This window comes from Luteimonas padinae (assembly GCF_014652935.1).
In the GTDB taxonomy this organism is placed as follows: domain Bacteria; phylum Pseudomonadota; class Gammaproteobacteria; order Xanthomonadales; family Xanthomonadaceae; genus Luteimonas; species Luteimonas padinae.
Genome location: NZ_BMZT01000010.1, coordinates 1 through 57,671, shown reverse-complemented (window position 1 = coordinate 57,671; position 57,671 = coordinate 1). Strand labels below are relative to the sequence as shown.

48 protein-coding genes, 1 other RNA gene and 1 pseudogene (1 of these 50 running past the window's edge) are annotated in these 57,671 nt (G+C 70.8%); 21 read left to right on the top strand and 29 right to left on the bottom strand.

The window, feature by feature from the left end; genetic code table 11:
• Window positions 1–1,093: the 5' portion of a DUF2339 domain-containing protein gene (locus IE168_RS12070; RefSeq protein WP_425490161.1), read on the bottom strand. 1,427 nt of this gene lie to the left of the window's left edge; the window shows 1,093 of its 2,520 coding nt (coding positions 1–1,093); the start codon lies at window positions 1,091–1,093; its stop codon lies off the left edge, out of view.
• Between the two features lie 349 nt (window positions 1,094–1,442).
• The gene (gene gap, locus IE168_RS12065; protein WP_189498565.1) at window positions 1,443–2,447 is read right to left on the bottom strand and encodes a type I glyceraldehyde-3-phosphate dehydrogenase; all 1,005 of its coding nucleotides are present in this window, start codon (window positions 2,445–2,447) and stop codon (window positions 1,443–1,445) included.
• Window positions 2,448–2,616: 169 nt separating this feature from the next.
• Here gap and IE168_RS12060 point away from each other — a divergent pair, with 169 nt between their 5' ends.
• From IE168_RS12060 to IE168_RS12040, 5 genes are all read left to right on the top strand, one after another.
• Entirely contained in the window at window positions 2,617–3,243 is a 627-nt protein-coding gene (locus IE168_RS12060) for an OmpW/AlkL family protein (protein WP_189498562.1), read from the top strand.
• 42 nt (window positions 3,244–3,285) lie between these two features.
• On the top strand, window positions 3,286–4,125 hold the full coding sequence (locus IE168_RS12055) for a S1/P1 nuclease (RefSeq protein ID WP_189498560.1): 840 nt from the start codon (window positions 3,286–3,288) through the stop codon (window positions 4,123–4,125).
• Between the two features lie 126 nt (window positions 4,126–4,251).
• Complete coding sequence (gene modA / locus IE168_RS12050) at window positions 4,252–5,046, top strand: molybdate ABC transporter substrate-binding protein (RefSeq protein ID WP_189498558.1); 795 nt, start codon at window positions 4,252–4,254, stop codon at window positions 5,044–5,046.
• Between the two features lie 30 nt (window positions 5,047–5,076).
• Entirely contained in the window at window positions 5,077–5,781 is a 705-nt protein-coding gene (gene modB, locus IE168_RS12045; protein ID WP_189498556.1) for a molybdate ABC transporter permease subunit, read from the top strand.
• Window positions 5,782–5,848: 67 nt separating this feature from the next.
• A complete protein-coding gene (locus tag IE168_RS12040; RefSeq protein ID WP_189498553.1) occupies window positions 5,849–6,466 on the top strand; it encodes a molybdenum ABC transporter ATP-binding protein in 618 nt (205 codons plus the stop codon).
• Window positions 6,467–6,725: 259 nt separating this feature from the next.
• On the opposite strand, the gene IE168_RS12035 is transcribed toward IE168_RS12040, so the two are convergent.
• The 14 genes from IE168_RS12035 to IE168_RS11970 all read right to left on the bottom strand — a co-directional run bounded on the left by IE168_RS12035 (window position 6,726) and on the right by IE168_RS11970 (window position 24,543).
• Complete coding sequence (locus IE168_RS12035) at window positions 6,726–7,829, bottom strand: PLP-dependent cysteine synthase family protein (RefSeq protein ID WP_189498552.1); 1,104 nt, start codon at window positions 7,827–7,829, stop codon at window positions 6,726–6,728.
• 23 nt (window positions 7,830–7,852) lie between these two features.
• Window positions 7,853–9,847 (bottom strand): transketolase, encoded by a 1,995-nt coding sequence (gene tkt / locus IE168_RS12030; protein ID WP_189498550.1) that lies wholly within the window; start codon window positions 9,845–9,847, stop codon window positions 7,853–7,855.
• Window positions 9,848–10,138: 291 nt separating this feature from the next.
• Entirely contained in the window at window positions 10,139–11,473 is a 1,335-nt protein-coding gene (locus IE168_RS12025) for a dicarboxylate/amino acid:cation symporter (protein ID WP_189498548.1), read from the bottom strand.
• 58 nt (window positions 11,474–11,531) lie between these two features.
• The gene (locus IE168_RS12020; protein WP_189498546.1) at window positions 11,532–13,223 is read right to left on the bottom strand and encodes a BatD family protein; all 1,692 of its coding nucleotides are present in this window, start codon (window positions 13,221–13,223) and stop codon (window positions 11,532–11,534) included.
• Window positions 13,224–13,226: 3 nt separating this feature from the next.
• Window positions 13,227–15,020 carry a VWA domain-containing protein gene (locus IE168_RS12015; protein WP_189498544.1) on the bottom strand — a complete coding sequence of 598 codons (1,794 nt, stop codon included), beginning with the start codon at window positions 15,018–15,020 and terminating at the stop codon, window positions 13,227–13,229.
• Entirely contained in the window at window positions 15,017–16,036 is a 1,020-nt protein-coding gene (locus tag IE168_RS12010) for a vWA domain-containing protein (RefSeq protein WP_189498541.1), read from the bottom strand. Before IE168_RS12010 ends, IE168_RS12015 begins: the two co-directional genes overlap by 4 nt.
• Window positions 16,036–16,485: a DUF4381 domain-containing protein gene (locus IE168_RS12005; protein WP_189498539.1), complete on the bottom strand. Its 450-nt coding sequence runs from the start codon at window positions 16,483–16,485 to the stop codon at window positions 16,036–16,038. The genes IE168_RS12010 and IE168_RS12005 overlap by 1 nt, the downstream gene beginning before the upstream one ends.
• Entirely contained in the window at window positions 16,485–17,444 is a 960-nt protein-coding gene (locus tag IE168_RS12000; protein ID WP_229823509.1) for a DUF58 domain-containing protein, read from the bottom strand. Before IE168_RS12000 ends, IE168_RS12005 begins: the two co-directional genes overlap by 1 nt.
• A gap of 62 nt (window positions 17,445–17,506) precedes the next feature.
• A complete protein-coding gene (locus IE168_RS11995) occupies window positions 17,507–18,499 on the bottom strand; it encodes an AAA family ATPase (RefSeq protein WP_189498537.1) in 993 nt (330 codons plus the stop codon).
• Between the two features lie 1,135 nt (window positions 18,500–19,634).
• Complete coding sequence (locus IE168_RS11990; protein ID WP_189498535.1) at window positions 19,635–21,578, bottom strand: type IV pilus secretin PilQ; 1,944 nt, start codon at window positions 21,576–21,578, stop codon at window positions 19,635–19,637.
• Between the two features lie 14 nt (window positions 21,579–21,592).
• Window positions 21,593–22,126 (bottom strand): pilus assembly protein PilP, encoded by a 534-nt coding sequence (locus IE168_RS11985; protein WP_189498717.1) that lies wholly within the window; start codon window positions 22,124–22,126, stop codon window positions 21,593–21,595.
• Between the two features lie 7 nt (window positions 22,127–22,133).
• Window positions 22,134–22,796, bottom strand: a complete 663-nt coding sequence (locus IE168_RS11980; protein WP_386659377.1) for a type IV pilus inner membrane component PilO — start codon at window positions 22,794–22,796, stop codon at window positions 22,134–22,136.
• Window positions 22,797–22,807: 11 nt separating this feature from the next.
• Window positions 22,808–23,485: a PilN domain-containing protein gene (locus IE168_RS11975; protein WP_189498530.1), complete on the bottom strand. Its 678-nt coding sequence runs from the start codon at window positions 23,483–23,485 to the stop codon at window positions 22,808–22,810.
• Window positions 23,485–24,543 carry a pilus assembly protein PilM gene (locus IE168_RS11970; RefSeq protein ID WP_189498528.1) on the bottom strand — a complete coding sequence of 353 codons (1,059 nt, stop codon included), beginning with the start codon at window positions 24,541–24,543 and terminating at the stop codon, window positions 23,485–23,487. Before IE168_RS11970 ends, IE168_RS11975 begins: the two co-directional genes overlap by 1 nt.
• Before the next feature lie 238 nt (window positions 24,544–24,781).
• Between IE168_RS11970 and IE168_RS11965 the strand changes: the two genes are divergently transcribed.
• Window positions 24,782–27,262 carry a penicillin-binding protein 1A gene (locus IE168_RS11965; RefSeq protein ID WP_189498527.1) on the top strand — a complete coding sequence of 827 codons (2,481 nt, stop codon included), beginning with the start codon at window positions 24,782–24,784 and terminating at the stop codon, window positions 27,260–27,262.
• 45 nt (window positions 27,263–27,307) lie between these two features.
• Window positions 27,308–27,964: a hypothetical protein gene (locus tag IE168_RS11960; protein WP_189498525.1), complete on the top strand. Its 657-nt coding sequence runs from the start codon at window positions 27,308–27,310 to the stop codon at window positions 27,962–27,964.
• 752 nt (window positions 27,965–28,716) lie between these two features.
• Here IE168_RS11960 and IE168_RS11955 read toward each other — a convergent pair.
• The 9 genes from IE168_RS11955 to IE168_RS11915 form a co-directional block, all read right to left on the bottom strand.
• Complete coding sequence (locus tag IE168_RS11955) at window positions 28,717–29,982, bottom strand: citrate synthase (protein WP_189498715.1); 1,266 nt, start codon at window positions 29,980–29,982, stop codon at window positions 28,717–28,719.
• Between the two features lie 275 nt (window positions 29,983–30,257).
• On the bottom strand, window positions 30,258–30,500 hold the full coding sequence (locus tag IE168_RS11950) for a type B 50S ribosomal protein L31 (protein ID WP_189498523.1): 243 nt from the start codon (window positions 30,498–30,500) through the stop codon (window positions 30,258–30,260).
• Between the two features lie 68 nt (window positions 30,501–30,568).
• The gene (locus tag IE168_RS11945) at window positions 30,569–31,501 is read right to left on the bottom strand and encodes a nucleoside hydrolase (RefSeq protein ID WP_189498521.1); all 933 of its coding nucleotides are present in this window, start codon (window positions 31,499–31,501) and stop codon (window positions 30,569–30,571) included.
• A gap of 17 nt (window positions 31,502–31,518) precedes the next feature.
• Entirely contained in the window at window positions 31,519–33,639 is a 2,121-nt protein-coding gene (gene recG, locus IE168_RS11940) for an ATP-dependent DNA helicase RecG (protein WP_229823479.1), read from the bottom strand.
• Between the two features lie 4 nt (window positions 33,640–33,643).
• Window positions 33,644–34,027: a RidA family protein gene (locus IE168_RS11935; RefSeq protein WP_189498519.1), complete on the bottom strand. Its 384-nt coding sequence runs from the start codon at window positions 34,025–34,027 to the stop codon at window positions 33,644–33,646.
• A gap of 84 nt (window positions 34,028–34,111) precedes the next feature.
• Window positions 34,112–36,274 carry a RelA/SpoT family protein gene (locus tag IE168_RS11930; protein WP_189498517.1) on the bottom strand — a complete coding sequence of 721 codons (2,163 nt, stop codon included), beginning with the start codon at window positions 36,272–36,274 and terminating at the stop codon, window positions 34,112–34,114.
• Window positions 36,275–36,393: 119 nt separating this feature from the next.
• Window positions 36,394–36,696, bottom strand: coding sequence for a DNA-directed RNA polymerase subunit omega (gene rpoZ / locus IE168_RS11925; RefSeq protein WP_189498515.1), 303 nt, complete (start codon window positions 36,694–36,696; stop codon window positions 36,394–36,396).
• Between the two features lie 113 nt (window positions 36,697–36,809).
• Window positions 36,810–37,433, bottom strand: coding sequence for a guanylate kinase (gene gmk, locus IE168_RS11920; protein WP_189498513.1), 624 nt, complete (start codon window positions 37,431–37,433; stop codon window positions 36,810–36,812).
• A gap of 13 nt (window positions 37,434–37,446) precedes the next feature.
• Complete coding sequence (locus IE168_RS11915; protein WP_189498711.1) at window positions 37,447–38,307, bottom strand: YicC/YloC family endoribonuclease; 861 nt, start codon at window positions 38,305–38,307, stop codon at window positions 37,447–37,449.
• Window positions 38,308–38,371: 64 nt separating this feature from the next.
• Here IE168_RS11915 and rph point away from each other — a divergent pair, with 64 nt between their 5' ends.
• Both rph and rdgB read left to right on the top strand, forming a co-directional pair.
• The gene (gene rph / locus IE168_RS11910) at window positions 38,372–39,100 is read left to right on the top strand and encodes a ribonuclease PH (protein WP_189498512.1); all 729 of its coding nucleotides are present in this window, start codon (window positions 38,372–38,374) and stop codon (window positions 39,098–39,100) included.
• A 3-nt stretch (window positions 39,101–39,103) separates the two neighbouring features.
• Window positions 39,104–39,778 (top strand): RdgB/HAM1 family non-canonical purine NTP pyrophosphatase, encoded by a 675-nt coding sequence (rdgB, locus tag IE168_RS11905; protein ID WP_189498510.1) that lies wholly within the window; start codon window positions 39,104–39,106, stop codon window positions 39,776–39,778.
• Window positions 39,779–39,966: 188 nt separating this feature from the next.
• Here the strand turns inward: rdgB and IE168_RS11900 are convergent, their stop codons facing one another.
• Together IE168_RS11900 and IE168_RS11895 are read right to left on the bottom strand one after the other, a co-directional pair.
• Window positions 39,967–40,245, bottom strand: coding sequence for a DUF6968 family protein (locus tag IE168_RS11900; protein WP_189498508.1), 279 nt, complete (start codon window positions 40,243–40,245; stop codon window positions 39,967–39,969).
• Between the two features lie 15 nt (window positions 40,246–40,260).
• Complete coding sequence (locus tag IE168_RS11895) at window positions 40,261–44,727, bottom strand: RHS repeat-associated core domain-containing protein (RefSeq protein ID WP_189498506.1); 4,467 nt, start codon at window positions 44,725–44,727, stop codon at window positions 40,261–40,263.
• A 229-nt stretch (window positions 44,728–44,956) separates the two neighbouring features.
• Here IE168_RS11895 and hemW point away from each other — a divergent pair, with 229 nt between their 5' ends.
• From hemW to pepQ, 4 genes are all read left to right on the top strand, one after another.
• Complete coding sequence (gene hemW, locus IE168_RS11890; protein ID WP_189498504.1) at window positions 44,957–46,207, top strand: radical SAM family heme chaperone HemW; 1,251 nt, start codon at window positions 44,957–44,959, stop codon at window positions 46,205–46,207.
• Between the two features lie 106 nt (window positions 46,208–46,313).
• Window positions 46,314–48,764, top strand: coding sequence for a DUF1631 family protein (locus IE168_RS11885; protein ID WP_189498502.1), 2,451 nt, complete (start codon window positions 46,314–46,316; stop codon window positions 48,762–48,764).
• Window positions 48,761–49,111 carry a PilZ domain-containing protein gene (locus IE168_RS11880; RefSeq protein ID WP_189498499.1) on the top strand — a complete coding sequence of 117 codons (351 nt, stop codon included), beginning with the start codon at window positions 48,761–48,763 and terminating at the stop codon, window positions 49,109–49,111. Before IE168_RS11885 ends, IE168_RS11880 begins: the two co-directional genes overlap by 4 nt.
• Before the next feature lie 61 nt (window positions 49,112–49,172).
• On the top strand, window positions 49,173–50,510 hold the full coding sequence (gene pepQ, locus IE168_RS11875) for a Xaa-Pro dipeptidase (RefSeq protein WP_189498497.1): 1,338 nt from the start codon (window positions 49,173–49,175) through the stop codon (window positions 50,508–50,510).
• Window positions 50,511–50,549: 39 nt separating this feature from the next.
• Here the strand turns inward: pepQ and IE168_RS11870 are convergent, their stop codons facing one another.
• Together IE168_RS11870 and IE168_RS11865 are read right to left on the bottom strand one after the other, a co-directional pair.
• A complete protein-coding gene (locus IE168_RS11870) occupies window positions 50,550–51,878 on the bottom strand; it encodes an aminopeptidase P N-terminal domain-containing protein (RefSeq protein WP_189498494.1) in 1,329 nt (442 codons plus the stop codon).
• A gap of 19 nt (window positions 51,879–51,897) precedes the next feature.
• Window positions 51,898–52,443, bottom strand: a complete 546-nt coding sequence (locus tag IE168_RS11865) for a UPF0149 family protein (protein WP_189498492.1) — start codon at window positions 52,441–52,443, stop codon at window positions 51,898–51,900.
• A gap of 170 nt (window positions 52,444–52,613) precedes the next feature.
• Here IE168_RS11865 and IE168_RS14600 point away from each other — a divergent pair.
• The 8 genes and pseudogenes from IE168_RS14600 to rpiA all read left to right on the top strand — a co-directional run.
• Window positions 52,614–53,396, top strand: a pseudogene (locus IE168_RS14600) (PAS domain-containing protein); the annotation flags it as partial.
• Between the two features lie 167 nt (window positions 53,397–53,563).
• Entirely contained in the window at window positions 53,564–54,796 is a 1,233-nt protein-coding gene (locus IE168_RS11850) for a putative bifunctional diguanylate cyclase/phosphodiesterase (RefSeq protein WP_189498490.1), read from the top strand.
• 31 nt (window positions 54,797–54,827) lie between these two features.
• Complete coding sequence (locus IE168_RS11845; protein ID WP_189498489.1) at window positions 54,828–55,049, top strand: TIGR02449 family protein; 222 nt, start codon at window positions 54,828–54,830, stop codon at window positions 55,047–55,049.
• Window positions 55,046–55,339, top strand: a complete 294-nt coding sequence (locus IE168_RS11840; protein WP_189498487.1) for a cell division protein ZapA — start codon at window positions 55,046–55,048, stop codon at window positions 55,337–55,339. The genes IE168_RS11845 and IE168_RS11840 overlap by 4 nt, the downstream gene beginning before the upstream one ends.
• An 84-nt stretch (window positions 55,340–55,423) precedes the next feature.
• A non-coding RNA gene (gene ssrS, locus IE168_RS11835) (6S RNA) lies at window positions 55,424–55,609 on the top strand.
• 45 nt (window positions 55,610–55,654) lie between these two features.
• Window positions 55,655–56,236, top strand: a complete 582-nt coding sequence (locus IE168_RS11830; RefSeq protein ID WP_189498485.1) for a 5-formyltetrahydrofolate cyclo-ligase — start codon at window positions 55,655–55,657, stop codon at window positions 56,234–56,236.
• Complete coding sequence (locus tag IE168_RS11825) at window positions 56,233–56,715, top strand: EVE domain-containing protein (protein WP_189498483.1); 483 nt, start codon at window positions 56,233–56,235, stop codon at window positions 56,713–56,715. Before IE168_RS11830 ends, IE168_RS11825 begins: the two co-directional genes overlap by 4 nt.
• Entirely contained in the window at window positions 56,712–57,359 is a 648-nt protein-coding gene (rpiA, locus tag IE168_RS11820) for a ribose-5-phosphate isomerase RpiA (RefSeq protein WP_189498481.1), read from the top strand. Before IE168_RS11825 ends, rpiA begins: the two co-directional genes overlap by 4 nt.
• Window positions 57,360–57,671 lie beyond the last annotated feature (312 nt).

The window sequence follows — 57,671 nt, the reverse complement described above, 5'->3', positions numbered from 1 at the left end:
CCAGCAGCATGTAGGCCTCCGCGAGCACCGCGTGCGGGCCGCGGCGCTGCCACCACGCCAGCGCGGCATAGACCGCAGCCAGCGCCATGGCGATGCCCGACAGCGTCCGGCCATCGCCCTCGAGCAGCGCGGACTGCAGCACGAACGCGACCAGCGGCGTGCCGAACAGCAGGCAGCCATCGACCACGTCGCGCCGCTCCGGCGGCCGCCGGCGCGCATGCAGCACGGGCAGCAGCAGGTAGAAGGCGAAGAACAGCAGCAGGAAGGGCTGGGTGCTCGCGAACTTCGAAGGCGCGTAGGCCAGGACGCCCCAGGCCACGCCGATGCCCCAGGTGAAGGCCCAGCCGAGCAGGTTGAGCTCGCGCCAGGGTCGCAGCCAGGCAATGGCGAAGATCGCCGCATTGAGCAGCGCGTAGTACGAGAACAGCACCACGTGGTTGCCACTGCCGGTCGACAGCCAGATCGGCGCCATGAAGCCGGCGAGGATGCCGAGCACCGCCAGGGTGCGCGAATCCTGCAGCACCGCCAGCACGCCCAGCGCCGCCACCAGGGCCACGCTGGCGGCGAAGGCCAGGCCCGCGGGCATCAGGCCATACAGCTTGAACGCCGCGAACACCACCAGCAGCAGCACGCCGATGGCACCGCCCTGGACCGCCAGCGCGAAGCTGCGGTGGCGTTCGCGCTTGCGCCAGGCGAAGGCCAGCGCCGCCAGTGCCGCCGCGGAGATGCCCGCCAGGCGCAGGCCCATGGGCAGCGTCAGCCAGCCCTGGTCGCTGGCGTACTTGAGCAGCGCGGCCACACCGGCCAGCAGCACCAGCACGCCCACCTTGACCGGCACGTTGCCCTCGGTGAACCAGCGCTTCACCCGGGCCGCGAGGCGTTCGATCGCATCAGGCCCTGGCGGACGCGCGCGGGCCGGGGCGGTGGTGCCCCTGCGCGACGCCACCGCTGAGCCTNGTGGCTGTGGCTGGATCTGCGGTTGCGGTTGCGGTTGCGGTTGCGGTTGCGGTTGCGGTTGCGGCTGCGGCTGTGGCTGTGGCTGTGGTTGCTGTTGCGGCGGCGGTTGCGGCTGCGGCTGCGGCGGCGCCGGCATCGACGGAGCTGCCCGGGCCCGCGCCGCATGGTGCAGCGCCTCCTGCATGCGCAGCCCCGCGACTTCCTCCTCCAGCGCGGCCACGCGCTGCTTCAGCGTGCCCAGTCCCACCAAGGCCAGCACCAGCAGCACCGGCACCGCGAGTACCGCCAGCGCCATCAGCATCAGGATCGATTCCATCCGCACGCATCCTTCGCCGCTCCCCGCGGCCCAGAGCGCACCTTAGCCGCGCAGGCGCCGCCGGTGCACGGCCGGACACGGGCTCCACCACCCCAACCGGCCGCTCTCCCGAAAGCAGGAAGCCCCGCACGGGGCGGGGCTTCCAGGGCGCAATCCGGGTCGGCCGGGCTTACTTCGCGGCCACCACGCGGACCAGCTCCAGACACTTGTTGGAGTAGCCCCACTCGTTGTCGTACCAGGCCACCAGCTTGACGAAGGTGTCGTCGAGCTGGATGCCGGCCTCGGCGTCGAAGATCGAGGTGCGCGCGTCGCCGCGGAAATCGGTGGCCACCACCTTGTCCTCGGTGTAGCCGAGGATGCCCTTCAGCGCGCCTTCCGACTGCGCCTTCATCTCGGCGCAGATCTCGGCGTAGCTCGCGCCCTTCTCGAGCTCGACGGTCAGGTCGACCACCGACACGTCGGAGGTCGGGATGCGGAACGACATGCCGGTCAGCTTGCCGTTGAGCTCCGGGATCACCTTGCCCACGGCCTTCGCGGCGCCCGTCGACGACGGAATGATGTTCTCGAGGATGCCGCGGCCGCCGCGCCAGTCCTTGTTGCTCGGGCCGTCGACGGTCTTCTGGGTGGCGGTGGCGGCGTGGACGGTGGTCATCAGGCCGCGCTTGATGCCCCACTTGTCGTTGAGCACCTTGGCCACCGGCGCCAGGCAGTTGGTGGTGCACGAGGCGTTGGAGACGATGGCTTCACCGGCGTACTTGTCGTGGTTCACGCCGAACACGAACATCGGCGTGTCGTCCTTGGACGGCGCCGACTGGATCACCTTCTTCGCGCCCGCGTCGAGGTGCTTCTGGCAGGTGTCCTTGGTCAGGAACAGGCCGGTGGATTCGATCACCACCTCGGCGCCGACCTCGTCCCACTTCAGGTTGGCCGGGTCACGCTCCTGGGTCAGGCGGATGCGCTTGCCGTTGACCACCAGGGTGTCGCCGTCCACCGACACCTCGCCGTCGAAGCGGCCGTGCACGGAGTCGTACTTCAGCATGTAGGCCAGGTAGTCCGGCTCCAGCAGGTCGTTGATGGCGACGATCTCGATGTCGCCGCCGAAATTCGCCACCGCCGAGCGCAGGACGTTGCGCCCGATGCGGCCGAAACCGTTGATGCCTACCTTGATCGCCATGGAATGCTGACTCCGTAACGCCGCGCGCCGCGGCAGAGGGTGGGTGGAACACGCAGAACCGCCATTTTAGCAGTCTCCGCCGCGCGCGGCCGGACTTGACCCTTGTCAATGCGGGGCCGTATGGCGCCGCGCACCATGGCGCCATTCCCACAGCTAGAAGGCGCTCCCCATGTCCCGCAAGACCCTCCCCCTGCTCGCCCTGGCCATCGCAGGCGTCCTCGCCGCTCCCGCCGCGCTCGCCCAGTCCGCGGGCGACTGGACGGTGGCGGTCGGCGCCCACCAGGTGAATCCGGATTCGGACAACGGCACCCTGGCCGCCGGCACCCTGCCGCTGGACATCGGTTCCAGCACCCGTCCGACCATCGCGTTCGAATACTTCGTGCGCGACAACCTGGGCCTGGAAGTGCTGGCGGCGCTGCCCTTCCAGCACGACATCAGCATCGACGGCCTGGGCCGCGTCGGCAGCACCCGGCACCTGCCGCCCACCGTGAGCCTGCAGTACCACTTCAACAGCGAGGGCAAGGTGTCGCCGCTGCTGGGCGTGGGCCTGAACTACACCACGTTCTTCAGCGAAGAGACCCGCGGCCCGCTCGCCGGCTCGAAGCTCGAACTCGACGACTCCTTCGGCCTGGCGCTGCACGCCGGCCTGGACTTCAAGGTCGGCGAGAAGGGCGCGATCCGCGTCGACGTGCGCTGGATGGACATCGACAGCGACGTGGCGCTCGACGGCGCGAAGCTGGGCACCGCGGAGATCGACCCGCTGGTCTACGGCGCCGCCTACGTCCTGCGCTTCTGATCCGCGCGGCGACGCCGGGGCGCATGCGGCTAGAATCGCCGCATGCGCCCTTACCGTGACCGCCCGATGATCCGTCTCCTCCCCACCCTTGCCCTCGCCTGTGCATTCGTCGCCGGCGATGCCTCCGCCTGGAGCGCCGAGGGCCACCGCATCGTGGCCCACGTCGCCGACGCCGGCCTCAGCCCGGCCGCGCGCGCCGAGGTCGAGCGCCTGCTGGCCGACGAAGCCGACCCGACCCTGGCCGGCGTCGCCACCTGGGCCGACGAGTTGCGCGACAACGATCCCGCACTGGGCAAGCGCTCGGCGAAGTGGCACTACATCAACTTCGACGGCCGCTGCGGCTTCGAGCCGCCGCGCGACTGCAAGGGCGACAACTGCATCGTCACCCAGACCAACCGGCTCTACCGCATCCTCGCGGACACCGATCGCGATCCCGCCGAGCGCACCATGGCGCTGAAGTTCCTGGTGCATTTCGTCGGCGACCTGCACCAGCCGATGCACGCCAGCCCGCGCGACGACAAGGGCGGCAACGATTACCAGGTCAACCTGCGCGGCGAAGGCACCAACCTGCACCGCATCTGGGACGGCACCATCATCGAGCGCCGCGGCCTGGCGGCGCTGGATTACGCCGAAGCACTGCTCGAGGCTCCGCTGTCGCCCGACCTGACCCTGCAGTCCGACCGGCCCGTGCTGGAGTGGGCCCTGGAATCCTGCCAGCTCGTTGAGGACGGCAAGGCCTACCCGGCCGAGGGCGTGCACGCGATCGACGAGGCCTTCCTCGACGAACGCCTGCCGCTGGCCGAGCAGCGCCTGCGCGAGGCCGGACTGCGCCTGGCGCAGCTGCTCAACCACGCGCTGGCGCCGCCGACACAGGCGCCGTGACCGGAGCCGCGCCCGCGGTCCATCCGTTCCACCACGCCGGCACCGGCACGCGGAGCCGCGTGGCCGCGGACGCCGGCATCGACCCGCTGGACGCGCCCTAGGCCCGCCCACCCGCAGGAGTCCCCGATGCCGTCCGCCTTCCGCTCCCTCGTCGCGCTCTGCGCCCTCCTTGCCGCATCGGCGGTCGCGCTGGCCGCGTCCGGCGACGCACGCGCGGCGGATGCGCCGCTGACCGTGTTCGCCGCCGCCAGCCTGAAGGAGTCGATGGACGAGGCCGCAGCCGCCTACCAGGTCGCAACCGGCCAGGCCGTGCGCGTGTCCTATGCCGCCAGCTCGGCGCTGGCTCGGCAGATCGAACAGGGCGCGCCGGCCGACGTCTTCGTCTCCGCCGACCTCGACTGGATGGACCGGCTGCAGGCCCGGACGCTGGTCGATGCCGGCTCGCGCAGCGAACTGCTGGGCAACCGGCTGGTGCTGGTCGCGCCGGCGTCGTCCGCAGCGCGGCCGGTCGCGCTGCGCAAGGGCCTCGACCTGCGCCCGCTGCTCGGCGAACGCGGGCGGATCGCGCTGGGCATGGTCGACAGCGTGCCCGCCGGCAAGTACGCCCGCGCGGCCTTCGAATCGCTGGGAATGTGGCAGGCGATCGAGCCGCGCGTGGCCGGCGTCGAGAACGTGCGCGCCGCGCTGATGCTGGTCGCGCGCGGCGAGGCGCCGCTGGGCGTGGTCTACGCCAGCGATGCCCGCGCGGAACCGCGCGTGCGCGTGCTGGCGACGTTCCCGGCGGACGCGCACCCGGAGATCGTGTATCCGGCGGCCCGGGTGGCGGCGAGCCGGCACCCGCATGCCGCCGGCTTCGTCGCGTGGCTGCAGCGGCCCGAGGCGCGCGCGATCTTCCTGCGCCACGGCTTCAGCCTGCGCTGAGGCGGACGACGCCAGCACGCCCCACCCCGCATGCCCGACTTCAGCCCCGCCGAACTCGCCGCGATCACGCTCAGCCTGAAGGTGGCCTGCGTGGCGGCGCTGGCCAGCCTGCCGCCCGGCATCGCCGTGGCCTGGCTGCTGGCGCGCCGGCGCTTTCCGGGCCAGGCGCTGCTGGACGCGCTGGTGCACCTGCCGCTGGTGCTGCCGCCGGTGGTGGTGGGCTATGCGCTGCTGGTGGTGTTCGGCAGCCAGGGCGCGGTCGGTGCCTTCCTCGCCGAACGCTTCGGCATCACCTTCGCGTTCCGCTGGACGGGCGCGGCGCTGGCCAGCGCGATCATGGGCTTCCCGCTGATGGTGCGCGCGATCCGGCTGTCGATCGAGGCCGTCGACCGCCGCCTGGAGCAGGCCGCCGCCACGCTCGGCGCCAGCCCCTGGCGTGTCTTCGCCACCGTCACCCTGCCGCTGGCCTGGCCCGGCATCGTGGCCGGCGGCGTGCTCGCCTTCGCCAAGGCGCTGGGCGAGTTCGGCGCCACCATCACCTTCGTGTCGAACATCCCCGGACAGACGCAGACGCTGTCGTCGGCGATCTACGAGCTGATGCAGGTGCCCGGCGGCGAGCTGGGCATCTGGCGGCTGGCGGCGGTGGCGGTGGCGATCTCGCTGGTCGCGCTGCTGGCCTCGGAGTGGCTGGTGCGGCGCCAGCACGGCCGCCGCGACGAGGGGGACGAGGCGTGAGGCGCGGGCCCGGCGGCAGGTCCGGCCATGTCGCCGCGATGGGCGCGGCGGCGGACGGAGGAGCGCCATGCTGAGCCTCGACGTGCAGCTCAGGCGCGGCCGCTTCGAGCGGCACGTCCGCATCGAGGACGCCGCGCGCGTGGTCGCGCTCACCGGGCCTTCGGGCGCCGGCAAGACCACCGTGCTCAACGCGATCGCCGGGCTGGTGCGCCCGCGGGCCGGTCACATCGAGGTCGACGGACGCGTGCTGTTCGACAGCGCGCGCGGCATCGACCTGCCCGCGCACCGCCGCCGCGTGGGCTACGTGTTCCAGGACGCGCGCCTGTTCCCGCACCTGGACGTGCGCGGCAACCTGCTCTACGGCCGCCACGCGGCGGCGGACGGCCCGCGCTTCGAGCCCGGCACCGTGGTCGCCCTGCTCGGCATCGAGGCCCTGCTCGCGCGGCCCACGGCCAACCTGTCCGGTGGCGAGGCGCAGCGCGTGGCCATCGGCCGTGCACTGCTGTCGCAGCCGGCGATCCTGCTGTTCGACGAGCCGCTGTCGGCGCTCGACCAGGCGCGGCGCAAGGAGCTGATCCCGTACCTGCAGCGCGTGCGCGACGAGGTGCGCTTGCCGATGCTCTACGTCAGCCACCACGCCGAAGAGGTGCAGCAGCTGGCGGAGGCCACGCACCGGCTCGACTGAGCATCCGTCGCCGGCGGCGGATGCCTTCGGGCGCACCGCGGGGTCTCACCGCCGCGGCGCGCTCGATTGGAGCAAAGACTTGCCGCGGACCACGCGGATTTCGCGGATTCACGCGGATCCGGCCGAGGCAGGATTGCTGCTGAAAAACCATTGAAAGGGCTTTGCCGGCCAGCGCGTGGTGGCGGAACTGGCCTCGGCCGGATCCGCGTAATCCGCGTAAATCCGCGAAATCCGTGGCCAGACGCTTTCAAACCAGGCCTCAGGCTTCGCCCAGCGCCTCCAGCCCCTCGATACGCCCACCCGCGACCGCGGCCGCGATGGTGGCGTCCGGCCCTTCGACATCGATGCCGTTGGCCGCGTACCACTCCGGTGCGTAGTAACTGTGGGCGTAGCGTTCGCCGCTGTCGCAGAGGATGGTCACGATGGAGCCGCTGCGGCCTGCGTCGGCCATGCGTCGCGCCGCGTGCAGCACGCCGACGAAGTTGGTGCCGGTGGAACCGCCCACTCGGCGGCCGAGCGTCGCGCTGACGTGGCGCATCGCCGCCAGCGCCAGCGCGTCGGGCACCTTGACCATGCCGTCGATGCAGCTGGGGATGAAGCTCGGCTCCACCCGCGGCCGGCCGATGCCTTCCACGCGCGAGCCGCAGGGATGGGTGAAGCCGCGCCAGGGATCGCCGCCCAGCGCCGCGCGGTAGGCGTCGTGGAAGACGGACTCCTGCGGGTCGGCGCAGAGCACGCGGGTGTCGTGGCGGCGGTAGCGCGCATAGCGGCCCAGCGTGGCCGCGGTGCCGCCGGTGCCGGGGCTGCAGACGATCCAGGCCGGCACCGGGTGCGGCTCCTCGGCCATCTGCCGGTAGATCGATTCGGCGATGTTGTTGTTCGCGCGCCAGTCGGTCGCGCGCTCGGCGTAGGTGAACTGGTCCATGAAGTGGCCGCCGGTCTCCGCGGCCACGCGGTGCGATTCGGCGTCGAGGTCGCAGGCGCGCTCGACCAGGTGGCAGCGGCCGCCGTGGAACTCGATCGCGGCGATCTTCTCCGGCGAGGTGCTGGCCGGGATCACCGCGATGAAGGGCAGCCCGAGCAGGCGCGCGAAATAGGCCTCCGACACCGCGGTCGAACCGCTGGACGCCTCCACCACCGGCCGGCCCTCGCGCAGCCAGCCGTTGGCCAGCGCGTACAGGAACAGCGAGCGTGCCAGCCGGTGCTTCAGGCTGCCGGTGGGGTGGCTGGACTCGTCCTTCAGGTAGACGTCGATGCCCGCGTAGCCAGGCAGCGGCATCGGGATCAGGTGCGTGTCGGCCGAGCGGTTGAAGTCCGCCTCGATGGTATGGATGGCATGCGCCACCCACTCGCGCTGCGCCATGTCGCCCGTCCTCCCCGCGCGCCTTACAGCGCGCGGGCGGCGTCGACCACCGCCTCGACCGTGAAGCCGAAGTGCGGGAACAGCACCTCCGCCGGCGCGCTGGCGCCGAAGCGGTCGATGCCGACCACCGCGCCGTCGAGTCCGACGTACTTGCGCCAGAAGTCGCTGATGCCGGCTTCGATGGCGACGCGCTTGCGGCAGGCGTCGGGCAGCACGGATTCGCGGTACGCGACGTCCTGGCGGTCGAAGACGTCGGTCGAGGGCATCGACACCACGCGCACGGTATCACCAAGCTGCGCGGCGGCGTCCATCGCCAGGCCGACTTCGGAGCCGGTGGCGATCAGGATGATCTCCGGCGCGCCGACCGAATCCTTCAGCACGTAGCCGCCGCGAGCGATCGCCGCCACCTGGGCGGCGTCACGCTGCTGCGGGGCCAGGTTCTGGCGCGAGAACACCAGGCAGCCAGGGCCGTCGCGGCGCTCGATTGCGGCCTTCCAGCACACGGCGGATTCGACCGCGTCGCAGGGACGCCAGACGTCGTTGCCCGGGATCGCGCGCAGGCTGGCCAGGTGCTCGATCGGCTGGTGGGTCGGGCCGTCCTCGCCCAGGCCGATGGAGTCGTGGGTGTAGACGTGGATCGCGTGCGCGCCCATCAGCGCGCTCATGCGCACGGCGTTGCGCGCGTAGTCGCTGAACACCAGGAAGGTGGCGTCGTAGGGAATGAAGCCGCCGTGCAGCGCCAGGCCGTTGGAGATCGCGGTCATCCCGAACTCGCGCACGCCGTAGTAGACGTAGTTGGCGTCGGGATCGTCACCGGCGACCGACTTGCTGCCGCTCCACAGCGTGAGGTTGGAGCCGGCGAGGTCGGCCGAGCCGCCGACGAGTTCGGGCAGGTGCGGCGCGAAGGCCTCGATCGCCATCTGCGAGGCCTTGCGCGAGGCGACCTTGGGGCTGTCGGCCTGCAGCTTCGCGATGTAGGCGTCGGCGGCGGCGGCGAAGCCTTCCGGCAGCTCGCCGTGCGAGCGGCGGGTCAGTTCCGCGGCCAGCTCGGGATGGCGCTGTGCATAGGCGTCGAACAGGCGGTTCCACTGGTCCTCGCGCACGGTGCCGGCGTTGTTGGCGCGCCAGCCGTCGTAGATGGCCGCGGGAATCTCGAAGTCGCCGTGTTCCCAGCCCAGCGCCTTGCGCGTGGCGGCGATCTCGTCACGCCCCAGCGGCGCGCCGTGCGATGACTCGCTGCCCGCCTTGGCCGGCGAACCGAAGCCGATCGTGGTGCGGCAGCAGACCAGCACCGGTTTGCTGTCGTCCTGCATGGCCTGGTCGATCGCGGACTTGATCGCCTTGGCGTCATGGCCGTCGACGCCGCGGATCACGCGCCAACCGTAGGCCTCGAAGCGCGCCGGGGTGTCGTCGGTGAACCAGCCCGCGACGTCGCCGTCGATCGAGATGCGGTTGTCGTCCCAGAACGCCACCAGCTTGCCCAGGCCCCAGGTGCCGGCCAGCGAGGCGGCCTCGTGGCTGATGCCCTCCATCAGGCAGCCGTCGCCCAGGAACACCCAGGTGCGGTGGTCGACCACGGCGAACTCGGGGCGGTTGAAGCGCTGCGCCAGCAGCTTCTCGGCCAGCGCGAAGCCGACGGCATTGGCGAAGCCCTGGCCCAGCGGCCCGGTGGTGGTCTCGACGCCGTCGGTGACGAAGTTCTCCGGGTGGCCCGGGGTGCGGAAGCCGAGCTGGCGGAAATTCTTCAGCTGCTCGATCGGCAGGTCGTAGCCGGCCAGGTGCAGCAGCGCGTACTGCAGCATCGAGCCGTGGCCGTTGGAGAGCACGAAGCGGTCGCGGTTGAACCACTTCGGGTTGCCCGGGTTGTGGTTCAGGTAGTCGTTCCACAGCACCTCGGCGATGTCGGCCATGCCCATGGGCATGCCGGGGTGGCCGGAGTTGGCCGCCTGGACGGCGTCCATGGCGAGGATGCGGATGGCGTTGGCGAGGTCGCGGCGGCTGGGGCTGGGGCTGGTCATGGGCTCTCGGGCGGGGCGGGCGGCGGGCGAAGCCGTCATTGTCCCATCCCCCGCCCGCGGAGTCTCCCGCCGCCACGCTGCGCCAGGCACCTTCCTGCAGGAGCAGCTACAGCTGCGACCGGGATCTCCAAAGGGACAGGCATCAAGCTGAACCGACGGATCCGGCCGTCAGCCGGCTGATCCGGTCGCAGCTTCAGCCAGCTGATCGGGTCGCAGCTGTAGCTGCCCCTACCGTGGAAGATCCGGTTCCAGCAGGGGCCCGGCCGGTTCCCGCAGGGAAGACGGCCGGGTTCAGGCCGCCGTTCCGGAGCTGTCGTCCGCCAGCTCCACCGGCGCGTCCACCTCGCCCTTGGACACGATCGCCGCGATGCCGAGGTCTCCGGTCACGTTCACCGTGGTCCGGCACATGTCGAGGAAGTGGTTCACGCCCAGGATCAGGCCGATGCCCTCCGGCGGCACGCCCACCATCGCGCAGATCAGGGCCACCACAGGCAGCGAGCCCGAGGGCACGCCGGCGGTGCCGATGCCGCCGAGGATGCAGACCAGCATCACCATGAACTGCTGGCCGAGCGTGAGATCCACGCCGAAGAACTGCGCCAGGAAGATCACCGTCACGCCTTCGAACAGCGCGGTGCCGTTCTGGTTGGCGGTGGCACCGATGGTCAGCACGAAGCGCGAGACCTTGTTCGGCAGGTGCAGGTCCTGGTCGGCCACCTTCAGCGCGGTCGGCAGCGTGGCGTTGCTCGACGCGGTGGAGAAGGCCATCAGCATCGCCTCCTGCACGCCCCTGAAGAACTTCACCGGCGAATAGCCGCCGACGAACTTCAGCGCCAGCGAGTACGTCACCAGCATGTGCAGCGCCAGCGCGCCCACCACCACCAGCACGAAGGCGCCCAGCCGCAACAGCAGGTCCCAGCCGAACAGCACGGCGAGGTTGAACATGAAGCAGAACACCGCCAGCGGCGCCAGGCGGATGATCAGCCCGATCAGGGTCATCGAGATCTCGAAGATGCCCTCGATGCCGCGGCGGAGCGTGCGGATCGGCGCCGTGTCCGGGCTCAGCACGATGCCGACGCCGAACATCAGCGCAAAGAACATCAGCGCCAGGATGTTGGCGTTGTTGGCGGCGGCGCCGACCACGTTCTGCGGCACGATGTCGAGCACCATCTGCATGCCGGTGGGCTGCGCGCCGCTGTCGCGGACGATGGCCGCAGTGCGCTCGGCGCCCTCGGCCAGCAGCTGCTGCGCCAGCACCGGGTCGACGCCGACGCCGGGCTTGAACACGTTCACCATCACCAGGCCGAGCAGCACCGCGATGCCCGACAGCACCACGGTCGCGACCAGGGTGCGCCAGCCGATGCGGCCGAGCGAGCGCACGTCACCCATCTCCGACACGCCCACCACCAGCGCCGAGAACAGCAGCGGCACGATCATCATGAAGATCAGGCTGAGGAACAGCGTCGAAAACGGCTGCGTGGCGTACTGGGTCAGGGCCTGCACCCAGCCGGCGTCGCGGCCGATCCCGTAGTGCACGAACAGGCCGAGCACGAGGCCGGCGACGAAGCCGATGGCGATCTTCCAGTGCAGCGGCATGCGCTGCCCGGCGGGCGCGGTCGGCTCGGTCATGCGGTCTTCCCCGGAACGGTGTGGACCGCGGAGCTTAGCAAAGCCGCACCAGCCGCCCTCAGCGCGGATAGTGCGGCGGCAGGAGCCCGTCGTCGCCGGCATCGCCGCCGTCAAGCCAGTCCGGACCACGCGCGAAGGCGGCGCGGACGGCCGCCCGCGCCTGCGCCGCACCGGCGCCGTCCTGGCCCCAGCGCGCGCGCTGCAGCCCAGCGATGGCCTCGCGCTGCGGACCCGGCGCGAGCCTGACCGACAGGGCGTCGAGGTCGGCGGCCGGGGGCGTCGCCAGCGCGCACAGCGCCTCCGCGACTTCGCCGAGGTCACCGGTGTCGAGCGCCCTGCGCAGCGCGGGCCCGTGGCTGCGGGAGGCGGCCGCGCCGTCCGGGCGTCGTCGCGCCGGCGCCACGGCAACCGCCCCCGTCGCGACGGCGAGCCCCCGCTGGCGCCACTGCAGCGCCCAGGCCAGGGTGACCAGCCACAGCAGCGCGAAGACCACCGTGGCCAGCGCCCAGCGGTGGACCGGCCCCTGCACGCCCGGCAGGCGTATCCAGGGCCCGGCATCACTCCCGGGGAGCGCGCCCGCGTCTTCCATGCCACCGCCGCCCGCCGCGGCGGCCACGTCGAGTTCGAGCGGCGCCACGGTCGCCGTCCGCGCGCGGTCGGCGCCGACGTCCCACCACGCCATCGTCGGCGCCTCGATGCGCAGCGGGCCCGCACGCGCGGGCAGGACCGAGAACCGGCGCACCATGCGCACGCGCGGGCGCCCGTCCTCGATGGTTTCATCGTGCTGCGCGGGCTCGGGGAAGACCTGCGCGCCCGCGTCGGCCACCAGCATCGGGGGTTCCAGCTGTGCCGCCGTGGCCCCGTCGGCGACCAGCTCGAGCTCCACGGTGAACGCATCGCCGGCGCGCGTGGCATCCGGTGTCTGCAGCCAGCGCAGCTGCAGCCCGTGCAGCGGCAGCCACGGACGCGGCGCGCCGTCGGGCACCGGCTGCACGTCGAGCGCAAGCGCCGGCCCGTCGGCCGACAGCGCGCGCTGGCCATCGCCGAACAGGTCGTCGAGCCAGCCGCCGACGCCGCGGCCGCGGAAGGTGGCGGCCGGCAGCGTGATCCGGCCGCTGCGCTCGGGGATCAGCAGGTAGCGCCGCTCCACCACCTGGAACCGGCGCCCGCCCACTTCACGCGTGTACTGCAGGTCGCTGCCGGCACGCTGCAGGCCCACGCCATCCACCGCGGGCTGGTCGAGCTGGCCGGAAAGCAGTTGCACCGAGTAGTACAGCCTGAGTCGCAGGCCGACCGCCTGCTGGACGTAGGGCGACGGATCGTCGACTTCGGCCTCGATGAAGGCGGGCCCGCGCGCACGCGCCTGCGCGACGCTGGCGGGAACCACGGTCAGCGTCACCGGCACCGTGCGTTCACTGCCCACGCGCAGCGCGGGAATCGCCAGGCGGCCCTCGCGCGCAGGCTGCAGCGCCACCGCGTACAGCGTGCGCGTCACCGGCTGCCCGTTGCGCGTCTCGAAGGACTGGCGGCTGCTGCGCTGTTCGATCCGGAAGTCCTGGTCCAGCGGGCCGTAGTCGGGCCGGCCGCCGCCGTCGGTCTCGATATTGAGCGTGACGGTCTCGCCAAGCTCGATACGGTCGCGATCGAGCCAGGCGCGGACCTCGGCCGCCGCCAGCTGCGGCGCAAGGACCAGCACCAGGGCGAGCAGCCAGTGAACGATGCCGCGGGACGTGGCGGACGGGTTCGGCATGGATCAGCGCTCCCCTGCGCGGCGGCGCAGGTGTTCGTTGCGGAAGCGCGCGCGCAGCAGCGCCCCCGGATCGTCGGGGACGCGCCGCAGCCATGCGGCGTTGGCCTGCTCGCGCTCGGCGGCGGCGGTCGACTCGCTCTGGCCGGCGACGTTCCGCGCGTCGTCGCCTCCGGCACCCTGACCCTCGGCTTCGGCGGCGTCGAGCGCGCGCTGCATGACCTCGCGCTGGGCGGCATCGGCCGCCTGCTGGCGGGCGCGGGCTTCGGCGTCCGGCTCCGCTTCGCCGGCCTGCGGCGGCGTGCCTTCGGCGCCGGTGTCCGGGCGCGGGGGCGGCTGCGGACCGGATGCGTCGCCGTCGGGCTCCTTGCCCGGATCGTCGTCAGGGGCGGCGTGGCCATCGTCGCCGCGATCGCCGGCATCTCGGCCGTCGCCGCGGCCACCCTCGCCCGCATCGGGGGCACTGTCGCCGCCGCGGCCACCGCCCGGCGGCGGCTCGCGCCGCATCGCGGCCTCCACCGCGGCCCGGTTGGCGAGGGCATCGGGCATTCCCGGCGACTGGCCAAGGGCGTCGTCGTAGGCGGCGATCGCCTCCTCGTAGCGGCCGGCGCGGGCCAGCGCATTGCCGCGGTTGTAGGCGGCATCGGCGCCGGGCAGCCCGGCGAAGCCGCGCGCGGCCGCGGCGAAATCACCGCGCCGGTACGCGGCCTCGGCCTCGGCGCTGCGGGCATGGGCGGTCTGGTCGGCCCGTCGCCAGGCGGTGGCGGCGGGCGCGTCGATGTCGTCCGCCGCGAGCGAGGGTGGCACCGGCAGCGCCAGGCACAGCGCCAGCACCGCCAGTACTCCGCCGCGCCGGAACGCCGGCAGCAGGAGCAGCATCGCCAGCGGCAACAGCCAGTAGCCGCCGTCCTCGCGCACCCGGCCCGCGCCCGCCACGGAGCCGCCACCCGCGCCGCCGGCCGCCTCCAGGCCGGCCAGGACCTGCGCCGGCGCCTCGTCCCAGCCGTGCACGCGCCCGCCGCCGGCGGCCGCCAGCGCGCGCAGCGACTCCGCATCAAGCGTGCTGCGGTGGATTTCACCGTCACGCCCGCGGTAGCCGGCGCCCGCCGCCGTACCCATGGCGAGCACCGACACGGTGTAGCCCCGCCCCGCGGCGCGCCCCGCCGCCCGCACCGCGGAGGCGTCGGCGGCGGGCGCCAGCAGCAGGATCCCGCCGCGCGCGTGGCCGGCCTGCCGCAGCAGGTCGGCGGCGAGGTCGATGGCGCGATCCGGACGCTGGCCATCGACGGGCATGACGTCGGGCGACAGCGCCTCCAGGAACACCGCCACGTTGGCCGGATCGGGCGTCAGCGGCGACACCACGTGGGCATCGTCGGCATAGGCCACCAGCGCCACGTCGCCGGCGTGCACGCGCAGCAGCGCGTCCAGGCGTGCCCGCGCCTGTGCCAGTCGCGACGGCTGCAGGTCGTTGGCGAGCGTGCTGCTGGACAGGTCGAGCGCCAGCACCAGCGCGCCACCACCCGCCTGCAGCGGCTGCGGCACCGTGCGCCAGGCCGGTCCGGCCAGCGCGACGATCGCGAGGCCCAGGCCGGCCAGCACGGCGATGCCCGCGAACGCGCCGCGCCGTGCGCCGCCCCCACGCTCGAGCAGGTGCGGCAGCAGGTGCGGGTCCACCGCCGAACGCCAGCCGCTGCGGTCGCGCGCACGCCGGCGCCACGCCAGCGCGATCACCGGCAGCAGCGCGAGCGCCAGCAGCCAGGCCGGACGGAGGAACTGCAGCTCGCCGAACGGCAGCGTCATCGTCCGCGCCTCCGCCACGCAAGCCCGGCCGCCATCAGGCCGCAGGCCAGCGCCAGGCCCAGCGGCCAGTGGTAGCGCTCCAGGCGCGGGCGAACGGCCTCGCCGCGCGTCTCCACGGGCTCGATGCGGTCGATCTCGCCGTAGATCTCCGCGAGGCTCGCGGTGTCGCGGGCGCGGAAGCTGCGTCCGCCGGTCGTATCGGCGATGCGCGCCAGCGCGGCCTCGTCGATCTCGCTGCCGCCCGAGGGCAGCCGGAAGCCGAACACCGACAGCTCCTCGCCGTCGCCGCCGAACGCGATGGTGTGGATGCGCACGCCGGAGTCGCGGGCGATGTCGGCGGCCTTCATCGGATCCAGCACGCCGGCGGTATTGACGCCGTCGGTGAGCAGCACCAGCACGCGCTCGCCGCCGCGCTGGGCCTGCAGCCGCTTCACGCCCAGCCCGATGGCGTCGCCGATGGCGGTCTCGCGCCCGGCCAGCGCGACCTGGGTGGCCATCAGCTGCTCGCGCACGGTCGCGAGGTCGGCGGTCGCCGGCGCCAGCACGTAGGCGCCACGGCCGAACACCAGCAGGCCGACGCGGTCGCCTTCGCGGCGATCGAGGAAGTCGGCGATCACGGCCTTGGCCGCGGCCAGCCGGTCCACCACCTCGTCGCCCACCAGCATGTCGCGCTCGCCCATGCTGGCCGAGAGGTCGACGGCGAGCATCAGCTCACGCGCGACCTGCGGCGGCTGCACGGCCTCGCCCCAGGCCATCGGGCGCGCGGCCGCGAGGCACAGCAGCGCCCAGCCGAGCCAGGCCAGCCAGGGCGTGCCCGGCGCGCGCACGCGCGGTCCTGCATCCGCCCCCGCCGCAAGTTCGGCCAGGCGTTCTGCCGACCACGGGACGCGCAGCGCGGCCCCCCCCGTGCGCACCGGCGGCAGCACGGCCGCCAGCAGCCAGGGCAGCGGCAGCGCCAGCAGCAGCCAGGGCCAGGCGAAACCCGCGAACGGTCCGAATGCGGCGGGCAGGTCCATCAGCGCCTGGCCATCCACTCGATGAAGCGCTCGCGCGCCGCGGCGCGCAGGTCGGCGACGTCGTCCAGGTCGAGGCCAGGGCGGTAGGCGCCTTCCAGCAGCAGCGCGCCGCGGGCGCCGTCGAAGCGGCGCACCTCGCGCCCCTGGTCGAGGAAGGCGAGCCAGTCCTGGCCCGCGAGATGATCGGCATCCGGATGGATGCGGCGTCCCGCACGGCGCAGCAGCGACGAGATCGCGGCGACGACCTCGTTGGCATCGGTGCCCGAGGTTTCCGCATCGAACAGCGCCAGCAGGCGACGGCGGCGGCGCAGACGCTGCAGCCGCCAGCCCAGCACCCCGAAGGCCAGCGCCAGCAGCGCGCCGGCCACCAGCCACCATCCCGGCGCCGGCGGCCACCACGACGGCGCCGTGGACAGGTGGAGATCGCGCAGGACGAGGCCGTCGACCATCAGCGCCGTCCCGCACCCGGTGCGGCAAGCCAGGCATCGCTCGGCGCGTTGCAGGGCAGCGCGATCGCCCGCACGCCGCGGGCGGCCAGCGCACTGATGGTCGTCGACACCTGGTTGGCGAACGCCTCCTGCCAGCGCCTGCGCTGGGCCGGGTCGGCGAGGTCGAGGTCGACACGGCGCGCGATGTCGCCGCCAGGCGCGGCGGGAGCGAAGCCGAAAAGTCCGCTGGGCGGCTCGGTCTCCAGCGGATCGGTCAGCAGCAGCACGTCCACCTGGTGGTGGGCGGCCAGCGCCGGCCAGCGCTCGTCGGGAATGGCCGCCACGCTCGCCGGATCGGCCAGCACCAGCAGCCGTGATCCGGGCCGCAGCAGGCGCCGCGCCTGACCGAGCGCGGCCTCGAGCCCGGCGTCGTCGTCCACGGGGCGCGCATACCACTGCGCCAGGGCGTCGAGCACGCGCAGCGCGCCGCGGGCGCCGGACGCCGCCGGCACCGGTGGCGCCGCGCGGCTGCCGCGCAGGGCGGCGATGCGGTCGCCCTCGGCCACCGCACGCCAGGCCGCGACCGCGCCGGCGCGCGCGGCCTGCACCGATTTGAACCGGACCCGCGTGCCGAAATAGAGCGCCGGCGCGGTGTCGCAGACCAGGAGCGTGGTGCGCTCGCGTTCGGCCTGGAACAGCTTGGTGTGCGGCTTGCCGGTGCGCGCGGTCACGCGCCAGTCGATGTGGCGGGCGTCGTCGCCGATCGCGTAGCCGCGCGACTCGGCGTACTCCATGCCGCGGCCGCGCAGCATCGAGGGAGCCTGCGCGCGCACCCCCGATGCACCGCGACGCACGCCGCCTCGCGCGTGCGCGAGGCCACGGAGCGCGATCAATTCGGCGAGCGTCGGCGCGACGCCTTCGGAGTGGCCACCACGCCCGTCTTCCGACGGCCCGGCGACTCCGGTGCCGCGCGCGGCCAGCGCGGCCGCGGCGCCGGGACGCTGCAGTCGCGCACCCAACGCGCGTGGCAGGCCCGCACGGGTCACGGCAGCGGCACCTGCTCCAGCAGGGCCTGCACCAGGCGCTCGCCGTCCCAGCCCTCGGCGGTCGCCTCGTAGCTCGGCAACACGCGATGGCGGAGCACGTCGGGCGCCATCGCGCGCACGTCGTCGGGCGTCACAAAATCCCGGCCCGCCAGCCAGGCATGCGCCCGCGCGCAGCGTTCCAGCGCGATCGACCCGCGCGGGCTCGCGCCCCAGGCGATGCGGCGTCCGAGCGCCTCGTCGTAGCGACCCGCATCCCGCGAGGCAAGCACGATCGCCACCAGGTAGCGTTCCACCGCCGGGGCCATGTGCAGCGCCAGCACCGCCGAGCGCGCCGCCATCACGTCGGCCTGGGGGATCCGCTGCGCGGGGACAGACGGAGCCTCGAGCGCCGCGATCGCGCGCTCCCGGGCCAGGCGCAGGATGGCTGTTTCCGCGTCGGCCTCAGGATAGCCGATCCGCACGTGCATCAGGAAGCGGTCGAGCTGGGCTTCGGGCAGCGGGAACGTGCCCTCCTGCTCGATCGGATTCTGCGTCGCCATCACCAGGAACAGCGCAGGCAGTGCATAGGTCTGGCGGCCGACGGTGACCTGGCGCTCGCCCATCGCCTCCAGCAACGCCGACTGCACCTTGGCCGGCGCGCGGTTGACCTCGTCGGCCAGCAGCAGCGAATGGAAGACGGGGCCCGGCAGGAACTCGAATCGCCCGTCCTGCGGGCGCCAGACCTCGGTGCCGGTCAGGTCGGCCGGCAGCAGGTCCGGCGTGAACTGCAGGCGCGCGAAGTCGGCCTCGACGCGTGCGGCCAGCGCGCGGATCGCGCTGGTCTTGGCCAGGCCCGGCGCGCCTTCGACCAGCAGGTGGCCGTCGGCAAGCAGCGCCACCAGCAGGCGCTCGACCAGGGCCGACTGGCCGATGATCTCGGCGGCGAGCGCGTCGCGCAGGCCGGTGAACAGGCCATGCAAGCGGCTGCTCTCGTCAATCGGGATGTCCATGGCGTGCCTGTTGGCGGCGCGCGCTGCGCCGGAACCAGTTTGACCTGATCGGGCTGCATTGGTTCAAGCCCGGCGCCCGGCAACGTGGCGGCGAGGGAACGGAAACGAAGATGGGGCCCAAGGGCCCCATCCGCTAATTTACTTTCCATTAGCACCCAGCCCGATCATGGGCAAGTCTGCGTGACACGAGCCCCGCAGGACAGCGTCCCAGTCGCCGGATAAGTGCCTGAACAGGTCAGCTGAACCGTCCCAGCGCCGTTCGTACCCATCATCTGACCAACATTGAGGGTCCCTTGATATCCGGGAGCCTTGATGTAGCAACGCGCGGTACTGCCACTCGACGCACCGCTCGCCCTAGTGCACTCGACCATGGCTATCGAGAAAACCGGGGCATTCTCTCCGTAAGTGCTGCCACGGCTCGAGTAAGCAGAGAGTGCTTGATCACCATCGCAAGCCGAATCATCAACAACAGCTTCACACGAGAGTCGCCCTCGAGCAGGATAAGTGCCACTACATGTCAACTGAACAGCCCCAGGCCCTGTGGTTCCGATTGCTTGCCCAACGGCAAGTGTGCCCTGATAGCCGGGCGCCCTGACATAGCACGCCGCCGTGCTCCCACTGGATGCGCCTGTGGCAAGAGTGCACTTGACAGTCACCGGGGCGGTAGTAGCAGTACTGTCTCCATACGTACTTCCCTGCCTTGAATAGGCCGAGAGGGTTTCCGTTGCAGCGATGGCGAGACCCGAGTAGGCGGCGCTCGCGATAAACAGTATTGATGAGATCAAACCGATCTTCGACATTCCCAGTTCCTCCTTGACAGCTCCATGCAATAACCCTGGCGGGCTTGCGCTTGTGAACAGAGGGCCGCGAAGACGCCTATTCTTCAGCTGAATCCAAATTTGGCGCCAAGACTTTGATGCGCGATCCTCCATGCCGCTCACACGTGAACCAAAGAGCTCACGCGGAGCGCACCCATTCAACCGCGATACGAAAGATAAAAAGCAGCCGGCCGTCCCGATTCGGGCTTCGAGAAAATTCTAAGACCACAGGCTCACCGTCAATGTCGGAGCCGCTGGACCAATGATACGAAAACGGGGCCCCAAGGCCCCGTCGTGCGTGACACGCCTGGATCCGATCAGTAGCTGCGCGGCGCCACGCGCAGGACGCGCGGGGTGACGAAGATCAGCAGCTCGGCCTTGGCCTTGGAGCGGCCCTTGGTCTTGAACAGGTTGCCCAGAATCGGCAGATCGCCCAGGAAGGGCACCTTGGACACTGAGTTGCGATCGCTGAACTCGTAGACGCCGCCGATCACGACCGTCTGACCGTCCTCGATCAGCACCGCGGTGGTGATCTCACGCTTGGCCAAATTCGGGATTTCGCCGAAGCCAACGATCTCGGTCATGTCCGCAATTTCGTCCTTCTTGACCGCAAGGTTCAGGAACACTCGACCATCGGCGGTGATGGTCGGAGTGACCTTGAGCTCAAGCAACGCCTCCTTGAACTGCACCGTCGGGACGTTATTGCTCTGACCGCCAGTCACAGTCAGGTAGCCGATCTCGCGGCCTTGGCGGATAACCGCCTCACGCTGGTTGCTGGTGACCACGCGCGGGTTGGACACGACCTCGCCGCGCTGTTCCTGCTGCAGCGCCTGGAGCTCGAGATCCCAGTCGATCGTATTGCCGAGGATGGTAAAGGCGATGGAACCGGGGTTGAGGTTGCGGATGCTGAAATCGTTGTTCAGCGAATTCGCGCCCCACTTGAGGAGGTCGCCCGGCTCCGCGTCTGCCGCCGACTCGATCAGGCCGTGGTTGGCATCGATCGAGCCCGAGCCGATCACGCGATCCTTCACGCCGCGCACGCCGAAGCGCGCACCGAGGTCACGGGCGAACGACTCGTTCGCGATCACGATCCGCGACTCGATCACCACCTGGTCCACCGGCTTGTCGAGCTCGTCGACCAGGCGCTGGATCTCGTCCACGCGGCCCGGGATATCGATCACCAGCAGCGTGTTGGTGCGGCGGTCGAAGCTCAGGCTGCCGCGCGAGGACAGGAAGCCGCGGCTGGACGCACCCTGGCCGCCGCCACCGCCCTGGCTGTTCTTGCTTTCGTCGGTCAGCAGCTTGGCGATGTCCTCGGCGCTGCCGTAGGAGATCGGGATGTACTTGGTGACCATCTCCGCGCTTTCCTCGAGCGCGATGCGCGCGTTCGCGATGTCCTGCTCGAACTTCGCGATCTCGGCCTGCGGCGCCACCCACACCACGTTGCCGCTGCGGCGCTTGTCCAGCGACTTGGCCTGCAGGACGATGTCCAGCGCCTGGTCCCACGGCACGTTGATCAGGCGGAGCGTCACGTTGCCGGTGACATTGTCGCTGGCCACGATGTTCAGGTCCGACAGCTCGGCGATGAGCTGCAGCACGGTGCGCACCGGGACGTCCTGGAAATTGAACGTGACCGGGCGGCCGCGATAGGCGCGGGTGTCACCCTGGCTCGCCGCCGCCGCGGCCTGGCCGGTGGCCGCGACCGTGTTGGCCGCGGTGCCGCCAACGGCGCGACCCGGGGCCGCCTCCGCGCGCGGCACGATCTCGACGATGTAGTCGCGGCCGGTCTGGTAGGCCAGCGGCTCGAAGGCCCCCTGGGTGCTCAGCACGATCTGCGTGCCCTTGCTGCCCTGGTTGGCGTCGATGCGCTGCACCGGCGTGGCGAAGTCGGTCACGTTGAGCGGCTTCTGCAGCGACGCCGGCAGCGAGGCATTGCCGACGTTGACGATGACGGTGCCGCCTTCGGTACGGAGGTCGGGGGCCGCGCCCTCGCCGTCGAAGCGGAGCACCAGCTTGCCGGCGCCACCGTCGCCGCGCTTGAAGTCGATACCGGCCACGGCCACTTCGGCCGGGACCTGCTTGGCCGGGTCGACCGCGACTGCGGCGGACTGGGCGAAGCTGGCCACGGGGACGCCCGGGGCCGGCGCGGCGCTGACCGGGCCGAGGGCGGCGAGCAGGCCGACGAGGAGTCCGCAGGCGCCTGCCCGGAAGGGCAGGGCCCGCTGGGTCGACGAACGGCGTTGCGCGTTGGTGAAGGTCATCTGGCTTCCCCTAATCAATTGTCTTCGAGCGCGATCGAGGCAGGCCTTTCCAGCCAGCCGCCGGCGCCATCGGGCACGAGTTCGACGAGTTCGATACGGTCTTCGGAAACGCTGGTGACGCGGCCGTCGTTCTGGCCCATGTACACCCCGGGGCTCACCTGGTAGGTGACCTTGTCCGGCGCCAGGACCAGCGCCTTGAGCGAGCTGCCCGCGCCCAGCGACCCGACCATGTCGAGGCCGTCGAGCGGGAACTGTTCGAGCGTCTGCTTGCGTCGGTTGGAGTCCGGCCGCGGCCCGCTGCCGCCGCCTTCGTTGGTGAAAGCCGCACTGAACGGATCGCGCATCCCCTGCGCGGCGTATTCGAAGGTCTCGAACTGCTGCATGACCGGGAGCGGATCGAGCGGCGGCGCGGGACGCGCACGCACGTTCGCCACCCACTCCTCGAGGTTCGGCGCGCCACCGGGCTCGCTGGTGATGCCCCGGCCGCAGCCCGCCAGGGCGGCGACGGCGGCCAGGCAGGCCAGCCCGCGGAGCGCGTTGGATGTCATCCCCATGTCAGCGGCTCCCCCCGGCTGCTGCGGCGGCCGCCGCGGCTTCCTGCGCGGCCGCCTCGTCCTCGTCGAGATAGCGATAGGTCTTCACCGTGCCCGCCAGTTCCAGCGGGGAGTCGGGCCGGATGCCGGCGCGCGGATCCTTGTCGCCGCCGCGCGGGCGCAGCTGGATGTCGTGCATGGTCATGATCACCACCCGCGGCAGCGAAGCGACGCCGCTGACGAAGGCGCCGAACTGGTGGTAGCTGCCCACCATGCGCAGCGCGATCGGCTTCTCCGCGTAGAACTCCTTGGGCGTCTCGGGACCGGGCTGGAAGAGCTCGTTCTGGATGCCCGTGGCGAGCGCGGTCTGCGAGATGTCCACGATCAGGTCGGGCATCTCGGTGCGGCTGGGCAGCTGGCGCAGCATCTGCTGCAGCTGCTGCTCCATCTGCGCCAGCTGCAGCTTCAGCGGCTCGAGGTTGGCCGCGCGGCCCTGCTTGGTCTCGAACTCGGCGCGCAGGTCGGACTCGGTGCGCTCCAGGCCCTCGAGCTGGTCGCCCTTGTCGCGGGTCAGCACCCACCACAGCAGGCCGAAGATCAGCAGGCCGACGATCACGCAGAACCCGATCCGGTACTCGCGCGGCCACGAGCCGATGTTGTTGAAGTCCAGCTCCTTGAGCGACATCTTGCGCTTGCTCACGAGGCGGCTCCTTCTTCTGCCACGGGCGCGGTTTCAACCGGTGCGGACCCGGCGGGCGCATCGGCCGCGGGTGCCGCGTCGACCGGCGGCACCGCGTCCGGGATGCCGTCGCCATCCTCGTCCTTGGGCGCGTTCGGATTGGCCAGCTGCACCGCCAGGGTGAAGGCATAGGGCAGCCCGGCCACGCCGTCGCGCGCCTCGATGATCGAGAGGTCGGGCTTGGTCATCCAGCCCGAGCCTTCGAGGTTGCGCATGTAGGTGCTGACGCGCGCGTTGGACTGCGAGCGGCCTTCCAGGGTCAGCGCCTCGCCGACCTGCTTGATGTTGGTCAGCACCACGCCGTCGGGGATCGTGCGCACCAGCGAGTCGAACAGGTGGACCATCTGCGAGCGGTTGGCCTGCAGCTGCTCGATCACTTCCTTGCGCGCCAGCAGGCGGGCTTTCTGGCGGTCGAGTTCGTCGATCTCGGTGATGCTGGCCTCGACGTGCTTGATCTGGTCCTGCAGGTAGGCGTTGCGTGCGTTCTGGCCGTCGATCTGGGCGTTGTAATAGCCGTTGACGAGGAACCACAGCAGCAGGCCGGCCAGCGCCGCGAAGGCCAGCATGACGCCGAATTCCTTCTGGCGCTGCTTGCGGCGCTCGGCGCGCCACGGGAGGAGGTTGATGCGTGCCATCAGTCGAAGCTCCTCAGGGCCAGTCCGCAGGCGATCATGAGGGCCGGCGCATCCTGGGCCAGCGCGTGCGCCTGCACGCGGGGGCCGAGCGTCATCTGCGCGAGCGGATTGGCCACCGTGGTCTGCACGCCGAGCTGCTCCTCGACCATCTCGGCGATGCCGCTGATCGAGGCGCAGCCGCCGGCCAGCACCACCTGGTCGACGCGGTTGAATTCGCTGCCGGCGTAGAAGAACTGCAGCAGGCGGCTGATCTGCTGGACCAGCGCCTCCTTGAACGGCTCCAGCACTTCGATCTCGTAGCTTTCCGGCAGCCCGCCCTGGCGCTTGGCCAGGCCGGCCTCCTCGTAGGACAGTCCGTAGCGGCGCATCACCTCGTCGGTGAGCTGCTTGCCGCCGAAGACCTGCTCGCGCGTGTACAGGCTGCGGCCATTGCGCAGGATGCTGAGCGTGGTCATCGTCGCGCCGATGTCGACCAGGGCAACGATGCCGTCGCGCGGCACATTGAGCGTATTGGCCAGCAGGGCGAACGCGTTCTCGATCGCGAAGGCCTCGACGTCCATCACCCGGGCGGTGAGTCCGCCGAGTTCCAGCGCGGACGCGCGCATCTCGACGCTCTCCGAACGCGAGGCCGCGAGCATCACCTGCACCATCTCGGGATTGCCGGGCATCGGGCCCAGCACTTCGAAGTCGAGGTTCACTTCCTCGATCGGATACGGGATGTAGTTGACCGCCTCGAGCTCGACCTGGGACTCCATCTCGTCCTCGTCGAGGTCGGCGGGCATCGGGATCAGCTTGATGATGACCGCGGAGCCCGCGACCGCGGCCGCGGCGTGCTTCGCCTTGCTGCCGGAGCGGGACATCGCGCGGCGGATCGCTTCGCCGACGGCCTCGACCTCGACGATGCTCTTCTCGACCACCGCGTTCGGCGGCAGCGGCTCGACGGCGTAGTGTTCGACCTTGTACCGGTCACCGGACCGGGACAGCTGCAACAGCTTTACCGCTGTCGAACTGATATCGACCCCGACCAGCGGTGCCTGGCTTTTTGTGATCAGCCCCACGCTTTTCTCCCCATGTCACGGGCGCTTACGTGCGCTTCGTGCCCCGACGCATTAGATAACGGAGTTTTTACCGGATGGCAACAAGCGGCACACGAAACCGTGCCGCATTGCGCGCTTGGTCACGTCCTGACGCGTTGCGTCACCCCTTGCCGCGCGGCCGTCCGGGCCGCCGCGGCTCCTCTATATACTGCGCGACTCCACACGGCCCGCCAAGGGCCAGTCCTCCCGGGATCCATCGATGCCACGTTTCCGCCGCCTGTTCCGCTGGCTGCTGCTGCTCGCCGCCATCGCCATCCTGCTCGGCCTGCTGGCCGCGGGCAGCATCTACTACGTGGTGTCGTCCCGCCTTCCCGACGTCGAGAGCCTGCGCGACATCGAGCTGCAGGAGCCGATGTACGTGTACGCCCGCGACGGCCGGCTGATGGCGCTGTTCGGCGAGATGCGCCGCTACCCGGTCGACATCGCCCAGGTGCCCGAGGCGGTCAAGCAGGCCTTCATCGCGATCGAGGACAACCGCTTCTACGAGCACGACGGCATCGACTACAAGGGCGTCGCGCGCGCGGTCTGGCTGATCGCCAAGACCGGTTCCAAGGAGGGCGTGCCCGGCGGCTCGACCATCACCCAGCAGGTGGCGCGCCAGTTCTACCTCAGCCCGGAGGTGAGCTACACGCGCAAGTTCGAGGAAATGCTGCTGGCGATGAAGATGGAGCGCGAGCTCAGCAAGGACGAGATCTTCGAGCTGTACCTCAACAAGAGCTTCTTCGGTAACCGCTCCTACGGCGTCGCCGCCGCGGCCGAGTTCTACTACGGCAAGCAGTTGGCCGAGCTCGACCTCGACGAGGTCGCCTCGCTCGCCGCGATCCCGAAGTTCCCGTCCAGCGGCAACCCGATCTCCAACCCCGAGCGCGCGAAGATCCGCCGCGACTACGTCCTCGAGCGCATGGCGGACCTGGGCTTCGTCACGCGCGCCCAGGCGACCACCGCGCAGGCGGTGGAGATGCACGCGCGTCCGCACGAGCGCCCGGTCGAGGTCTACGCCCCCTACGTGGCCGAGATGGTTCGCCAGGAAATGATCGAGCGCTACGGCGGCGACGTCCTGACCCGCGGCTACCACGTCACCACCACCATCGACCCGGTGATGCAGACGGCCGCCGACAAGGCGGTCCGCGACGGCCTGTCGGCGTACGACCATCGCCATGGCTGGTCGAAGGTCGAGCAGACCTTCGAGCTGTCCGCCGACGAGGATCCGGCCACCGCGTCCGCGCGCCTGCGCGGGATCCCGGCGCAGTCGGGCCTGCTGCCCGCGATCGTGCTGCGCGCCGACGCAGGCACCGCCGACGTGGTGCTGGCGGACGGCACGGTGGTGACCCTGGATGCGGCCTCGAGCCGCTGGACCGGCAAGAGCCCCGCCGCCCTGCTCAAGCGCGGCGACTTGACCCGCGTGCGTCGCATCGAGGCCAAGGGCAAGGACGGCGCCCCGCCGCCGGCCGATGCGAAACCCACCTGGCAGCTGGACCAGCTTCCCCGCGGCCAGGCCACGCTCGTCTCGCTCGAATACGACACCGGCGCCCTGCGTTCGCTGGTCGGCGGCTTCAGCTTCGCCGGACAGAAGTTCAATCGTGCGACGCAGGCCCGCCGCCAGCCCGGCTCCAGCTTCAAGCCCTTCATCTATGCGGCGGCGTTCGAGCGCGGCTTCAATCCGGCCTCGATCGTGCTCGATGCGCCGGTGGTGTTCCGCATGCGTCGCGGCCAGGACTGGCGCCCGCAGAACGACGACGGCCGGTTCGTGGGGCCGATGCGCCTGCGCGAAGCGCTGGTTCGCTCCCGCAACCTCGTGTCGGTGCGCCTGCTCGATGCCATCGGCGTCGACTACGCGCGCCGCTACATCAGCCACATGGGCTTCGACGAGTCGGAGCTGCCGCCCAACCTGTCGATCTCGCTCGGCACGCCTTCGCTGGCGCCGCTGGACATCACGCGCGGCTATGCGGTGTTCGCCAACGGCGGCTTCCGCGTCACCCCGTGGTTCATCGATGAAGTGCGCGACCGCGATGGCCAGGTGATCTTCAAGGAGAACCCGGCGATCGCCTGCCGCAGCTGCGGCGCCGGCGGCCAGCCGGGCGTGCCGGCCACGGTCGTGGATGGCTTCAACCTCGGGCCGTCCGCGCCCGCGGCCCCTGCCGTGGAGGCCAGCAGCGCCGCGCAGGCGGCGGAAGCGCCGGACCCGGACGCCGTCATCGCGCCCCGCGCGATCGACCCCCGGGTCGCCTACCAGCTGGTCTCGATGATGCGCGACGTGGTCCTGCGCGGCACCGGCACCGCGGCCAAGGCGCTCGGCCGCGAGGACGTGGGCGGCAAGACCGGCTCCACCAACGACCACCGCGACGCCTGGTTCTCCGGCTTCGGCGGCAGCCTGGCGACGGTGGTCTGGGTGGGCCGGGACGACAACCGCTCGCTCGGCAATCGCGAGTACGGCGGCCGCTCCGCCCTGCCGATCTGGATCGACTTCATGCGCGTGGCCCTCGAAGGCATGCCGATCGCCGCCAACGAGCCGCCCGAGGGCATGGTCAAGGTGTCGGTCGGCGCCAGCGGCCGGCTGCTGCCCGGCGGCGAGGGCGGCCTCACCGAGTGGGTGAAGGCCGAGGACCTGGAGCGCATGGAGACGACCTTCGACGACTACGACGACGAAGTCCCCGCCGAGGAAGCCTTCGACATCTTCTGACGCAGGCATCCGTTAGGCTTGCGGAGTCCACAGGGAGGGCTCCGCATGCACCGCGCCCGACAGCACGCCGAGCGACGCACCCGGGAACGCCGGCACCGCCTGGCCCACGAGGCCGCCCGACTGATGGCGGAAAGCGGCATCCGCGACCACCACCTGGCCAAACTCAAGGCCGCCGAGCGCCTCGGCATCCGCGACGACGCGTCGCTGCCGCGCAACAGCGAGATCGACGAGGCCCTGCGCGAGTACCAGCGCCTGTTCCAGGGTGACGCGCAGGCGGCTGCGCTGGACGAGCGGCGGCGCGCCGCCCTGCAGGCGCTGGAGTTCTTCCACGCCTTCCACCCGCGCCTGGTCGGGCGCGTGCTGGAAGGCACGGCCGACGCACACACGCCGGTCTCGCTGCACCTGCATGCCGACGACGCCGACGCGGTTGCGCGCTTCCTGGCCGATGCCGGCATTCCCGCCGAAGCCAGCTGGCGGCGCCTGCGCCTGGACCGCGTGCGCGACCGCGATGCCCCGGTGTGGGTGTTCAACGCCGACGGCATCGCCTTCGACCTGGCCGTGCTCCCCCTCGACACGCTGCGCCAGGCCCCGCTGTCGGCGACCGACGAGCGCCCCATGGCGCGCGCATCGACCAGCCAGCTGCGGAAGCTGCTGGCCGAGGAGGAAGCCGCGGCGTTCCTCGACGCCGGCGCGCCGCGCTGAGGCGGCCAAAAGAGGTTCTTCGGCCAATCGGGGGGAATGTTCGCGTTGGTCTTTTCGGCTGCAGCGGCCCGGCGCAGACGCAGGGGGCGCTTCGGGAAGCTGCGGCGGCCCGGCGCGGACGCAGGGGGGATGCCCAGCCGGAATCTGCGCTGTCCTGCTCCCACTTCCGGCCGCCGGCCATCCATGGCCGGCTCTGGGCATCCCCCCCTGCGCCCGCACCGGGCACCACCTTTCCCGCGGTCTGGAAAGACATGGAACCCTGACTGCGCGATTCCTTCCCGACCCGGTCCCGCCACTCCCCGTCGCGGCTGCCGCCGCGATCGCTGTCGCCCTGCTGCTGATGCTGGCGTTGCTGGTGCGGTTTGCTGCGTGCTGTTGCCGTTGCTGTTGATGTTGCCCTCGATCTGTCCCGAGGCCGGACCTCGCCACAGCCCGTCGCGCGCACAGGGGGTGTGCGGACAGCCGGCCATGGATGGCCGGCGGCCGGCAGTGGGAGCAGGACGCGGAGATGCCGGGGGAGCACACCCCCTGTGCGCGCGACGGGCCGCGTACTCCACCACGGAGCCGACTTGCACAGAGCCGACTTGCATCACGACCCAACCCCGCAAGCATCCCTGGCCGTAGCAGACGCCGATCCAGCATCACCACAGCCAGCTCGACCGCGAGCCTCTTCCCCTCACTCGGGAGAAGAACCAAAAAAAACGCCCCGCGGAGGCGGGGCGTTTCGTGGCCCGGGGGAAGACCGACCGGGATCAGCGCTTGTCGGTCGCCATGTAGTCGCGCGACTCCGCACCGGTGTAGATCTGGCGCGGACGGCCGATCTTGAACTCCGGGTCCTCCTGCTGCTCCAGCCAGTGCGAGACCCAGCCGGCGGTGCGGGCGATCGCGAACATCACCGTGAACATCTCGGTCGGGATCTTCAGCGCCTTGTAGATGATGCCGCTGTAGAAATCGACGTTCGGGTACAGCTTGCGCTGCACGAAGTAGTCGTCCTTCAGCGCGGCCTCTTCCAGGCGCATCGCGATGTCGAGCATCGGATCGTCGATGCCGAGCTCGCCCAGCACCTTGTGGGTCATCTCGCGGATGATCTTCGCGCGCGGGTCGAAGTTCTTGTAGACGCGGTGGCCGAAGCCCATCAGGCGGAAGCCCGATTCCTTGTCCTTGGCGCGGTCGACGGCGGACTGCACGTTCTTCACGTCGCCGATCTCGGCCAGCATTTTCAGCACCGCCTCGTTGGCACCGCCGTGCGCCGGGCCCCACAGCGCGGCCACGCCGGAGGCGATGCACGCATACGGGTTGGCGCCGGTGGAGCCGACCAGGCGGACAGTGGAGGTGGACGCGTTCTGCTCGTGGTCGGCATGCAGGATGAAGAGCAGGTCCATCGCCTTGGCGGCCACCGGCGACAGCTCCAGCGGGCCGCTGGGCAGCTCGAACATCATGTGCAGGAAGCGCTCGACGTAGCCGAGCTCGTTGCGCGGGTAGCTCAATGGCCAGCCCATGGAGTAGCGGTAGCAGGCCGCCGCGATCGTCGGCAGCTTGGCGATCAGGCGAATGCCGGCCAGGCGGCGCTGCTCAGGATCGTCGTAGTCGAGGTCGTTGTGGTAGAAGCTCGCCATCGAGCCGAGCATGCCGACCAGCATCGCCATCGGATGCGCGTCGTGGCGGAAGCCGCCGATGAAGCTCTTGAACGCCTCGTGCATCATCGTGTGGTGCGTGACGTCGTGCTCGAACGAGGCGAACTGCTTCGCGTCCGGCAGCTCGCCGTTCATCAGCAGGTAGGCGACCTCGAGGAAGTTCGAGTGCTCGGCCAGCTGCTCGATCGGGTAGCCGCGGTACAGCAGCACGCCCTCGTCGCCGTCGATGTAGGTGATGGCGGACTTGCAGCTGGCGGTGGCGGTGAAGCCGGAGTCGTAGGTGAAGCGACCGGTGGCCTTGGGCAGCTTCGAGATATCGATGCACTCGTTGCCGAGGGTGGGCTTCAGGACGGGCAGTTCGACCGATGCTCCGGCGACCTGCAGGGTGGCGGTCGGCGCGTCGCCGGCCTTGTTCTCGTTGGCGGACACTGTCGCACTCCTTCATGGCGTCGCGCCCCGGCGCGAGGCGCGGGCGGACGGGGGATCAGGCGGATCGCGTCTGACGCGATGCCGCAATTATCGCATAGCGCCGTGCGGCGCCGTATCCACGCGGCGGACTCGAACGACGGGACGTAGCGTCGCACCGCAGCGGCACGCCGCGCCCGGAAACGACAACGGCCGCCCTGGGGCGGCCGTCGATGCGAGCGTTGCGCGCGGGATTACTTGGCGTAGCGCTTGCGGAACTTGTCCACGCGGCCGCTGGTGTCCATCAGCTTGTTCTGGCCGGTGTAGAACGGATGCGAGGCCGAGCTGACTTCGATCTTGATCAGCGGGTACTCGTTGCCGTCCTCCCACTTCACGGTCTCCTTGCTGGAGAGCGTGGAACGGGTGAGGATCTTGAAATCCGAGGTCACGTCCTGGAAGACGACGTCGCGGTACTCGGGATGGATGTCGGCCTTCATGGCGGCACCAGAATCAGCGGGGAAAGAGCGGCATTATAGCCACCGATTCCGCCCCCCGCAAGCACCGGTCAACCCAGCGCCTCGCGCACCTGGGCCTCCAGCGCCGACTGGTCGTAGCGCAGCAGGATCCGGGCCCGGTCGGGCCGGCCGAGCTGGCGCTGCCAGTCGACCAGGGTGGCGCCGCGGGCCGCGGACCGCCCCAGCACGACCTCGACCGGGCGCTCCGCCGCCTCGAGCACGCCGTCGGGCCGCAGCGCCATGGCCATGGCCAGCGCATCGGCGCAGAACCAGCGGTCGCCGCGCGCGTCCTCCGACCAGCGGCGGGTATGCCGCGACACCGCCTCGTAGAAGGCCGCCACCGGTCCCGGCGCGGCAAGCCAGCGATCGACGTCTTCATGCAGGAAGCCGTGGGCGACGGTGGCCTCCCAGTCGGCGAGGTCGAAGCGGTCGAAGGCGCCGAACACGATGTGCGCGGCCTCCGCATCGAAGAACACGTTGAACTCGGCCGAAGGCGTGATGTTGCCGTGGCCGGTCACCGCGCCGCCCATCACCACCAGCCGCGCGATGCGCGTCGGCAGCGTCGGATCCAGGCGCAGCGCCAGCGCAATGTTGGTCAGCGGCCCGAGCGCGACCAGCAGCAGGCGGCCGGCATGCCGGTGTGAGAGCTCGATGATGGCTTCGGCGGCATGGCGCGCCTCGGCCGCGCGCGTGGCCGGGGGCAGGCCGACGTCACCGAGACCGTCGACGCCGTGCACATAGGCGGCGTCGGGCGCGGGATGCAGCAGCGGCCGGTCGCAGCCGGGAAAGACCGGCACGTCGTCGCGGCCCGCCACCTGGCAGATGCGGAGCGCATTGGCGACCGTGTGTTCGAGGCCGACGTTGCCGGCGACGATGGTCAGGCCGACCACCTCGTGGCGATCGTCGGCGAGCGCCATGAGCAGGGCCAGCGCGTCGTCGACGCCCGGGTCGGTATCGATCAGCAGCGGAATGCGTTCGTCCATCGCCGGATTATCCCCGATCAGGCCGAGGCGTACCGGACGGCGCCGCCGACCCAGCGTTGCACCAGGCGCTCGGCCACCGCCGGCTGCTCGCACAGCAGGCGTTCGCCGATGTCGTGCACCAGCGGCAGCATGCCGGCGTCGCGCGCGAGGTCGGCGACGCGGAAGGCCGCCAGTCCGGTCTGCCGGGTGCCCAGCAGCTCGCCCGGGCCGCGCAGCTCCAGGTCCTTTTCGGCGATGACGAAGCCGTCGCCGGTCTCGCGCATGGTTTCCAGGCGCTCGCGCGCCATCCGAGACAGCGGCGGCTGGTAAAGCAGCACGCAGGTCGATGCCGCGCTGCCCCGCCCCACCCGGCCGCGCAGCTGGTGCAGCTGCGCCAGGCCCAGGCGCTCGGCGTTCTCGATCACCATCAGCGAGGCGTTGGGCACGTCCACGCCGACCTCGATCACGGTGGTGGCGACCAGCAGCCCGGTCTCGCCGGCCTTGAACGCGCGCATCGCCGCCTGCTTCTCGGCCGCCTTCATGCGCCCGTGCACCAGGCCGACGCGCACGCCCGGCAGCGCGACCGACAGGCCTTCGAACGTCGCCTGGGCCGCCTGCGCGACCACTTCGTCGGACTCGTCGATGATCGTGCACACCCAGTAGGCCTGCCGGCCTTCGGCGCAGGCGGCGCGGATGCGCTCGACCAGCCCGGGCCGCCGGCCGTCGGCCATGACCACGGTCTGCACCGGCGTGCGGCCCGGCGGCAGTTCGTCGATCGCGGACACGTCGAGGTCGGCGTAGGCGGCCATCGCCAGCGTGCGCGGAATCGGGGTCGCGGTCATCACCAGCTGGTGCGGCACGCGGCCGCCCTCGCCGCCCTTGTCGCGCAGGGCCAGGCGCTGGTGCACGCCGAAGCGGTGCTGCTCGTCGACGATCGCCAGCGCCAGATCGTGGAAGGCCACGCCCTGCTGCATCAGCGCGTGGGTGCCGACCACCACCTGCGCACGGCCGTCGGCGACCGCGGCCAGCGCGCTGCTGCGGGCACGGCCGGTGACCTTGCCTGCGAGCCAGGCCACCTCGATGCCCAGCGGTTCCAGCCAGGCGCACAGGTTGGCGAGGTGCTGCTCCGCCAGCAGTTCGGTCGGCGCCATCAGCGCGGCCTGGCGGCCGTCGGCCACCGCCATCAACGCGGCCATCGCCGCGACCACGGTCTTGCCGGAGCCGACGTCGCCCTGCACCAGGCGCAGCATCGGCACCGGGCGCGCGAGGTCGGCGCGGATCTCGCCGAAGACCCGCGCCTGCGCCGCGGTCAGGGCGAAGGGCAGCTGCGCGTGCAGCTGGCGAGCCAGCGCGTCGTTGGCCAGCGGCGCGGCCGCATGCGCCTGGCGCGCGATCCGCTGCCTGCGCATGCTGAGGTGGTGCGCCAGCAGTTCCTCCACCGCCAGCCTGCGCTGCGCGGGATGGGTTCCGGCGAGCAGCGCGCCGACGTCGGCGTCGCGCGGCGGCCGGTGCACGGTGAGCAGGGCTTCACGCAGCCCCGGCAGCCCCTGGCCGTCCAGCCACCCGCGCGGCAGCAGCTCCAGCACCTCGTCGCCGGGAAGGCGGTCGAGCGCGTGCGCGATCAGCCGCTTCAGCGTCGCCGGACCGATGCCTTCCGTCGCCGGATACACGGGGTCGAGGCGGTCATCCAGCGCGTCGCCATCGTCGTCGCCGAGCACGGTGTAGCTCGGATGCACGATCTCCAGCCCGCGCTGGCCCGGCCGCGGCGTGCCGTAGGCGCGGACGCGCACGCCGGGCTGGAACTGCGCCGCCTGCGGGCCGCGGAAATGGAAGAAGCGCAGGACCAGGGTCGCGCGCGAGTCGTCGCCGAGCGCGACGCGCAGCATCGGCCTGTAGCGGAAGCCGCGCTCCACCGCCTCCACGCGGCCCTCGACCTGGGCGGGCACGCCCGGCTGCAGCAGCCGGATCGGCGTCAGCGTGGTGCGGTCCTCGTAGCCGCGGGGCAGCTGCAGCCAGAGGTCCTGCAGCGTTTCCAGGCCGCGCGCGGCCAGCTTCTCCGCGATCCGCGGCCCCACGCCGGGCAGCGTGGAGATCGCGGCGGCGCCGCCCGGCGCGAGTCCGGGCGCGGGCGTGGCCGCACTGCGCCGCGCCGCCGCCACCGCGTCAGTCGAGGACCATCACCGCGTCGACCTCGAACCGCGCGCCCTTGGGCAGCGCCGACACCTCGATGGTCGAACGCGCGGGATACGGTTCGCTGAAGTACTCGGCCATCACCGCGTTCACCGCCGCGAACTGCGACAGGTCGGTGAGGTAGAGGCCGACGCGGGCGACGTCGTCGAGCGAGCCGCCCGCGGCCTGGCAGATGGCGCGCAGGTTGTCGAAGGCGCGGCGGGCCTGGACGGCGATGTCGCCCTCGACGAGCTCGCCGGTGGCCGCATCCATCGGCAGCTGCCCGGACAGGTAGACCGTGTTGCCACAGCGCGTGGCCTGCGAATAGGGGCCGATCGCGGCGGGGGCGTCGGCGGTGCGGACAGGTTGCCTGGGCATGCGTGGATCCTCGTGGTGCGTGGCCGGCGATTATGACCGCCGGCCACGCCGCGGGCCATCGCACCCGGCCACCGCGGCGCATCCCTAGAGCCGCTGCACCCCGTGCACCACGCCCAGCCGGCGCACCCGGCGGATCACGTCGGCGAGGTGGTTGCGGTCGCGCACTTCGATCGCGAACTGGATCACCGCGACGTTGGTGTCGCGCTCGAGGTACTCGACCGCGTCGATGTTGGACTCGGCCTTGGCCACCGCCGCCGCCACCTGCGCGAGCACGCCGGGGCGGTTCTCGACCTCGAAGCGCAGCGCGACGTTGTAGTCGCCGGTGACCTCGCGGTCCCAGCCGATGTCCACCCAGCGCTCGGGCGACTTTCGGTATTCGGCGACGTTCGGGCATTCGATCCGGTGCACCACCACGCCGCGGCCGGCGGTGTGGTAGCCCATGATGTCGTCGCCCGGGATCGGCATGCAGCAGTTGGCGAATGTGACCACGCCGCGTTCGGCGCCGGTGATCAGGATGCGGTCGTCGCGGTGGCTGCGCGGCGCGCCCGGCGGCGGCGCCTTGTGGGTGAGCGCCTGCGCCACGTGCGCCGGCATGCGGTTGCCCAGGGCGACATCGGCCAGCAGCGCCTCCAGCCGCGGATAGCGGTATTCGGCCAGGAAGGCGTCGAGCTGGGCGGCCGGCAGGCGCTCGAGCGAGCTGTCGAGGTCCTCCAGCGCGCTGTCGAGCATGCGGTGGCCGAGCTGGACCGCGTCCTCGTGCTCGAGCTGCTTGAGCTGCTGGCGGATCGCGGTGCGCGCCTTGCCGGTGACCACGAACTCCAGCCACTGCGGGCGCGGCTGCGAGGATTTCGCGGTCACGATCTCCACCGACTGGCCGCTGGCCAGCCGCGTGCGCAGCGGCACCAGGCGGCGGTCCACGCGCGCCGCCACCGCACGGTTGCCGATGTCGGTGTGCACGGCATACGCGAAGTCGACCGCGGTCGCGTTGCGCGGCAGCGACATGATCGCGCCCTTGGGCGTGAACAGGTAGACCTCGTCCGGGAACAGGTCGACCTTGACGTTCTCCAGGAATTCCAGCGACGAGCCGGTGTCGCTCTGCGATTCGAGCAGCCCCGAGATCCAGTTGTGCGCGCGCTGCTGGGCGCTGTTGGGTCCGCCGCCGCCGTGCTTGTAGGCCCAGTGCGCGGCGATGCCGCGCTCGGCGATCAGGTCCATCTCCGCGGTGCGGATCTGCACTTCGATCGGCGAGCCGTAGGGCCCGAACAGCACCGTGTGCAGCGACTGGTAGCCGTTGGCCTTGGGGATGGCGATGAAGTCGCGGAAGCGGCCGTCGACCGGCTTGTACACCGAATGCGCCACGCCCAGCGCGTGGTAGCAGTTGGCCACCGAGTCGACGATGATGCGGAAACCGAACACATCGATGACCTGGGCGAAGGTCTTGGCCTCCGCGCGCATCTTGTTGTAGATGCTCCACGGCGACTTGACGCGGCTGACCAGGCGGTAATCCAGCCCCTCCTTGGTCAGCCGCTGGGCCAGCTGGGCCTCGATCCTGGCCATGGCCTCGCGCCGCAGCATCGGCTGCGCGCGGATGTGCTTTTCGAGGATGCGGTGGCGCATCGGGTACAGAGCGCGGAAGCCGAGGTCCTGCAGCTCGGCCTTGATCAGGTTCATGCCCAGGCGCTGCGCGATCGGCGCATAGACCTCGAGCGTCTCGCGGGCGATGCGTTCGCGCGCCTCCACCGACTGCGCGCCCAGGGTGCGCATGTTGTGCAGGCGGTCGGCGAGCTTGATCAGGATCACGCGCAGGTCGCGCGCCATCGCCAGCATCATCTTGCGGAAGCTTTCCGCGTCGGCCTCGCGACGGCTGGCGAACTGCAGCTTGTCGAGCTTGGTGACGCCTTCGACCAGCTCGGCCACCGGTTCGCCGAACTCGGCGGCCAGCCCGTCGCGGGTCAGCGGCGTGTCCTCGATGGTGTCGTGCAGCACCGCCGCCACCAGGGTCTCGATGTCGACCTTCTGCTCGGCCAGCACGCCGGCCACCGCCACCGGATGGGTGATGTAGGGCTCGCCGGACTTGCGCAGCTGGCCTTCGTGCGCCGCGGCCCCGACCGCCCAGGCGCGGCGCAGCAGGCGCAGCTGGTCCGCGGGCAGGTAGGCGGCCGACGCCTCGAGCGCGCGCACGTAGTCGGGCACGTCCCGGTCGCCGGGGACCGGCACGCTCACCAGCGCGAGTTCGGCTGCATTCATGCCCTGAGCCTACGCGCGCGCCCGCGGGCGGGCAACGCGGCCGCGCGCCCGGCGGCCGCAATGAAAACGGCCCCGCCGGGGCGGGGCCGTCGCAGCGGCGCCGGGGACGCCGCCGGTGGTCAGAGGTCGTCGCCCTTCGACAGGTCGTCGTCGGCCACGACTTCGGCCGCGGCCCACTCCAGCGCTTCGCGCTCGCGGCGCTCGCGCTCGGCCTTCTCGACGGCGTCGACGTAGTCGGCGTCGATGCGGCGGGCGGCGATCTCGCGCAGCGCCAGCACGGTCGGCTTGTCGTCGTTCTCGCTGTTGTCCAGCTGGGCCTCGACGCCGTTGGCGAGCTGGCGCGCGCGCCGTGCGGCCATCATGACGAGCTCGAAGCGGTTGTCGATGACCTGGAGGCAATCCTCAACGGTGATGCGGGCCATAAATCTCCTGGCGGCCGGCCGGCCGTCGATGCGGTAAGAGGGACCGGAAATGATAGGGCAAGCCCGGGGGAGGCGCAAGCAATCGCACGCAAATCAACCACTTGCGCCCGGCGTCAGGCCTGTTCCTCGGCCAGCAGGGCCTCGATCAGGGCGCCATGGCGCCGGGCCTGGGCCTCGCGGCGCAGCCGGCTGGCGGTGAACACCGCGCACATCTCGTCCACGGCGGTGTCGAAGTCCTCGTTGACGATGACGTAGTCGAACTCGTCGAAGTGCGACATCTCCTCGCGCGCGGCGGCCAGGCGCCGGGCCATGACCTCCTCGCTGTCCTGGCCGCGCTTGCGCATGCGCTGGTCGAGCGCGGCGCGCGAAGGCGGCAGGATGAACACGCCCACCGCATCGGGCACCGCCGCGCGCACCTGGCGCGCGCCCTGCCAGTCGATCTCCAGCAGCACGTCGCGGCCGGCGGCCAGCTGCGGCTCCACCGACTGCCGCGCGGTGCCCTTCCAGTCACCGTGCACGCGCGCATATTCGAAGAAGTCGCCGGCCTCGATCATGCGCTGGAACTCGGCGTCGTCCACGAAGTGGTAGTGCTCGGCGTGGCGCTCGCCCGGCCGCGGCGGGCGCGAAGTGAACGAGATCGACAGGCTGATGTTGCGGTCGCGCGCCAGGCAGGCGTTGACGATGCTGGACTTCCCGGCCCCCGAGGGCGCCGCGACGATGAACAGGGTTCCGCGCATGGGGACCTGGCCGCTATTCAATGTTCTGCACCTGTTCGCGGATCTGGTCGATCAGCACCTTCAGCTCCACCGCGGCCTGGGTGGTGCGCCGGTCGACCGACTTCGAGCCCAGGGTGTTGGCCTCGCGGTTGAACTCCTGCAGCAGGAAGTCGAGCCGGCGGCCCACCGGCTCCTGCTGCGCGAAGACATGGCGGATCTCGTCGACATGGCTGCCGAGGCGGTCGAGCTCCTCGTCGACGTCGAGCTTCTGCAGCGACAGCACCAGCTCCTGTTCGACGCGACCGGGATCGGCGGCCTGCGCCAGCTCCGACAGGCGCGCCTCGAGCTTCGCGCGCTGGCCCTCGCGGATGGCGGGCACCAGGCCGCGGACCTCGGCGGCCACGCGCTCGACGCCGTCCACGCGCTCCAGCATGGCGGCCACCAGCTTGGCGCCCTCGCGCTCGCGCGCCGCGATGAAGGCGGCCAGGACCTCGTCCAGCAGCGCCAGCACTTCGGCCTGCAGGGCGGACGGCTCGGGCGCGGCCGAGCGCAGCACGCCGGGGAACTGCAGCAGGTCGACGAACTGCGTGTGCAGGCCGGGGAAGCGCGCGGCGGCGTCCACGGCCAGCTCCGACAGCTGCGACAGCAGCGCCTGGTCCACGTGCAGCGTCGCCACGCCCTCGGCCGGGCGCAGGCGCAACGATACGTCGACCTTGCCGCGGGACACCCGCGCCGAGATCCGCTCGCGCAGCTGCGGCTCCAGCGCGCGCAGTTCGTCCGACGCGCGGACCCCGATCTCGAGGAAGCGGTGGTTGACCGCGCGCAGCTCGCAGGCGAGCGTGCCCCATGGGGTGGCGCGCTCGCCCGAGGCATAGGCGGTCATGCTGCGGATCATGTCCGGCGTCCGGTGGTTCGGGGTGCCGATGGTAAACTCGCGCGCCATTCCAGCGGTAATCGACATGTCCCAGTCCCCCCGCCCCAGCGGCCGCGCGCCCGACCAGATGCGCGAGGTGCGCATCGAGCGCGGCTTCACCCGCCACGCCGAGGGCTCGGTGCTGGTGGCGTTCGGCGAAACCCGGGTGCTGTGCACCGCCAGCGTGGAGAACCGCGTCCCCGGCTTCCTGCGCGGCAAGGGTTCGGGCTGGGTCACCGCCGAGTACGGCATGCTGCCGCGCGCCACCAACACCCGCACCGACCGCGAGGCCGCGCGCGGCAAGCAGGGCGGCCGCACGCTGGAGATCCAGCGCCTGATCGGCCGCTCGCTGCGCGCCTGCGTCGACCGCGACGCGCTGGGCGAACGCACCATCACGCTCGACTGCGACGTGCTGCAGGCCGACGGCGGCACCCGCACCGCCGCCATCACCGGCGCCTACGTGGCCCTGGTCGACGCGGTGCGCTGGCTGCAGAAGCGCGGCGACGTGAAGCGCGACCCGGTGCACGGCGCCATCGCCGCGGTCTCGGTCGGCGTCCACGCCGGCGTGCCGGTGCTCGACCTCGACTACGCCGAGGACAGCGCCTGCGACACCGACATGAACGTGGTGATGAACGATGGCGGCGGCTTCATCGAGCTGCAGGGCACGGCCGAGGGCCACGCCTTCCGCCGCGACGAGCTCGACGCCATGCTCGCCCTGGCCGACAAGGGCTGCCGCGAACTGTTCGCGGCGCAGCAGGCCGCGCTGGCGGGCTGAGCCGTGGACCTGGTGCTGGCCAGCGGCAACGCCGGGAAGCTTGCCGAACTGCGGCAACTGCTGGGCGACGGCGGGTTACACCTGCGCGCGCAGTCGGAGCTTGGCGTCGAGGACGTCGAGGAAACCGGCCTCACCTTCGTCGAGAACGCGCTGCTGAAGGCCCGCAACGCCGCGCGCCTGACCGGCCTGCCCGCGCTGGCCGACGACTCGGGCCTGTGCGTGGATGCGCTTGGCGGCGCGCCGGGCCTGTATTCGGCGCGCTACGCGGGGCCGGGCGGCGACGCCGCGCGCAACATCGAACGCCTGCTGCACGAGCTCGACGGCATGGCCGACGATGCCCGCGGCGCCAGCTTCCACTGCTGCATCGTGCTGCTGCGGCACGCCACCGACCCGAAGCCGATCGTGGTCGAGGGCGACTGGCGCGGCCGCATCCTGCGCGCGCCGCGCGGCGACGGCGGCTTCGGCTACGACCCGGTGTTCCTTGATGTGGCAGCTGGCCTTTCGGCGGCGGAACTGGCGCCGGAAAAGAAGAATCACATCAGTCATCGCGGTCGTGCGCTGGGCGCCTTGAAACTTCAGCTCCCCGACGTGCTTAGGCAGCTGTACGCACGTGGCGGATCCCCGGTTCTCAGTGGTCCGAGCTGCTTGCACAACAGGGGAAGTGGTACGCCGCCTTAGCCGGTAGTGCGCCCTATGACAGAAAGGCGGATCTGCCCTACGAGCGGCTCTCTACTTCTGGCTCACCCTACTGATCGGAAGTGGCGCCAAGGAGGCTATGACCGACAAGCGCAGCTACAGCCACAACAGAAGCACCGGGCCATTCGGGTTTGTTCTATCTCAAGCGCCGGCTCATACCCATCTGGCGCTCAAGCAACGAAACCGCCACCAGGAGTGTCATCTAGCCAAGTAACAGGCACACCTAGCTCTTCACCTAGAGCAAGAAGGTCAGCATTGATTTTTATCATCGCCAACTGCAGCGCCTGCAAAGAGTCTGCACCAATCGCATAACTCTGCTTCCTATTCTGACCGGTATCCAACGAGTACCAGCAACGGTAGTCACCCTCATCTTCTTCCGGCTTGCCAATCGTCACAACGATGGCCGAATCGCCAGCCTTAAGTGTTCGTTGAGCGATCGGATCTTTCACTTCGGACATTTCGATTTACCAGATAACAAGAGGGGGAAGTGGGCGACCAGCCCTACATGCACCATAGCGTTCTTGAACGCTTGCCCAGCACCTAGCTCTAGGACCTGTACCAGGGATCGTCGCCATTCTGCACATCTGTTCATCTTTTTTAGCTTGTTCCTCGCACTTGTCTTCATCGGTGGGGCAACGTACTTGTCCTACGAGATTTCCGATTGCACCACCAATCGAAGAGCCAATAAGTCCCCCACCCTTGCTTCCCCCGAAAGCTCCACCCGCAGCACAAGCAGCGGCACCAGGGCCGCTTGGGCTGCAGACGAGTCCGCCACCTACTCCACCGAGTACACCGCCTCCAGCGTAGCCAATAGCACCACCACACACCGCACCACCAGCGGTATAGGCAGCTATGCATTGTTGATCTTTTCCAAGACCCAGCGCGTCGGTGAAGATCAGCGGACTGGATTCGACATAAGCGTAAGTACTGATACCGCCCCGCAGACCCGTTGGATCGCTTTCTGGATGTCTGCCAGTGCTTGAGTCATAGCTGCGGAAGTAGTTGTAATTGAGTCCACTTGCCGCATCGTATCGTTGCCCCGGGAACCGCATGTCGAGCCTGAAGGCAACGCCGTCGCCATCCGGATCCTCGTCTGGCACGCTGTCGCCGAACGCTTCGCTGCGGAGTTCCCAGGTCCAGACCGCCGACCTTCCGCCGGGCTCGAACACCACGCGGGGCGTTCCGAGGTGGTCGGGCTGCACGTAATGCAGTCGTCGGCCCGAGCCTGGCATGCCCTGCAACAGGCCCACCGGCAGATCGTCCAGCCAGATCACCTGCTGCGTGGGCGCGCCGGTACCGCCGTAATCACCCAGCCAGCGGCCACCTTCGTCGTAGACGCTGTAGGCGCTGGCAGCGCCCAGGTAGCTGCGCACCCGCTCGCCCTTGCCGTTGTAGGCGTAGCGCCGGCTGGTCACGCCGCCGGCCCTGACCTCGCTCAAGCGGTTGGTCGCGTCGTAGAGGAATTGCCGCGCCAGGCCGCCGATCGCCGTGGTGTTCCCGGCGGGATCGTAATCGCGGGCCACGCCCGCCACCGACGCGAGCCGGTGGCTTGTCGGTTCATACGCGTAGGCCTGCGTGCCGCCGGCATCGGAAAAGAAGGTGCGGTTGCCCGTCGCATCGTAGTCGTAGCTTTGATCCGGAAGTCCGCTGGCCCCGTCGCGGAACGCGGTCAGTCGGTTCAGTGCGTCGTACTGCAGCATCGCCTGCGGCAGCGCCGAATGGCCGGCGTCGTGCAGCCGCGTCAGGTTGCCGGCGGCATCGTGGCCGAAGCCGACGTCCAGTCCGTCCGGATCGGGATCGTGGAGCGCCCAAGGGCGGTAGTTCCGGTCGTGCGCGCGCACGAGCGTCCGGTCATTGCCGTAGCTCCAGCCTGCGCTCGGACCGAAGGGGTAGTAGAGGGCCGCCGTCAGCAGGAGTTCGCGGGATTCGCCGGGCCCGGTGACGCCGATCCCGGTGATGCGGTCCTGCACGTCGCGAACGTAGTCGACCACGGTGCCGTCCGGATACGTCATCGATCGCAGCAGGCCGCCGGTCGTATACCCGTAGCGCACGGCGAAGATCTGCCCGTTGGTGACCTGTACCTTGCGCACCAGGTCCCCGAACCGGTCGTAACAGTATTCGGTGCGGCCGCTGCCATCCAGCATCCTGCTGAGACGCCCGAGGGAGAAGGTCTCGCCGGTGCCGCACACGCTGGACGCCGTGTCGTACTGGTAGGTCACATCCAGCGCCGGCGCACCGGCGTGGGTCACCGCGGTGAGCCGGTCGAGCGCGTCGTAGGTCAGGCTCGTCATTTGGGTCCGGGCGTCGGTCTGCGTGGCCCGGTTGCCGCCGCTGTCATAGGTGTAGGTGGTGGTGCCCGTGTCCGGGCTGTCCAGCTGCAGGAGGTCGCCCAAGGCGTTGTAGGTATACGCGGTCTGCAAACCCTTGGGGTCGGTGACCTGGACGATCCTGTCGAGCGCGTCGTAGCCCATGAGCGTCTCGGCGCCGATGCCGCCGACATCCTGCACCGTACGCCTGAGGCGGCCCAGCGCGTCGTACTGGTGCGCGGTGGTCGTGCCCAGGGGATCCGTGACCGCGGTGACGTTGCCGTTGCCGTCACGCGCGTAGTCGGTCGGATTGCTCGCGGCATCGGCCGTGGTCTCCAGTCGCCCCAGCGCGTCATAGATTCGAAACAGCGAACGACGAAGCGTACCGTCGGCTTCGCGGGTCCGCTCGGCCACGCGATTTCCGGCGTTGTCGAGCGTGTAAGCGATGTACCCGCCCTCACTGTCGCTGATCCGGACCAGACGCTTCGCAGGGTCGTACAGGAAGTCCAGGTAGGCGCCCCCTGGACGAGTGACGCGCTGCACCAGTCCGTTCGGCCAGTACTGCGTCCTCGTGATGCGATCGTCCGTTTCGACACCGCTGTTCGGCCCGCGGATCTTCACGGCGGTCAGCCAGCCGCGTGGATGGTACTCGTACTCGGTTGTGACGCCATTGGGATTCTTCGTGGAGAGTGCACGCCCGGTTGCGTCGTAGCGCAGGAACTCGGTCACCCGCCCCAGTGCATCCGTGACCTTCCATAGGTCACCCCGGCGGTACTGGCAGGTCGCCGGCGCCGCCGAGCAGCCGACGTGATCGTTCTGGTAATAGGCATAGCTGGTCACATCACTCACGTCGGTACGCGGACCGTCGACGTTGATCGGCAGGCCGATCATCGGGCAGATGCCCAGGTTGACGTCGCCCGCCTCGCAGTATGTCGTGGTGACCGTACGACTCACCGCCGCCACCGGATCGCTTCGGGTGGAAATCAGCACTTGGCCGCGCGCGTTGAGAGCGAACACATCCCGCGCGATCAGGACATTGCCTGCATCGAAGATCCTGCGCTCGGTCGCCTTCCGGAGCGTCGGATGCCAGTCTGTCTCCACGGTGCGCCTGCTTCCGGCGGTGTCGGTGGCAGCCTCGACGCGCCGGGTTTCCAGACCCCGTGCGTCATAGATGAACTGTGTGACGTTGCCCTCGAAATCAGTCGCGCTCTGAGGGTAGCCGTTGGCGTCGTACGAGCGGGCCGCAGCTGCATTGGTGCAGCCGTCGCAGGGTGCATCCAACAAGGCGAGCCGCGCCGCGCGATGACTGACACTGAATCCATAGTTCCGGGTCTTGCCCAGGCTGTCGGTGATGGTGGCACTGCCGCTGGAATTGAACTGCAGCGTCACCCGGTCGACGGCCGACGAGTGCGGGCCATGCACACTCAGCACCGCGCGCCGATTGGCGTCATAGCGCCAGCTTGCCTCGCGATGGCTGCTCTCGTCGGTGATGCCGGTCAGCGCATGTGGCTGGGAAACACCGCCGGTCTGGCCCGTCTCGTTGTAATGGTAGGTGCGGGTGACCGTGCCCGAAGGCTCGGTCGGGTAGCTGACAGTCACCAGGTTGCCGCCGCTGTAGGAATAACCGATGACGGTGCCGGCGCTGTCGGTCAGTGAGGTCAGTGCGTTGCCGGTGTAGCCGAAGGCCAGCCAGCGACCCTGTGGATCGGTCACGCGCTGTACGTAGGGGGAAACGCCCGTAGCGGTCGCATAGCTCAGTGTCTGCACGAAGCCTTCGGGCGACGTGATCGCGGTCAGCTGGCCGAGATCATCGTAATTCTCGACGGTGTCATCCGCGCGCCGGTAGGTCGCCGATACCAGGACACCGCCGGAGACCGTGGCCGTAAGCGTTTCGGGCACATCCGCGTCGCCGACCCAGTTGCCTCCGACGAGGCTGAACGTCTGGATGGCGCCGTTGGGACGGTAGGCTCGGATCCGCGTCACCGAAGTTCCGCTGAGCAGGGGCACCAGCCTCGCGGCATAGTTGTGCGTCCAGCCCACGCCGATGGGCCGCACCTGGTTGTCGGCCACGCGATGACTGTTATAGGTGCGGACGAACTCCAGTGGAAACATGCCGGCACCACGGTAGTCCAATTCGCGCTGGCGCTTGTTGCCCGTGGCGCTGGCAATCGGGTTCGACTTGTTGCCGCCGTCGGCAGGACAGTCGTTGTCGCATTTGGGTACACCGCATTGCCCCGTTTCCGGGTCCGCCAGGCCAAGCAACGCACATGTCGGCCTGGTGCCGAGTGGGCCGTAGACCACGGTGTCCACCAATTCCACCGGAAGCCAGCGGCCGAACTGTTGGCGTTCGATCACGCCCCTGCAGATGCGTTCGCCGATGCCGACGTCCGGGCCGACGTTGGGAGATGCATAGCGATGGGGCAGCGTACTGCCTGCCTCGTAGCCATCCCGGCGCCGCTGCAGTTCGCCGGTCAGGCAGGCCTCTTCGCCGTTCGGATAGTGGGTCTGGTTCGTGTCGAAGCGTGAATCGAGCCAGTAGGTTTCAGCCAGCGCCGGTCCGGAGACAAGCAGGACACAGGGAACCCACAGGGCGGCCCACAGTCGGAATACCGGGAAGCCTCGCATCGCCCATCCTCCATGGAATCGGCAGGCGCGACCGAAAGGAGCGACCGTGCTGCCATGCAAGTCGAACTCGTCTTCGTCGGAAGCCCGTGCAGCGACCTGCGTGCCACGCGAGCGCGCCGGGTCGAGATCGGGTCCCCGGGCGACGTCTACTCGCGCGCTGATGACAAGTCAACATGATCCAGACGAACGGTTACCATGTGCGTTGGTCCCAGGCCCATCTGTCGTACCCATGCCGTCTATTGCCCCCCCCCAGATCCCGGCCGCCGGGCAGGCCGCAGCGCCCGCAGCCGCTTCGGGACCATCTGCGGGCGAACTGCGCTGCCCGCCGCTGTCGCTGTACGTGCACCTGCCCTGGTGCGTGCGCAAATGCCCCTACTGCGACTTCAACTCGCACGAACAGCGCGGCGCCCTGCCCTTCGCCGGCTACGTGCAGGCGCTCGTCGCCGACCTCGAGCACGACCTGCCGCTGGCCTGGGGCCGCACCGTGCACAGCGTGTTCTTCGGCGGCGGCACGCCCTCGCTGTTCCCGGCCGATGCGATCGACGACTTCCTGCAGCAGGCCAGCGCACGGCTGCGCTTCGCGCCGGGCTGCGAGATCACGCTCGAGACCAATCCCGGCACCGCCGAGCACGGCCGCTTCGAGGGCTACCTCGCCGCCGGCGTGAACCGGCTCAGCTTCGGCATCCAGAGCTTCGACGACGGCTGCCTCCAGCGGCTGGGGCGCATCCATGACAGCCGCGAGGCCAACGCCGCGGTGAAGCTGGCGCAGGACGCGGGCTTCGACAACATCAACATCGACCTGATGTACGCGCTGCCGGGCCAGGACCTGGCCGGCGCCGCGCGCGACCTCGAGCGCGCCTTCGCGCTGCAGCCCGCGCACGTGTCGCACTACCAGCTCACGCTGGAGCCCAACACCCTGTTCGCCGCACGCCCGCCCGACGCGATTCCGGACGAGGACGCCGCCTGGGACATGCAGGAGCACTGCCAGGCGATGCTGGCCACCGCCGGCTTCGACCACTACGAGGTCAGCGCCTACGCGCGGCCCGGCCGGCAGTGCGCGCACAACCTCAACTACTGGCGCTTCGGCGACTACCTCGGCATCGGTGCCGGCGCGCACGGCAAGATCAGCCTGGGGGCGACGCAGGCCGTGCGCCGGCGCTGGAAGCTCAAGCACCCCACGGCGTGGATGTCCGCCGCCGGCACCGCCGACGCGCTGGGCGGCGACGAGGATGTCCCGGCCTCCCGCCTGCCCTTCGAATACATGCTCAACGCGCTGCGCCTGCACGAGGGCTTCGCGCTGGCCGACTTCGAGGCGCGCACCGGCCTTCCGCGCTCGACGATCCAGCGGGAGCTTGACGAAGCAGTGGCCCGCGGCTGGCTGGCCAGCGACGGCGACGGCGACGGCGACGGCGAGCGGATGGTGCCGACGACGCTCGGGCGGCGCCTGGGCAACGACGTCGTGTCCCTGTTCCTCCCCTGACGGCGCGTGCAGGTGGTGGCCGGTCCCGGGTGCGGACCGCGTGCTGGCCGTCACACCGTGCCCGTGATATGAATCGCCCAGGGGAACCGGCAGCACGACCATGTCATTGACGACACATCCAGACCACGGCCACGCCAGGCTCAACCTGGCGGCGGCCGACCTGCCGCGTCGCGTCCGCCAGGCGCTGGACGCGGCGCTACGGGTGGTCTCCGCCGAGCTCGACCCGTACCTGGCCTTGCTGCTGGACGAGTACGAGCAGGAGCTGTTCCGCCTCGGCGAGCGCGCCCGCCACCCGGGCAGTGAATCCGCCTACGTCCAGTCGCTGCGCACCTTCCGTGCCGGCCGCTCGGACCTGGTGCCGCAGTTCATGCTCGAACTCGAAGCCGGCCTTGCCGGGATCCGCGCGGCGCCGGCGCCCGAGCCGGCCCATGCGCCCGCCGCGCCGGTTGCCGGCCGCGTGCTGAGCCTGGTCGACGATTCGATGATCGACGAGGACACCCTGCTGCGCGAGATCGCCACCCGTCAGGAAGGCCGCGCGAGCCTGCCGATGCACCTGCTCGGCCAGCGCTTCGGCGTACTGGCCGGCACGCCTGCGATGGACGCCGGGCGCCTGCCGCTGGGCCCGCAGGCCGTGTGCCGCGCGCTGCGCGAGGCCTGCCGCTCGCTCCACCTCGGCCCGGAGTCACGCGAGCTGCTGTACCGCCTGTTCGATCGCCTGGTCATGGCGCACTACGCGCCGGTGCTGGAGAAGCTCGACGCGACGCTCGACCAGGCGGGCGTGCTCAAGGGCCTGACCTACGTGCCACTGCGCCTGCGCGCCTCCTCGCGCCAGGAGGCCCTGGACGCGGCCGAGGGCTCCGCACCCGGCCAGGCCTCGGCGCGTCCTCCGAGACGCGAGCCAGGAGGCCGCGCTGGCGAGGCGACCGCGGACGGATCCCGCCCCTCCGGCGGCCGTCCCGGCGAGCCCGCGGCGCCCGCGCACCGCGCACGTCCCGACGGCAGCCCCCGGAACGGCGGAGGCGCCACCGCCGGTGACGGCCATGACGCCGGTGCCTCGATACCGCCGGGAACCGGAGCGGCCACGCGGCCGCACACGGCCTGGATGGCGGAAACCACCACCGCCCTTGCCGGCAGCGACGAGGAGGCCTCCTACCTCGCGCTCCAGCAGCTGCTGGCCGGCCGCCGGGCGCTGATCGGCAAGCTGCGCTCCGCGCGGCCGTCCGGCGCGATGGCGACGCTCGGCACCGGCGAGCTCATGAGCGCCCTGGGCACCCTGCAGCGCCAGCCGCACGGCCCCGGGGGCGCGCAGCCCAGCCTGATGGACGTGCGCCAGATGCTGCTCGCGCAGGCGCGCCAGCGTCACGGCAAGGGCGCCGCGCTGTCGCAGCGCGACAACGACACTTTCGAGCTGCTGCACCTGCTGTACGGCCAGCTCGAGGGCGAGATCAGCGCCGATGCGCCGGCCGCGGCCCTGATCCGGCGCCTGCAGCTGCCGCTGCTGCGGGTGGCGCTGCAGGACCAGGCCTTCTTCGTCCAGGCCACCCATCCGGCGCGCGAACTCCTCAACACCGTCGCCGAGACCGCCGCCAGCTGGCTCGACAAGGACGACGTCGACCCGCAGCTGCTGTTGCCGCTGCAGCAGGCCGTGAGCCACGTCGTCGACCGCTACGACGGCGACACCGCCGTCTTCGAGGCCAGCAACGCGCAGCTGCAGGGCCACCTGCAGGCGCAGGTGCGCAAGGCGGAGATGCTCGAGCGCCGGCACGTCGAGGCGGCGCGGGGCAAGGAAAAGCTCGAGGTCGCCAAGCTGCGTTCGGCGGCCGCGCTGGAGAAGCTGCTCGGCGACCAGCGCATCCCGAAGTTCTCGCGCGCGCTGCTGGGCCAGGCCTGGGCCGACGTGCTCACCCTGACCCTGCTGCGCCAGGGCGAGGATTCGGCGGAGTGGCAGGCACAGCTCGACGCCACCCGTCGCATCATCGCCGCCTGCGCGAAGGGCGAGGACGCCGCCGACCCGGCGCTGGCCGCGCACGTGGAAACCGCGCTGTCGCAGGTCGGTTACCACGCCGAGGAAGCGGCCATCATCGCCGCCCGCCTCACCAGCAGCCGCAGCGACGAGGACGATCCGGCCTCACGCACCGAACTGGCGATGAAGCTCAAGGCGCGCACGCGCCTGGGCGAGGACGCCGAGCGCGCGCGCCGGCCGGACCTGCCGCCGCGCACGCCGGAGGAACAGGCGCGCTACGAGCAGCTGCGGGTGATGCCGTTCGGCACCTGGATCGAATTCACCACCAACCAGCAGGGCGACGTCGTCCGCCGCCGCATGTCCTGGTTCAGCCCGGTCACCGACAACGCCCTGTTCGTGAACCAGCGCGGCCAGCGCATCGGCGAGCATTCGCTGGATTCGCTCGCGCGGATGATCGCGGCCGGACAGGCGCGCATCGTCACCGCCGAGCGCGGCCGCCTGGTCGACCGCGCCTGGCAGGCCGCGCTGCGCACCCTGCGCAGCTTTGCCGGCCGCGGCGACGCGCCGCCCATCGCCGGGGACCAGCACGCATGATCAACGAGTTCCGCCGCGCCCGGCGCCGCAAGGCCGCCGACACCATCCTGGTGGTGGACGCCATGACCGAGCGCGTCGTGGGCCGCATCGGCAACCTGTCCGAGACCGGCATGCTGCTGATGGCCGGCGCCCCGCTGGCCGACGACGCGCTGTACCAGTTCCGCTTCAGCCTGCCCGCGGATGACGGCGGCGAGGCGACCATCGAGGTCGGCGCCCACCTGCTGTGGGTGGACCAGGCCAGCGCCCCGGGGCAGGCCTGGGCGGGCTTCCGCTTCATCGGCCTGACCGAACACCAGGCCGGCCCGCTGCGCGCCTGGATCGACGCCCCCGGCAGCCGCTACGAATAGGCCGCGGCCTGCACGCGGGCGATGCGGCAGAATGTCCGTCTCCCCTGCCCGACGGACCGCCATGACCACCCAATCGCCCGCCACCCTCTACGCCGGCCACCTCGAGACCCTGTCCGCACGCGCGGCGACGGCGCTGGAGCGCGGCGGCTTCGACCACCTGGTGGTGCCCAGCGGCACCCTGCACTACCAGGTCTTCGACGACCGCGACTATCCCTACGCGGCCAATCCGCAGTTCAAGCACTGGGTGCCGCTGGTGCGCAATCCCGGCAGCTGGCTGGTGGTCACGCCCGGACAGCGCCCGAAGCTGGTCTACCTGCAGCCGCGCGACTACTGGCACGTGGTGCCCGAGGCGCCCACCGGGTACTGGGTCGAGCATTTCGACATCGAGGTGATCCGCACCCCGGACGAGGCGCTGCAGCACCTGCCGCGCAACGCCACCCGCTGCGCCATCCTCGGTGAGCCGCAGAGCGCGCTCGGGCGCTACGGCGCGTTCGCGCCGAACAACCCGCAGCCGGTGATCGACTACCTGGAGTACCACCGCGCGTACAAGACCTCGTACGAGATCGAGATGATGCGCGAGGCCCAGCGCCGCGCCGTGCGCGGCCATCGCGCCGCCGAGCGCGCCTTCCGCGCCGGCGCCAGCGAGTTCGGCATCCACCTGGCGTACTGCCAGGCCGTGGGCCAGGACGCGAACGAACTGCCCTACGGCAACATCGTCGCGCTGAACGCCCACGGCGCGGTGCTGCACTACACCGAACTCGACCGCCTGCCGCCGAAGCCGGTGCAGAGCTTCCTGCTCGACGCCGGCGCCAGCCACGCCGGCTACGCCGCCGACATCACCCGCACCCACGCCATGGACCGCGGCGGCGAGTTCCAGGCCTTCATCGACGCCATCGATGCCGCCGAACTCGCGATGTGCGACCAGGTCCGCGCCGGCGTCGACTACCGCCAGCTGCACCTCGACGCCCACCTCGCGCTGTCCGGCGTGCTGAAGGACTTCGGCATCGTGACCTGCGGCGCCGAGGAGGCCGTGGCCACCGGCCTGAGCGCGAGCTTCTTCCCGCACGGCATCGGCCACGGCCTTGGCCTGCAGGTGCACGACGTGGCCGGCTTCGCCGCGTCCGACGCCGGCGGCACCATCGACAAGCCCGCGGGCCACCCCTATCTGCGCCTGACCCGCGAACTGGCGCCGGGCATGGTGGTCACGATCGAGCCCGGCCTGTACTTCGCCGACATGCTGATGGAAGACCTGCAGGCCAGCGACAACGCGCGCCTGGTCGACTGGGACCGCGTCGAGGCCTTCCGCCCGTTCGGCGGCGTGCGCATCGAGGACAACGTGGTGTGCACCGACGCGGAGCCGGTCAACCTGACTCGCGAAGCGTTCGCGGCGCAGGCCTGAGCGCTGCCGCAGGCGTCACTCCCGCGGCAGTGCGCCGCTTCAGCCCGCCATGAACGCTTCGATCTCGTCCGCGCTCCGCGCCAGCCCTTCGGTCAGCACCTCGTGGCCGTCGCGGGTGATGGCGACATCATCCTCGGTGCGGATGCCGATGCCGCGCCACTTCGCGGCGACGCTGGTGTCGCCAGGCGGGATGTAGATGCCCGGCTCGATGGTGTAGACCATGCCGGGCTCGAGCAGGCGCGATTCGCCGTCGATGCGGTAGTCGCCGACGTCGTGCACGTCCAGGCCGATCCAGTGGCCGGTCTTGTGCGGGTAGAAGCGGCGATAGGCGCCATCGGCGACCACCTTCTCCAGCCTGCCCTTGAGCAGGCCCAGCGACAGCATGCCCTCGGCCAGCACGTCCACCGCGGCCCTGTGCCCGGCTTCCCACGGCACGCCCGGCCTTGCCTGCGCCAGCGCTGCCGCATGCGCGGCACCCACCAGGTCGTGCAGGACGCGCTGCTCGCGGCTGAAGCGCCCGTCGACCGGAAAGGTGCGGGTGATGTCGGCGGCGTAGCCGCGGTACTCGGCGCCGGCGTCGACCAGCACCAGGTCGCCCTTCCGCGCGACCGCGTCATTGGCGCGGTAGTGCAGCACGCAGGCGTTGGCGCCGGCACCGACGATGCTGCAGTAGGCGGGCTCGGCACCGGAGGCGCGGAACACGCGCTCCAGCTCGGCCTGCAGCTCGTACTCGCGCATGCCCGGTCGCGCCGCGCGCATCAGCGCCTGGTGGGCCTGCACGCTGATCTTCGCCGCGCGGCGCATCAGTTTCAGCTCGTCGGCGCCCTTGATCAGGCGCATCTCGTCGAGCAGGTGCCCGAGCTCGAGGAATTCGTGCGGCGGCTGCGCACCGTGGCGGACCTGGGCACGCACGCGGTTGAGCCAGCCGATCAGCTTCAGGTCGAAATCGGTGTCGCGGCCGAAGTGGTAGTACACGCGGCTGCGGCCCTCGAGCAGGCCGGGCAGGATCTCGTCGATGTCGTCGATCGCGTAGGCGTCGTCCACGCCCAGCGCGTCCGGCGCGCCTTCGGGCCCCACGCGCGGGCCGTCCCAGGCTTCGCGCTCGGGGTCGCGCTCGCGGCAGAACAACAGGCTCTCGCCATGGCTGCGGCCCGGTACCAGCACCAGCACCGCTTCGGGCTCCTCGAAGCCGCTGAGGTAGAGGACGTCGGAGTCCTGCCGGTAGGGATGGTAGGTGTCGCGGCTGCGCACGCGCTCCGGCGCGGCGGGCAGGATGAGGATGGCGTCCTCCCCGGCCATGCGCATCAGCTGGCGGCGGCGGCGACGGTAGGCGGCGAGCGCGGTGGCCGGCGTGGCGCGTGCGTTCATGCGTGCGCTGCGGGCGGCGTCAGTTGAGGCGGTTGCGATGGCGCGCGGCGAGCGCGCAGTCGCCGTGCAGGAGCAGCGCGGCCACGCGCACGAACTCCTCGATCTCGGCGAGCGCGGCCTCGTCCTCCTCGTCGCCGTCGTCCTGGGCGGTGGCGCGGGCCAGGCGGGCAAGGTCGGCCAGCGCCTCCGTGCCTTCATCCGAGAGCCGCGGCTCGCTGCCGGCGGCGAGCCCGAACGCACCGACGAAGCCCCGGCACCAGTCGAACAGCGCGCCGCTGCGCTCGGCCAGCGATGCCTCCTCGTCCGGAACCAGCAGTTCCAGGCCGAAGTCGCGATCCTCGAACTGCGCCGAGGTCGCCGCCTGCAGGCGCGCGAGCGCCGACCCGGCCGCGGGCGCCGGCAGGCTGTCGTCGACCATGACGCGGGCGAGCCAGTGGCCGCCCGCGTCGCCGCCACCGGCAAGCCAGCCGCACAGCCCGCCGTGGAGTTCGGACGCGGGCGTGGCCAGCCCCGCCTCGCGGCAGGCCTGTTCGACTTCGGACATGTGGGGCAAGGAGTCTGGCATGGCGGGATCGGCTGGATCGGCTGGAAACGGGCCGATGGAGTGTACCGTGCGCGCCGCTTGTTGCCGGTGCGCGGCCACGCCTACACTGCGGTGCCCGCCTGGGGAGGCGGAAGGGGAGCAGTCTCTTGCCCGTCGCAGGACCCGGGTTGGCCATCGCCGTCGCGGCCGTCGTGCTGCTCGCGGCCTCGTGCATCGCCTTGTTCCTGCGCGTGCGCGCCCTGCGGCGCGAAGCCGGCCGGCTCGGCGAGCGCGAGCGCGGTTTCCGCGACGCGCTGTGGGCGAGCAACCAGCGCTACTGGGATTTCCACGTGCCCACCGCGCGCCTGCGCTACCTGGTCGCCCGCCATGATCAGCGCGGCACCGACCATGACTTCAGCTCCGAACAGGCCGACCCGGCCGCCGTCATCCACCCCGACGACCTGCCCGCCGTGGTCGACCGCATGCACCGCTACGTCGCCGGCGAAACCAGCGAGTTCTCTTCCGAGCACCGCGTTCGCGCCGACAGTCCCGCCGGCAGCCGGGGGGGCTGGGTCTGGATCCGCGCCCGCGGGCGGGCGGTCGAGCACCACGCCGAGGGCTCGGTGCTGCGCGTGGCCGGAACCTCGCTGGACATCGACCGCAACCGCGCGGTCGAGCGCGAGAACCGCATTGCCAGCGAAGTGCTGCGCAGCATGAACGAAGCCGTGGCGGTGCTGGACGAGCACTTCCGCTTCCTGTCGGTCAATCCGGCCTTCACCCGGATCACCGGCTACACGGCCGAGGAGGTCACCGGCCGCGGCGCCGAGATCCTCGACAGCCTGCAGCACGAGCCCGCGAGCGGACGCGGGGTGCGCGAGGGCGTGGCGCGGGAAGGCCGCTGGTCGGGCGAACTCTGGCAGCGCCACGGCAGCGGCGAGGAGTTCCTCTGCGCGATCGAGGCCGCGACCGTGTCCGGCACGGCGCCGCACGGCGAGCGCATGTACGTGGTGATGCTGAGCGACATCACGCTGCAGAAGCGCGCCGACGAGGAACTGCGCTATCTGGCCAACTTCGATTCGCTGACCAACCTGCCCAACCGCTCGCTGCTGGCCGAGCGGCTGTCGCGCGCGATCGTGCGCGCGCGCCGCGAGGGCTCGCGCGCGTGGCGGTGCTGTTCCTCGATCTCGACCGCTTCAAGGACATCAACGACTCGCTGGGACACGCGACCGGCGACCGCATCCTGCGCGCCGTCGCCGAGCGCCTGCAGCAGACGGTTGGCCATGGCCAGACCGTGGCGCGCCTGGCCGGCGACGAGTTCACCGTGATCCTCGAGGACCTGGCCGCGGCCGAGGACGCCGAGCGCGTGGCGCGCGAGATCATCATGGCGTTCGAGGCTCCGCTGCAGCCGCAGGAGGGCCAGGAAGTCTCGGTGTCGCCCTCGATCGGCATCAGCGTCTACCCCGACCACGCCCAGGTGCCCACCGAGCTGCTCAAGCGCGCCGACGCCGCGATGTACCAGGCCAAGGCCGCCGGCCGCCGCACCTGGATGCGCTACGACGACAGCATGGAAGCATCGATCCGGCGGCGCGCGACGCTGGCCGGCGCGCTGCACAAGGCGCTGGACCGCGGCGAACTGCGCGTGGTCTACCAGCCCAGGCAGTCGCTCGCGACCGCGCGCATCACCGGCGCCGAAGCCCTGCTGCGCTGGTCGAGCCCGGAGCACGGCGAGATCGCGCCGGACGAGTTCATCCCGCTGGCCGAAGAGAACGGCATGATCCTGGAGATCGGCGAGTGGGTCCTCCGCGAGGCCTGCCTGGCGCTGCAGCGCTGGCGGCAGCACGGACTCGGCGGTCTGACCATGTCGGTGAACATGTCGGTGCTGCAGCTCCTGCGCGGCGACTTCGCCGGGGTGGTGCGGCGGGTGCTCGACGACACCGGCGTTCCGCCGCAGGCGCTGGAGCTGGAGCTGACCGAAAGCGTGCTGATGGCCAATGCCGCGCAGACCGCGCTGAAGCTGCAGGCCTTCCGCGAGCTCGGGGTATCGCTGGCCATCGACGACTTCGGCACCGGCTATTCGTCGCTCGCCTATCTGAAGCGGCTGCCGATCACCACGATCAAGATCGACCGGACCTTCATCGCCGACCTCGGCCACGATCCCGAGGGCGCCGCGATCACCACCACCGTGATCGCGATGGCGCACGGGCTGGGGCTGAACGTCGTCGCCGAGGGTGTGGAGAACCAGGTCCAGGCCGACTTCCTGGCCCTCCACCACTGCGACGAGATCCAGGGCTACTGGGTGTCGCGGCCGCTCGACGCGATGGCGTGCATGGCCTTCATCCGCAACCGGCGGCCTCCGGCGCCGCGCGCGGCAGCACGGCCCGCGACTCCGCCTTGACCGCCCTTCCGCGCCTGCCTATCGTGCCCGGATGGACACCGATGACGTACTCGCCCAGCTGCAGAGGCTCTCCGAACGCTTCGACGAGCTGGCGGTGCGTACGCGTAGGCTGGCCGAGGAGAACCGGAGCCTGCGCCAGCAGCACGACCACGTGTCGGGCGAGCGCTCGCAGCTGCTGGCCCGGAATGAACAGGCCCGCAGCCGGGTCGAGGCGATGATCGCGCGGCTGAAGTCGCTGGAGCAGCACACGTGAGCGAACCCAGGGCCGTCAGCATCCGCGTGCTGGACCGCGAGTACACCGTCGGCGTCGGCAGCGGCGAGGTCGACGGGCTCATGGCGGCCGCGCGCGTGCTCGACACCCGCATGCGCGAAGTTCGCGGCGCCAACCGCATGGCCGCCATCGACCGCGTGGCGGTGCTGGCCGCGCTCAACCTCGCGCACGAGCTCGAGCAGCTCAAGCGCAGCCATGAACAGCGCGACCGCGAGATCACCCGCTCGCTGCAGGCCATGCAGGCGCGGCTTGACGCCATGCTCGATGCCTGAAACGGCGCGCGCGGCGGTGCGCAAGGTGAACGCCTGCCGACAAGTGGCCACGCCCGCCAGCAGGCACGCGCTATACTGCGTCAGCGTCCTCTGCCGTGACCGACGGCGTGCACAAACATTCGCCTTGTCCCTTAATGACGACCACGGGGACGCGACGGAAGCCTGGCGCGCATGTCCGCCCACGAGCGGGAAGCCCGAAGGCAGCCAAGCGTTCCCACTTGAACCCCGGGTTCAAGGTCGTTTGGCATGCATCGACATGGCGGAGGACGTATTCCTTCCTGAGCGCCCGGCCGGGGCCATCGCGATGGTGATGGCATGACCACCGGACGCAGTGCGCTGCGCCGCCTGATGCGCGAGCGCAGGCGCGAAGTCCCCCCTGCCGCGCGCATCGGCGCCGCGGGCGGGCTGGCGGCACAGCTCCTCGCACATCCGCTTCCCCCTGGCGCGCACGTCGCCGGGTACTGGGCTGCGGACGGCGAGATCCCGCTGCATGTCTGGCAGCTGCGGCTCCCCGGCGACGTGACCTACTGCCTGCCCGTCCTGCACGAAGACGGCCGCCTGCGCTTCGCCCCCTGGAAGGCCGGCGAGGCCGTCGAGGCCAACCGGTACGGCATTCCCGAGCCGGTGGTGGCGGCGGACGCCCTGCTGCAGCCGGAGCGGCTGGACCTGGTGGTCGTGCCCCTGGTCGGCTTCGACCATCGCTGCCATCGGCTGGGCATGGGTGGCGGCTGGTACGATCGCAGCTTCGCGTTCCGCCACCACGCGCCTGCGCCACCCGTGCTGGTCGGCGCCGCGTTCGCCTTCCAGCAGGTCGTCGGCGAGCTGCCCAGCGAAGACTGGGACGTGCAGCTCGACGCGGTCTGCACCGATCTCTCCACCGTTTCACGAGCGACATGAGCACTGGCAAGCGCAAGCGTTACTGGCTGATGAAGTCCGAGCCGGAAGACTTCTCGATCGACGACCTCGAGCGCGTGGGCACCGAGCCCTGGACCGGCGTGCGCAACTACCAGGCGCGCAACTTCATGCGCGACGGCATGCAGCTGGGCGACGGCGTGCTGTTCTACCACTCCAACTGCGACGTGCCGGGCATCTACGGCATCGCCGAGGTGGCCAGCGCCGCATACCCGGATCCGACGCAGTTCGAGCGCAAGTCGAAATACTTCGACGCGAAGGCGACCCCCGAGGAGCCGCGCTGGATGCTGGTCGACGTCGGCTTCGTGCGCAGGTTCGAAGCGCCGGTGACGCTGGCCGCCATCCGCGAGCGCGCGGATGCGCTGGGCGAGGAGTTCGCGCTGATCCGCAAGGGCAGCCGCCTGTCCGTGCTGCCGGTCACCGCCGCGCAGTGGAAGATCCTGCTGGCCATGGAGCCGAAATGAGCGACGCGAAACGCCTGGCCGGCGAGAAGGCCATCGAGTACGTGGAAGACGGCATGGTGGTCGGCGTGGGCACCGGGTCCACGGTGGCCTTCTTCATCGATGCGCTGGCGGGGCTCCGCGACCGGATCGCGGGCGCGGTCTCCAGCTCCGAGCAGAGCACCGAACGCCTGCGCAGCCATGGCATCGAAGTGCTCGACCTGAACGCATGCGGCCCGATCCCGCTCTACGTCGATGGCGCCGACGAGTGCGACCCCGGCAAGCGGCTGATCAAGGGCGGCGGTGCGGCCCTGACCCGCGAGAAGATCATCGCCGAAGCCGCGGCGCAGTTCGTCTGCATCATCGATCCGTCGAAGGAGGTCCCCGTGCTGGGGCGCTTCCCGCTGCCGGTCGAGGTGATTCCGATGGCACGCAGCCTCGTGGCCCGCGAAATCCTGGCCATGACCGGCGGGCAGCCCGTCTGGCGCCAGGGCACAGTCACCGACAACGGCAACTGGGTGCTCGACATCCACGGCATGTCCATCACCGACCCGGTGGCTCTGGAACAGGCGATCAACCAGATCCCCGGCGTGGTGAGCGTGGGCCTGTTCGCCCGCCGGCCCGCGGACGTGGTGATCGTCGGCGGCACGTCGCCTCGGGTGCGCTGAGCAAGGTTCTTCCCCAACTGAGGGAACGCGGGCGGGGGCGCCGCGCTGCTTCGACGCGTGGCCTGCTGCCGCTCATGTCCCCCGATGCCGGCCCGCCGGGGCGGCATCTCCTCCTTGACTTCCCGTCAGCAGGCCACGCGCCGAAGGCATACAAGGTTCCGGCGGCCCGTTGAAAAAATGCAGCAGGCGACCCTGTCGACCCTGCGTTGACCGCGCAGGACCACTTTCCCGCGCCCAAAGAAAAACCCCGCAGCCGAGGCTGCGGGGTTTTGGGGTAAAGACCCTGGCGATGACCTACTCTCGCATGCTGGA

Excerpts from the sequence above, each read along its gene's own strand:
- gap (WP_189498565.1), bottom strand. The coding sequence starts at position 2,447 with ATGGCGATCAAGGTAGGCATCAACGGTTTCGGCCGCATCGGGCGCAAC.
- IE168_RS12060 (WP_189498562.1), top strand. The coding sequence starts at position 2,617 with ATGTCCCGCAAGACCCTCCCCCTGCTCGCCCTGGCCATCGCAGGCGTC.
- IE168_RS12055 (WP_189498560.1), top strand. The coding sequence starts at position 3,286 with ATGCGCCCTTACCGTGACCGCCCGATGATCCGTCTCCTCCCCACCCTT.
- modA (WP_189498558.1), top strand. The coding sequence starts at position 4,252 with ATGCCGTCCGCCTTCCGCTCCCTCGTCGCGCTCTGCGCCCTCCTTGCC.
- modB (WP_189498556.1), top strand. The coding sequence starts at position 5,077 with ATGCCCGACTTCAGCCCCGCCGAACTCGCCGCGATCACGCTCAGCCTG.
- IE168_RS12040 (WP_189498553.1), top strand. The coding sequence starts at position 5,849 with ATGCTGAGCCTCGACGTGCAGCTCAGGCGCGGCCGCTTCGAGCGGCAC.
- IE168_RS12035 (WP_189498552.1), bottom strand. The coding sequence starts at position 7,829 with ATGGCGCAGCGCGAGTGGGTGGCGCATGCCATCCATACCATCGAGGCG.
- tkt (WP_189498550.1), bottom strand. The coding sequence starts at position 9,847 with ATGACCAGCCCCAGCCCCAGCCGCCGCGACCTCGCCAACGCCATCCGC.
- IE168_RS12025 (WP_189498548.1), bottom strand. The coding sequence starts at position 11,473 with ATGACCGAGCCGACCGCGCCCGCCGGGCAGCGCATGCCGCTGCACTGG.
- IE168_RS12020 (WP_189498546.1), bottom strand. The coding sequence starts at position 13,223 with ATGCCGAACCCGTCCGCCACGTCCCGCGGCATCGTTCACTGGCTGCTC.
- IE168_RS12015 (WP_189498544.1), bottom strand. The coding sequence starts at position 15,020 with ATGACGCTGCCGTTCGGCGAGCTGCAGTTCCTCCGTCCGGCCTGGCTG.
- IE168_RS12010 (WP_189498541.1), bottom strand. The coding sequence starts at position 16,036 with ATGGACCTGCCCGCCGCATTCGGACCGTTCGCGGGTTTCGCCTGGCCC.
- IE168_RS12005 (WP_189498539.1), bottom strand. The coding sequence starts at position 16,485 with ATGGTCGACGGCCTCGTCCTGCGCGATCTCCACCTGTCCACGGCGCCG.
- IE168_RS11995 (WP_189498537.1), bottom strand. The coding sequence starts at position 18,499 with ATGGACATCCCGATTGACGAGAGCAGCCGCTTGCATGGCCTGTTCACC.
- IE168_RS11990 (WP_189498535.1), bottom strand. The coding sequence starts at position 21,578 with ATGACCTTCACCAACGCGCAACGCCGTTCGTCGACCCAGCGGGCCCTG.
- IE168_RS11985 (WP_189498717.1), bottom strand. The coding sequence starts at position 22,126 with ATGACATCCAACGCGCTCCGCGGGCTGGCCTGCCTGGCCGCCGTCGCC.
- IE168_RS11980 (WP_386659377.1), bottom strand. The coding sequence starts at position 22,796 with ATGTCGCTCAAGGAGCTGGACTTCAACAACATCGGCTCGTGGCCGCGC.
- IE168_RS11975 (WP_189498530.1), bottom strand. The coding sequence starts at position 23,485 with ATGGCACGCATCAACCTCCTCCCGTGGCGCGCCGAGCGCCGCAAGCAG.
- IE168_RS11965 (WP_189498527.1), top strand. The coding sequence starts at position 24,782 with ATGCCACGTTTCCGCCGCCTGTTCCGCTGGCTGCTGCTGCTCGCCGCC.
- IE168_RS11960 (WP_189498525.1), top strand. The coding sequence starts at position 27,308 with ATGCACCGCGCCCGACAGCACGCCGAGCGACGCACCCGGGAACGCCGG.
- IE168_RS11950 (WP_189498523.1), bottom strand. The coding sequence starts at position 30,500 with ATGAAGGCCGACATCCATCCCGAGTACCGCGACGTCGTCTTCCAGGAC.
- IE168_RS11945 (WP_189498521.1), bottom strand. The coding sequence starts at position 31,501 with ATGGACGAACGCATTCCGCTGCTGATCGATACCGACCCGGGCGTCGAC.
- IE168_RS11935 (WP_189498519.1), bottom strand. The coding sequence starts at position 34,027 with ATGCCCAGGCAACCTGTCCGCACCGCCGACGCCCCCGCCGCGATCGGC.
- IE168_RS11930 (WP_189498517.1), bottom strand. The coding sequence starts at position 36,274 with ATGAATGCAGCCGAACTCGCGCTGGTGAGCGTGCCGGTCCCCGGCGAC.
- rpoZ (WP_189498515.1), bottom strand. The coding sequence starts at position 36,696 with ATGGCCCGCATCACCGTTGAGGATTGCCTCCAGGTCATCGACAACCGC.
- gmk (WP_189498513.1), bottom strand. The coding sequence starts at position 37,433 with ATGCGCGGAACCCTGTTCATCGTCGCGGCGCCCTCGGGGGCCGGGAAG.
- IE168_RS11915 (WP_189498711.1), bottom strand. The coding sequence starts at position 38,307 with ATGATCCGCAGCATGACCGCCTATGCCTCGGGCGAGCGCGCCACCCCA.
- rph (WP_189498512.1), top strand. The coding sequence starts at position 38,372 with ATGTCCCAGTCCCCCCGCCCCAGCGGCCGCGCGCCCGACCAGATGCGC.
- IE168_RS11895 (WP_189498506.1), bottom strand. The coding sequence starts at position 44,727 with ATGCGAGGCTTCCCGGTATTCCGACTGTGGGCCGCCCTGTGGGTTCCC.
- hemW (WP_189498504.1), top strand. The coding sequence starts at position 44,957 with ATGCCGTCTATTGCCCCCCCCCAGATCCCGGCCGCCGGGCAGGCCGCA.
- IE168_RS11880 (WP_189498499.1), top strand. The coding sequence starts at position 48,761 with ATGATCAACGAGTTCCGCCGCGCCCGGCGCCGCAAGGCCGCCGACACC.
- pepQ (WP_189498497.1), top strand. The coding sequence starts at position 49,173 with ATGACCACCCAATCGCCCGCCACCCTCTACGCCGGCCACCTCGAGACC.
- IE168_RS11870 (WP_189498494.1), bottom strand. The coding sequence starts at position 51,878 with ATGAACGCACGCGCCACGCCGGCCACCGCGCTCGCCGCCTACCGTCGC.
- IE168_RS11865 (WP_189498492.1), bottom strand. The coding sequence starts at position 52,443 with ATGCCAGACTCCTTGCCCCACATGTCCGAAGTCGAACAGGCCTGCCGC.
- IE168_RS11845 (WP_189498489.1), top strand. The coding sequence starts at position 54,828 with ATGGACACCGATGACGTACTCGCCCAGCTGCAGAGGCTCTCCGAACGC.
- IE168_RS11830 (WP_189498485.1), top strand. The coding sequence starts at position 55,655 with ATGACCACCGGACGCAGTGCGCTGCGCCGCCTGATGCGCGAGCGCAGG.
- IE168_RS11825 (WP_189498483.1), top strand. The coding sequence starts at position 56,233 with ATGAGCACTGGCAAGCGCAAGCGTTACTGGCTGATGAAGTCCGAGCCG.
- rpiA (WP_189498481.1), top strand. The coding sequence starts at position 56,712 with ATGAGCGACGCGAAACGCCTGGCCGGCGAGAAGGCCATCGAGTACGTG.